The sequence below is a fragment of the Vibrio sp. genome (genome assembly GCF_050299255.1).
Classification (GTDB): Bacteria; Pseudomonadota; Gammaproteobacteria; order Enterobacterales; family Vibrionaceae; genus Vibrio.
Map to the genome: position 1 here is coordinate 1 of NZ_JBNKVP010000010.1, position 57,133 is coordinate 57,133.

At 52.4% G+C, this 57,133-nt stretch carries 58 protein-coding genes (1 of these 58 cut by a window edge); 11 read left to right on the top strand and 47 right to left on the bottom strand.

All coding sequences use genetic code 11. The features are described from left to right. Positions 1-53 precede the first annotated feature (53 nt). The 23 genes from rplE to kefG form a co-directional block, all read right to left on the bottom strand. A complete protein-coding gene (rplE, locus tag ACQY6F_RS04895; RefSeq protein ID WP_334554615.1) occupies positions 54-593 on the bottom strand; it encodes a 50S ribosomal protein L5 in 540 nt (179 codons plus the stop codon). 23 nt (positions 594-616) lie between these two features. Further along, positions 617-934: a 50S ribosomal protein L24 gene (rplX, locus tag ACQY6F_RS04900; protein ID WP_428772638.1), complete on the bottom strand. Its 318-nt coding sequence runs from the start codon at positions 932-934 to the stop codon at positions 617-619. Between the two features lie 12 nt (positions 935-946). Continuing rightward, on the bottom strand, positions 947-1,318 hold the full coding sequence (rplN, locus tag ACQY6F_RS04905) for a 50S ribosomal protein L14 (RefSeq protein WP_428772640.1): 372 nt from the start codon (positions 1,316-1,318) through the stop codon (positions 947-949). Positions 1,319-1,479: 161 nt separating this feature from the next. Then, entirely contained in the window at positions 1,480-1,734 is a 255-nt protein-coding gene (gene rpsQ, locus ACQY6F_RS04910) for a 30S ribosomal protein S17 (protein ID WP_428772642.1), read from the bottom strand. Next, positions 1,734-1,925: a 50S ribosomal protein L29 gene (rpmC, locus tag ACQY6F_RS04915; RefSeq protein WP_004410456.1), complete on the bottom strand. Its 192-nt coding sequence runs from the start codon at positions 1,923-1,925 to the stop codon at positions 1,734-1,736. Before rpmC ends, rpsQ begins: the two co-directional genes overlap by 1 nt. After that, positions 1,925-2,335, bottom strand: coding sequence for a 50S ribosomal protein L16 (gene rplP / locus ACQY6F_RS04920; RefSeq protein ID WP_093278411.1), 411 nt, complete (start codon positions 2,333-2,335; stop codon positions 1,925-1,927). Before rplP ends, rpmC begins: the two co-directional genes overlap by 1 nt. A gap of 11 nt (positions 2,336-2,346) precedes the next feature. Next, complete coding sequence (gene rpsC / locus ACQY6F_RS04925; protein ID WP_428772643.1) at positions 2,347-3,045, bottom strand: 30S ribosomal protein S3; 699 nt, start codon at positions 3,043-3,045, stop codon at positions 2,347-2,349. Between the two features lie 19 nt (positions 3,046-3,064). Then, positions 3,065-3,397: a 50S ribosomal protein L22 gene (rplV, locus tag ACQY6F_RS04930; protein ID WP_428772644.1), complete on the bottom strand. Its 333-nt coding sequence runs from the start codon at positions 3,395-3,397 to the stop codon at positions 3,065-3,067. Positions 3,398-3,407: 10 nt separating this feature from the next. Beyond that, on the bottom strand, positions 3,408-3,686 hold the full coding sequence (gene rpsS, locus ACQY6F_RS04935; RefSeq protein WP_428772646.1) for a 30S ribosomal protein S19: 279 nt from the start codon (positions 3,684-3,686) through the stop codon (positions 3,408-3,410). Between the two features lie 21 nt (positions 3,687-3,707). Then, a complete protein-coding gene (gene rplB / locus ACQY6F_RS04940; protein WP_428772648.1) occupies positions 3,708-4,532 on the bottom strand; it encodes a 50S ribosomal protein L2 in 825 nt (274 codons plus the stop codon). 16 nt (positions 4,533-4,548) lie between these two features. Next, entirely contained in the window at positions 4,549-4,851 is a 303-nt protein-coding gene (gene rplW, locus ACQY6F_RS04945; protein ID WP_038175168.1) for a 50S ribosomal protein L23, read from the bottom strand. Then, positions 4,848-5,450 carry a 50S ribosomal protein L4 gene (rplD, locus tag ACQY6F_RS04950; RefSeq protein WP_428772649.1) on the bottom strand — a complete coding sequence of 201 codons (603 nt, stop codon included), beginning with the start codon at positions 5,448-5,450 and terminating at the stop codon, positions 4,848-4,850. Before rplD ends, rplW begins: the two co-directional genes overlap by 4 nt. 16 nt (positions 5,451-5,466) lie before the next feature. Beyond that, entirely contained in the window at positions 5,467-6,096 is a 630-nt protein-coding gene (gene rplC / locus ACQY6F_RS04955) for a 50S ribosomal protein L3 (protein WP_428772651.1), read from the bottom strand. A 14-nt stretch (positions 6,097-6,110) separates the two neighbouring features. Beyond that, positions 6,111-6,422: a 30S ribosomal protein S10 gene (rpsJ, locus tag ACQY6F_RS04960; RefSeq protein ID WP_001181007.1), complete on the bottom strand. Its 312-nt coding sequence runs from the start codon at positions 6,420-6,422 to the stop codon at positions 6,111-6,113. A gap of 498 nt (positions 6,423-6,920) precedes the next feature. Continuing rightward, positions 6,921-7,664 (bottom strand): 23S rRNA (guanosine(2251)-2'-O)-methyltransferase RlmB, encoded by a 744-nt coding sequence (gene rlmB, locus ACQY6F_RS04965; protein WP_428772652.1) that lies wholly within the window; start codon positions 7,662-7,664, stop codon positions 6,921-6,923. A 2-nt stretch (positions 7,665-7,666) separates the two neighbouring features. Continuing rightward, on the bottom strand, positions 7,667-10,114 hold the full coding sequence (gene rnr, locus ACQY6F_RS04970) for a ribonuclease R (protein ID WP_428772654.1): 2,448 nt from the start codon (positions 10,112-10,114) through the stop codon (positions 7,667-7,669). A gap of 151 nt (positions 10,115-10,265) precedes the next feature. After that, positions 10,266-10,901: a flagellar protein MotX gene (gene motX / locus ACQY6F_RS04975; protein WP_428772655.1), complete on the bottom strand. Its 636-nt coding sequence runs from the start codon at positions 10,899-10,901 to the stop codon at positions 10,266-10,268. 211 nt (positions 10,902-11,112) lie between these two features. Next, positions 11,113-12,429, bottom strand: coding sequence for an adenylosuccinate synthase (locus ACQY6F_RS04980; protein WP_428772656.1), 1,317 nt, complete (start codon positions 12,427-12,429; stop codon positions 11,113-11,115). A gap of 137 nt (positions 12,430-12,566) precedes the next feature. Next, positions 12,567-13,508 (bottom strand): isoaspartyl peptidase/L-asparaginase family protein, encoded by a 942-nt coding sequence (locus tag ACQY6F_RS04985; protein WP_428772658.1) that lies wholly within the window; start codon positions 13,506-13,508, stop codon positions 12,567-12,569. 136 nt (positions 13,509-13,644) lie between these two features. Next, complete coding sequence (slyD, locus tag ACQY6F_RS04990) at positions 13,645-14,232, bottom strand: peptidylprolyl isomerase (RefSeq protein WP_428772659.1); 588 nt, start codon at positions 14,230-14,232, stop codon at positions 13,645-13,647. An 89-nt stretch (positions 14,233-14,321) separates the two neighbouring features. Beyond that, positions 14,322-14,522 carry a YheV family putative zinc ribbon protein gene (locus ACQY6F_RS04995; protein ID WP_428772661.1) on the bottom strand — a complete coding sequence of 67 codons (201 nt, stop codon included), beginning with the start codon at positions 14,520-14,522 and terminating at the stop codon, positions 14,322-14,324. A 45-nt stretch (positions 14,523-14,567) separates the two neighbouring features. Then, the gene (gene kefB / locus ACQY6F_RS05000) at positions 14,568-16,361 is read right to left on the bottom strand and encodes a glutathione-regulated potassium-efflux system protein KefB (RefSeq protein WP_428772662.1); all 1,794 of its coding nucleotides are present in this window, start codon (positions 16,359-16,361) and stop codon (positions 14,568-14,570) included. Next, entirely contained in the window at positions 16,351-16,932 is a 582-nt protein-coding gene (kefG, locus tag ACQY6F_RS05005) for a glutathione-regulated potassium-efflux system ancillary protein KefG (RefSeq protein ID WP_428772663.1), read from the bottom strand. Before kefG ends, kefB begins: the two co-directional genes overlap by 11 nt. Before the next feature lie 148 nt (positions 16,933-17,080). On the opposite strand from kefG, the gene ACQY6F_RS05010 reads away from it, so the two are divergent. The 4 genes from ACQY6F_RS05010 to ACQY6F_RS05025 all read left to right on the top strand — a co-directional run bounded on the left by ACQY6F_RS05010 (position 17,081) and on the right by ACQY6F_RS05025 (position 21,826). Continuing rightward, the gene (locus ACQY6F_RS05010; RefSeq protein WP_428772665.1) at positions 17,081-18,997 is read left to right on the top strand and encodes an ABC transporter ATP-binding protein; all 1,917 of its coding nucleotides are present in this window, start codon (positions 17,081-17,083) and stop codon (positions 18,995-18,997) included. Continuing rightward, entirely contained in the window at positions 18,994-19,482 is a 489-nt protein-coding gene (locus tag ACQY6F_RS05015) for a TIGR02444 family protein (protein WP_428772666.1), read from the top strand. Before ACQY6F_RS05010 ends, ACQY6F_RS05015 begins: the two co-directional genes overlap by 4 nt. Then, positions 19,479-20,456, top strand: coding sequence for a hydrolase (locus tag ACQY6F_RS05020; protein WP_428772668.1), 978 nt, complete (start codon positions 19,479-19,481; stop codon positions 20,454-20,456). Before ACQY6F_RS05015 ends, ACQY6F_RS05020 begins: the two co-directional genes overlap by 4 nt. Before the next feature lie 245 nt (positions 20,457-20,701). Beyond that, the gene (locus ACQY6F_RS05025) at positions 20,702-21,826 is read left to right on the top strand and encodes a CdaR family transcriptional regulator (RefSeq protein WP_428772669.1); all 1,125 of its coding nucleotides are present in this window, start codon (positions 20,702-20,704) and stop codon (positions 21,824-21,826) included. Here ACQY6F_RS05025 and ACQY6F_RS05030 read toward each other — a convergent pair. After that, positions 21,776-22,942 (bottom strand): glycerate kinase, encoded by a 1,167-nt coding sequence (locus tag ACQY6F_RS05030; RefSeq protein WP_428772670.1) that lies wholly within the window; start codon positions 22,940-22,942, stop codon positions 21,776-21,778. The two genes, ACQY6F_RS05025 and ACQY6F_RS05030, sit on opposite strands and share 51 nt — an antisense overlap. Before the next feature lie 354 nt (positions 22,943-23,296). Here ACQY6F_RS05030 and ACQY6F_RS05035 point away from each other — a divergent pair, with 354 nt between their 5' ends. The 3 genes from ACQY6F_RS05035 to crp all read left to right on the top strand — a co-directional run bounded on the left by ACQY6F_RS05035 (position 23,297) and on the right by crp (position 25,345). Next, positions 23,297-23,512 (top strand): YheU family protein, encoded by a 216-nt coding sequence (locus ACQY6F_RS05035; RefSeq protein ID WP_428772671.1) that lies wholly within the window; start codon positions 23,297-23,299, stop codon positions 23,510-23,512. A 92-nt stretch (positions 23,513-23,604) separates the two neighbouring features. Beyond that, entirely contained in the window at positions 23,605-24,474 is an 870-nt protein-coding gene (locus ACQY6F_RS05040; RefSeq protein WP_428772673.1) for a phosphoribulokinase, read from the top strand. Between the two features lie 238 nt (positions 24,475-24,712). Further along, a complete protein-coding gene (crp, locus tag ACQY6F_RS05045; protein ID WP_004410522.1) occupies positions 24,713-25,345 on the top strand; it encodes a cAMP-activated global transcriptional regulator CRP in 633 nt (210 codons plus the stop codon). Positions 25,346-25,409: 64 nt separating this feature from the next. On the opposite strand, the gene ACQY6F_RS05050 is transcribed toward crp, so the two are convergent. From ACQY6F_RS05050 to pilM, 18 genes are all read right to left on the bottom strand, one after another. Beyond that, positions 25,410-26,204: a DUF1338 domain-containing protein gene (locus ACQY6F_RS05050; RefSeq protein ID WP_428772675.1), complete on the bottom strand. Its 795-nt coding sequence runs from the start codon at positions 26,202-26,204 to the stop codon at positions 25,410-25,412. A 199-nt stretch (positions 26,205-26,403) separates the two neighbouring features. Then, on the bottom strand, positions 26,404-27,861 hold the full coding sequence (astD, locus tag ACQY6F_RS05055; protein WP_428772677.1) for a succinylglutamate-semialdehyde dehydrogenase: 1,458 nt from the start codon (positions 27,859-27,861) through the stop codon (positions 26,404-26,406). A gap of 39 nt (positions 27,862-27,900) precedes the next feature. Beyond that, positions 27,901-28,920, bottom strand: a complete 1,020-nt coding sequence (gene astA, locus ACQY6F_RS05060; protein WP_428772678.1) for an arginine N-succinyltransferase — start codon at positions 28,918-28,920, stop codon at positions 27,901-27,903. Positions 28,921-28,994: 74 nt separating this feature from the next. Further along, positions 28,995-30,209 (bottom strand): aspartate aminotransferase family protein, encoded by a 1,215-nt coding sequence (locus ACQY6F_RS05065; RefSeq protein WP_428772679.1) that lies wholly within the window; start codon positions 30,207-30,209, stop codon positions 28,995-28,997. A 392-nt stretch (positions 30,210-30,601) separates the two neighbouring features. Next, positions 30,602-31,180 carry an aminodeoxychorismate/anthranilate synthase component II gene (locus tag ACQY6F_RS05070; RefSeq protein ID WP_428772680.1) on the bottom strand — a complete coding sequence of 193 codons (579 nt, stop codon included), beginning with the start codon at positions 31,178-31,180 and terminating at the stop codon, positions 30,602-30,604. Positions 31,181-31,364: 184 nt separating this feature from the next. Then, a complete protein-coding gene (locus ACQY6F_RS05075) occupies positions 31,365-33,971 on the bottom strand; it encodes an ExeM/NucH family extracellular endonuclease (protein ID WP_428772681.1) in 2,607 nt (868 codons plus the stop codon). A 323-nt stretch (positions 33,972-34,294) separates the two neighbouring features. After that, positions 34,295-35,311, bottom strand: a complete 1,017-nt coding sequence (gene trpS, locus ACQY6F_RS05080) for a tryptophan--tRNA ligase (protein ID WP_428772682.1) — start codon at positions 35,309-35,311, stop codon at positions 34,295-34,297. Positions 35,312-35,427: 116 nt separating this feature from the next. Further along, entirely contained in the window at positions 35,428-36,108 is a 681-nt protein-coding gene (locus ACQY6F_RS05085; RefSeq protein ID WP_428772684.1) for a phosphoglycolate phosphatase, read from the bottom strand. Positions 36,109-36,121: 13 nt separating this feature from the next. After that, positions 36,122-36,799 (bottom strand): ribulose-phosphate 3-epimerase, encoded by a 678-nt coding sequence (rpe, locus tag ACQY6F_RS05090; protein ID WP_428772685.1) that lies wholly within the window; start codon positions 36,797-36,799, stop codon positions 36,122-36,124. A gap of 119 nt (positions 36,800-36,918) precedes the next feature. Next, positions 36,919-37,749 (bottom strand): Dam family site-specific DNA-(adenine-N6)-methyltransferase, encoded by an 831-nt coding sequence (locus tag ACQY6F_RS05095; RefSeq protein ID WP_428772686.1) that lies wholly within the window; start codon positions 37,747-37,749, stop codon positions 36,919-36,921. Positions 37,750-37,819: 70 nt separating this feature from the next. Then, the gene (locus tag ACQY6F_RS05100) at positions 37,820-39,370 is read right to left on the bottom strand and encodes an AAA family ATPase (RefSeq protein ID WP_428772688.1); all 1,551 of its coding nucleotides are present in this window, start codon (positions 39,368-39,370) and stop codon (positions 37,820-37,822) included. A gap of 43 nt (positions 39,371-39,413) precedes the next feature. After that, the gene (gene aroB, locus ACQY6F_RS05105) at positions 39,414-40,502 is read right to left on the bottom strand and encodes a 3-dehydroquinate synthase (protein WP_428772689.1); all 1,089 of its coding nucleotides are present in this window, start codon (positions 40,500-40,502) and stop codon (positions 39,414-39,416) included. 30 nt (positions 40,503-40,532) lie between these two features. After that, on the bottom strand, positions 40,533-41,051 hold the full coding sequence (aroK, locus tag ACQY6F_RS05110) for a shikimate kinase AroK (protein ID WP_428772690.1): 519 nt from the start codon (positions 41,049-41,051) through the stop codon (positions 40,533-40,535). 174 nt (positions 41,052-41,225) lie between these two features. Beyond that, the gene (locus tag ACQY6F_RS05115) at positions 41,226-42,947 is read right to left on the bottom strand and encodes a type IV pilus secretin PilQ (protein WP_428772692.1); all 1,722 of its coding nucleotides are present in this window, start codon (positions 42,945-42,947) and stop codon (positions 41,226-41,228) included. Between the two features lie 9 nt (positions 42,948-42,956). Further along, positions 42,957-43,469 carry a pilus assembly protein PilP gene (locus ACQY6F_RS05120; RefSeq protein ID WP_428772693.1) on the bottom strand — a complete coding sequence of 171 codons (513 nt, stop codon included), beginning with the start codon at positions 43,467-43,469 and terminating at the stop codon, positions 42,957-42,959. Beyond that, the gene (locus ACQY6F_RS05125) at positions 43,459-44,055 is read right to left on the bottom strand and encodes a type 4a pilus biogenesis protein PilO (RefSeq protein WP_428772694.1); all 597 of its coding nucleotides are present in this window, start codon (positions 44,053-44,055) and stop codon (positions 43,459-43,461) included. Before ACQY6F_RS05125 ends, ACQY6F_RS05120 begins: the two co-directional genes overlap by 11 nt. After that, a complete protein-coding gene (locus tag ACQY6F_RS05130; RefSeq protein WP_428772695.1) occupies positions 44,045-44,629 on the bottom strand; it encodes a PilN domain-containing protein in 585 nt (194 codons plus the stop codon). The genes ACQY6F_RS05125 and ACQY6F_RS05130 overlap by 11 nt, the downstream gene beginning before the upstream one ends. Beyond that, positions 44,619-45,569, bottom strand: a complete 951-nt coding sequence (gene pilM / locus ACQY6F_RS05135; protein WP_428772696.1) for a type IV pilus assembly protein PilM — start codon at positions 45,567-45,569, stop codon at positions 44,619-44,621. Before pilM ends, ACQY6F_RS05130 begins: the two co-directional genes overlap by 11 nt. A 127-nt stretch (positions 45,570-45,696) precedes the next feature. Here pilM and ACQY6F_RS05140 point away from each other — a divergent pair, with 127 nt between their 5' ends. Continuing rightward, positions 45,697-48,189, top strand: coding sequence for a penicillin-binding protein 1A (locus tag ACQY6F_RS05140; protein ID WP_428772697.1), 2,493 nt, complete (start codon positions 45,697-45,699; stop codon positions 48,187-48,189). Positions 48,190-48,305: 116 nt separating this feature from the next. Here ACQY6F_RS05140 and oxyR read toward each other — a convergent pair whose 3' ends face one another. Continuing rightward, positions 48,306-49,199, bottom strand: coding sequence for a DNA-binding transcriptional regulator OxyR (gene oxyR / locus ACQY6F_RS05145; protein ID WP_428772698.1), 894 nt, complete (start codon positions 49,197-49,199; stop codon positions 48,306-48,308). Positions 49,200-49,409: 210 nt separating this feature from the next. Between oxyR and ACQY6F_RS05150 the strand changes: the two genes are divergently transcribed. Next, complete coding sequence (locus ACQY6F_RS05150) at positions 49,410-49,664, top strand: DUF3624 domain-containing protein (protein WP_428772729.1); 255 nt, start codon at positions 49,410-49,412, stop codon at positions 49,662-49,664. Between the two features lie 213 nt (positions 49,665-49,877). Here ACQY6F_RS05150 and argH read toward each other — a convergent pair whose 3' ends face one another. The 4 genes from argH to argC all read right to left on the bottom strand — a co-directional run bounded on the left by argH (position 49,878) and on the right by argC (position 55,113). Next, positions 49,878-51,752 carry an argininosuccinate lyase gene (argH, locus tag ACQY6F_RS05155; protein WP_428772699.1) on the bottom strand — a complete coding sequence of 625 codons (1,875 nt, stop codon included), beginning with the start codon at positions 51,750-51,752 and terminating at the stop codon, positions 49,878-49,880. A gap of 257 nt (positions 51,753-52,009) precedes the next feature. Next, positions 52,010-53,227, bottom strand: a complete 1,218-nt coding sequence (locus ACQY6F_RS05160) for an argininosuccinate synthase (protein WP_428772700.1) — start codon at positions 53,225-53,227, stop codon at positions 52,010-52,012. 70 nt (positions 53,228-53,297) lie between these two features. Next, positions 53,298-54,098 carry an acetylglutamate kinase gene (gene argB, locus ACQY6F_RS05165; RefSeq protein WP_428772701.1) on the bottom strand — a complete coding sequence of 267 codons (801 nt, stop codon included), beginning with the start codon at positions 54,096-54,098 and terminating at the stop codon, positions 53,298-53,300. A gap of 10 nt (positions 54,099-54,108) precedes the next feature. After that, positions 54,109-55,113: an N-acetyl-gamma-glutamyl-phosphate reductase gene (gene argC, locus ACQY6F_RS05170; protein ID WP_428772702.1), complete on the bottom strand. Its 1,005-nt coding sequence runs from the start codon at positions 55,111-55,113 to the stop codon at positions 54,109-54,111. A gap of 156 nt (positions 55,114-55,269) precedes the next feature. On the opposite strand from argC, the gene argE reads away from it, so the two are divergent. Both argE and ppc read left to right on the top strand, forming a co-directional pair. Next, positions 55,270-56,406, top strand: a complete 1,137-nt coding sequence (argE, locus tag ACQY6F_RS05175; protein WP_428772703.1) for an acetylornithine deacetylase — start codon at positions 55,270-55,272, stop codon at positions 56,404-56,406. A gap of 229 nt (positions 56,407-56,635) precedes the next feature. Next, a protein-coding gene (gene ppc / locus ACQY6F_RS05180; RefSeq protein ID WP_428772705.1) for a phosphoenolpyruvate carboxylase crosses the window boundary here: on the top strand, positions 56,636-57,133 show its beginning. It continues 2,136 nt past the right edge of the window; the window shows 498 of its 2,634 coding nt (coding positions 1-498); the start codon lies at positions 56,636-56,638; the stop codon falls past the right edge of the window.

Below are 57,133 nucleotides of genomic sequence, written 5' to 3' on the forward strand. Positions count from 1 at the left end.
CTTAGCTTCGCGCGCTTTCATTGAATTTTTAGCCATAACAGTAACCCGTCACCTTACTTGCGGAATGGGAAGTTAAAGGCAGCCAGCAGAGCACGGCCTTCCTCATCAGTACCAGCAGACGTCGTAATAGTGATGTCTAGACCGCGTACTCGATCAACTTTATCAAAGTCGATTTCCGGGAAGATGATTTGCTCGCGAACGCCCATGCTGTAGTTACCGCGACCGTCAAAAGACTTAGCGCTAACACCACGGAAGTCACGTACACGTGGAAGAGCGATTGAAATCAGACGCTCCAAGAAATCCCACATGCGTTCGCCACGCAAGGTTACTTTACAACCAATTGGGTAGCCTTCACGAATTTTGAAACCTGCAACAGATTTGCGCGCTTTAGTGATAAGTGGCTTTTGACCAGAAATGGTCGCCATATCAGAGGCTGCGTTTTCCAGCAGTTTCTTATCGTTGATTGCTTCACCAACGCCCATGTTTAGGGTGATTTTCTCAATCCTAGGGACTTGCATGACGCTTGAGTAACCGAACTGTTTGGTCAGTTCAGCGACTACAGACGACTTGTAGTAATCATGCAGTTTCGCCATAGTAGAACTCCAAATTACTTCTATTAGTTAGAAACGGTTTCGCCGTTAGACTTGAAGAAACGAACTTTTTTGCCGTCTTCAAAACGGAAACCGATACGGTCTGCTTTACCAGTAGCTGGGTTAAAGATTGCAACGTTAGAAGCATCAATAGCTGCTTCTTGTTCAACGATGCCACCTTGTACGCCAAGAGCCGGAACCGGCTTTTGATGTTTTTTCACAAGGTTGATACCTTCAACGATAACTTTACCAGTTGTCAGAACCTTAGTTACTTTACCTTTCTTGCCTTTGTCTTTGCCAGCAAGAACGATTACTTCGTCATTATGACGGATTTTAGCTGCCATCTTTAGTGCTCCTTACAGAACTTCTGGAGCCAGTGATACAATCTTCATGAATTTCGCATTACGAAGTTCACGAGTCACTGGACCAAAGATACGTGTACCGATAGGTTGCTCAGTATTGTCGTTCAACAACACACAAGCATTACGGTCGAAGCGAATGACAGAACCGTCTGGACGACGTACGCCTTTACGGGTGCGAACTACCACCGCCTTCAGTACATCACCTTTCTTAACTTTACCGCGTGGAATTGCTTCCTTAACAGTAACTTTGATGATGTCACCGATATGTGCATAACGGCGGTGAGAGCCACCCAGAACCTTAATACACATTACGCTGCGAGCGCCTGAGTTATCAGCTGCGTCCAGCATACTTTGCATTTGGATCATGTTAGTGCTCCGCTAAATATATAAAAAAACTAGACCCTCACGGGTCGGGCTGCCTCTTTAAAAGGGACGCGAATTGTACCACCCTTTTTTATTATTGGGTAGTCAAAAAATAAACGGCCCCAAAATTAATTTTTGGAGCCGTTTTTAGAGAATCAACGAAATTAAATCTTCGCTTTTTCTACTACTTTGACCAGTGTCCAAGACTTAGTCTTAGACATTGGACGACACTCACGAATTTCAACTGTATCGCCTAGGCCACACTCGTTGTTTTCATCGTGCGCGTGAACTTTGGTCGTGCGCTTAACGAATTTACCGTAGATAGGGTGCTTCACGAAACGCTCGATAGCTACAGTGATAGACTTGTCCATCTTGTCGCTAACGACTCGACCTTGTTGAGTACGAATTTTGTCGCTCATTATGCGCCTGCCTTCTCAGTCAAAACAGTTTTCACACGTGCGATATCACGGCGTACAGCTTTCAGAGTATGAGTTTGCTGCAGCTGACCAGTTGCCGCCTGCATGCGCAGGTTGAACTGTTCACGTAGCAAATTCAATAGCTCAGCGTTAAGCTCTTCAACGCTTTTCTCGCGTAGATCTTGTGCTTTCATCACATCACCTGCTTAGTTACAAATGTAGTTTTGAATGGCAGTTTGCGAGCCGCCAGGCGGAACGCTTCACGCGCCAATTCTTCAGGTACACCGTCCATTTCGTACATAACCTTACCAGGTTGGATTTGGGCTACCCAGTACTCAACGTTACCTTTACCCTTACCTTGACGAACTTCTAGTGGTTTTTCTGTGATAGGTTTGTCTGGGAATACACGGATCCAGATTTTACCTTGACGCTTAACGTGACGTGTCATCGCACGACGTGCTGCTTCGATTTGACGAGCAGTCAGACGACCACGGCCAACAGCTTTCAAGCCGTAAGTACCGAAGCTTACGTCAGTGCCTTTAGCTAGACCACGGTTGCGACCAGTGTGAACCTTACGGAACTTAGTACGTTTAGGTTGTAGCATCTGTCGACTCCTTACTTACGGCCTTTGCGCTGCTTCTTAGGCTTGTCGCCTTTAGGCTCTACAGCGTTAGCTGCTGGCATGCCGCCCAGAATCTCACCTTTGAAGATCCAAACTTTAATGCCGATTACACCGTATTGGGTGTGAGCCGAAGAAGTTGCGTAATCAATGTCAGCACGTAGAGTGTGTAGAGGCACACGACCTTCACGGTACCACTCTGAACGTGCGATTTCAGCGCCGCCTAGACGACCGCTTACTTCCACTTTGATACCTTTGGCACCTAGACGCATAGCGTTTTGTACCGCGCGCTTCATCGCACGACGGAACATAACACGACGCTCTAGTTGAGACGCGATGCTGTCACCAACAAGTTGAGCATCTAGCTCAGGCTTACGTACTTCAGCGATGTTGATTTGCGCTGGTACACCTGCGATTTTAGCTACAGCTGCGCGTAGCTTCTCAACGTCTTCACCTTTCTTACCGATTACCACACCTGGGCGAGCAGTGTGAATTGTCACACGAATGCTCTTAGCAGGACGTTCGATAACGATGCGTGATAGTGACGCTTTTGAAAGTTCCTTAGTCAGGAACTGACGTACCTTGAAGTCGCCGTCTAGGTTGTCAGCGAAATCTTTGGTGTTAGCAAACCATGTAGCATTCCAAGGCTTAACGATGCCAAGACGAATACCATTTGGATGTACTTTTTGACCCATTGCTTACTCTCCTAGTCTCTTAGCGATCTGCTACAACAACAGTGATGTGGCTTGAACGCTTCAAGATACGATCCGCACGGCCTTTTGCACGAGGCATAATACGCTTCATGGTTGGGCCTTCATCTACGAAGATTTTAGCGACACTAAGATCGTCGATATCTGCACCTTCGTTGTGCTCCGCGTTCGCGATAGCTGATTCAAGAACTTTCTTAACCAGTGCAGCAGCTTTTTTGTTGCTGAAGGTCAGAATTTCCAGTGCTTGGTCAACTGATTTACCACGAATTTGATCTGCAACTAAGCGAGCTTTCTGAGGCGAAATGCGAGCAAAGTTATGCTTAGCAATAGCTTCCATTATTTACTCCTTAGCGCTTCTTAGCTTTCTTATCCGCAGCGTGACCGCGGTAAGTACGAGTTGGTGCGAATTCGCCCAGTTTGTGACCGATCATTTCGTCAGTTACAAAAACTGGTACGTGCTGACGACCATTATGGACAGCGATGGTCAAACCGATCATTTGTGGAATGATCATTGAACGACGGGACCAAGTCTTAATAGGCTTTTTGTCTCCGCTTTCCACCGCTTTCTCTACCTTCTTCAGCAAGTGTAGGTCAATAAATGGACCTTTCTTGAGAGAACGTGGCATGGCGATTCCTCTTTATATAGATTACTTATTACGACGACGTACGATGTACTTGTCAGTGCGTTTGTTCTTACGGGTCTTGAAGCCTTTAGTTGGCATACCCCAAGGAGATACTGGGTGACGACCACCAGATGTACGGCCTTCACCACCACCGTGTGGGTGGTCAACCGGGTTCATTACCACACCGCGAACGGTTGGACGAACACCGCGCCAGCGGTTAGCACCAGCTTTACCCAGTTCACGTAGCATGTGCTCAGAGTTGCCTACTTCACCGATAGTTGCACGGCCTTCAGACAATACTTTACGCATTTCGCCAGAACGTAGACGGATAGTTACGTACGCACCGTCGCGAGCAACGATTTGAGCGTAAGCACCAGCCGAACGAGCTAGCTGAGCACCTTTACCCGGTTTCAGTTCAACGTTATGTACAGTTGAACCCACTGGGATGTTACGCATTGGCAGAGTGTTACCCGCTTTGATCGGTGCATCAACACCAGATTGGATAACGTCACCTGCTTGAATGCCTTTAGGTGCGATGATGTAACGACGTTCACCGTCTGCGTACAGAACCAGAGCGATGTTAGCGCTACGGTTTGGATCGTATTCCAGGCGCTCAACTTTCGCTGGGATGCCATCTTTAGTACGTTTAAAGTCGATTACACGGTAGTGGTGTTTGTGACCACCGCCGATGTGACGTACTGTGATACGACCGTTAGCATTACGACCACCGTTCTTAGAGTTTTTCTCTAGAAGAGGTGCGTATGGCTTGCCCTTGTGCAGGTCAGCGTTAACGATTTTAACAACGTGACGACGACCAGGGGAAGTCGGCTTACATTTAACAATAGCCATTTCTCAACTACTCCTGTTATTCCGCGCCGCCAACAAAGTCAAGATCTTGACCTTCTTTCAAAGTAACGTACGCTTTCTTAACGTCGCTGCGGCGACCTTGGCGTAGACCTTGACGTTTGGTCTTACCCTTAGTGATAAGAGTATTTACAGACTTAACTTCAACTTCAAAAAGCTTTTCTACAGCAGCTTTGATCTCTTTCTTAGTTGCATCTTGCGCGACTTTGAAAACGATAGTGTTAGCTTTCTCAGCAGCCATAGTTGCTTTTTCAGAGATGTGCGGTGCACGTAGAACTTTCAGGATACGCTCTTCAGTGATCATGCCAGCATCTCCTCAACTTGCTTAACTGCTTCAGCAGTCATCAGTACTTTGTCAAACGCGATCAGGCTTACTGGATCAACAGCAGCAACGTCACGAGCGTCAACTTTGTACAGGTTACGAGCAGCTAAGAACAGGTTCTCGTCTACTTCGCCAGTAACGATGAGAACATCATTAAGCTCAAGTTCTTTAAGCTTAGCTACCAGCTCTTTAGTTTTTGGTGCTTCTACTGAGAAGTTATCAACAACGATCAAACGCTCTTGACGAACCAGCTCAGACAGAATGCTCTTCATAGCACCACGGTACATTTTCTTGTTTACTTTTTGGCTGTGATCTTGTGGTTTCGCAGCAAAAGTAACACCACCTGTACGCCAGATTGGGCTACGAATAGTACCAGCGCGAGCACGGCCAGTACCTTTTTGGCGCCATGGCTTAGCGCCACCGCCAGAAACTTCTGAACGTGTTTTTTGAGCACGAGTGCCTTGACGAGCACCTGCTGCGTACGCAACAACTACTTGGTGTACAAGAGCTTCGTTGAACTCACGTCCGAAAGTAGTTTCGGAAACAGTTAGTGCATCAGCACCTTTAACCATCAATTCCATTACTTACTCCTAGACGTTATGCTTTAACAGCTGGTTTGACGATCACGTTACCGCCAGTTGCGCCAGGGACTGCACCTTTGATAAGAAGCAGGTTGCGCTCAGCGTCAACACGTACGATCTCCAGGTTTTGAGTCGTTACACGCTCAGCACCCATGTGACCTGCCATCTTCTTGCCTTTAAACACGCGACCTGGAGTCTGACATTGACCGATAGAACCAGGAGCACGGTGAGACAATGAGTTACCGTGAGTCATATCTTGAGTACGGAAGTTCCAGCGCTTAACAGCACCTTGGAAACCTTTACCCTTAGATGTACCAGTAACGTCTACTTTCTTAGTGTCGTTGAACAGTTCAACAGTCAGCTCAGCGCCAACTTCAAACTCTTCGCCGTTTTCTAAACGGAATTCCCAAAGACCGCGACCAGCTTCAACACCTGCTTTCGCAAAGTGACCAGCTTCTGGTTTAGTAACACGGTTAGCTTTCTTAGCACCAGCAGTTACCTGGATTGCTGCGTAGCCATCGCTATCAAGAGATTTAACTTGAGTTACGCGGTTCGCTTCAACCTCAACAACTGTTACTGGGATAGAAACGCCTTCTTCGGTAAATACGCGGGTCATACCCACTTTACGTCCGACTAGACCAATCATTATTCTAATCTCCCTTAACCTAGGCTAATTTGAACGTCAACGCCCGCTGCCAGGTCTAGACGCATCAGAGCATCAACAGTTTTGTCTGTTGGCTCAACGATGTCGATTAGACGTTTGTGAGTACGGATTTCGTACTGATCACGAGCATCTTTGTTAACGTGTGGAGAGATAAGAACAGTGAAACGCTCTTTACGAGTAGGCAGTGGGATTGGACCACGAACCTGTGCGCCGGTACGCTTAGCTGTTTCAACGATTTCCGCAGTAGAAGCGTCGATCAGTTTGTAATCGAAAGCTTTCAGGCGGATACGAATACGTTGGTTCTGCATGAGACAGAGCTCCAATTATTAAAAAATTACACAAACAATATCGCCACTCTGACTCGTCAAGACGAGAGAATGCCGATTGATTTATGTGAAACCGTAGCATCCAAGATTAGGACGCATTGTCAGCTAATAGGTGATTAACCAGCACTATCGAATTGATAGTAGAAAGCTAAATTTTAATTAACTGCGAACATAAGCTGAGTATACATTACCAAGTTAATCAATAAGATACACTTGCTCCTCACTGCTCATTGGTTCACAACTGACCAAGTCAGTGCCGGGTATTATACCGATCACAGTTTCACATGCAAGCACCGATGGAAAAATAAACGCAATTACTCAGCCAGCACCGGTGAGCAACGCGGTGGACCAGGTCCGAATTCAAAACTGCAGAGGATTAAAGCTAACAACGCACCAGCTGTTAACCGGTGCGTTGTTAGCTATCGCGTTGTCACTTGTCTGCTGTTACACGTTCGGCAAGTAACTTATCCGTATGCCGGGCTATGACTGTGCGAGGCGTTGGCGTACGGCTTCGAACAGACAGATGCCGGATGCCACCGACACATTCAAACTGGAGACACTGCCTGCCATCGGAATTTTGATCAGATCGTCACAGGTTTCGCGGGTTAGGCGACGCATACCGTCACCTTCTGCGCCCATCACAATCGCTAACGGGCCAGTCAGTTTAGCCTGGTAGATATCGTGGCTTGCTTCACCGGCGGTACCGACAAACCAAACCCCCTGCTCCTGCAAGGCCCGCATGGTACGGGCCAGATTGGTGACCCGGACCAGTGGCACGGTTTCCGCGGCGCCGCACGCCACTTTACTGACGGTTGCTGTCATTGGCGCTGATTTATCTTTCGGTACGATAACAGCAGCTACACCCGCCGCGTCCGCATTACGCAGACAGGCACCCAGATTGTGCGGATCGGTCACACCATCTAACACCAACAGCAACGGCGCGTGCTGATCAGCCAGAATCTGCTCAAGGTCGTGCTCATTGAGCTGCTTGGCTGGCTTGACGCGCGCCATAATACCCTGATGATTAGCTCCGCGAGCCTTATCGTCGAGGGTTTTGCGGGTCATCTGTTGAATGGAGACACCACACTTTTGTAAGTCGTTCAGGATAGGCATTAAGCGGTCATCCTGGCGACCTTTTAATACAAACGCCTCGATAAAGCGCTCTGGCTCTCGCTCCAGTACAGCTTTCACCGCGTGGATACCGTAGATAAATTCGTTACTCATGATTATTTCTTCTTACTGCGCGCTTGCTTCGTTTTCGCTCGCGGCTTTTTGTTCCGCTTGCCGTCTTTATCTTTACCGCCTGCTGACTCGGCTTCATCCGGTCGCTTAGTCGGCTCAACTAACGGCGTCGCCTTACGTCCCGGCTGATGAGCCTTAGTGGCAGCACGTTTTTTTGACTTGGCTTTTTTCTGCGCTTCCGCCGCGCGTTTTTTCGCGGTTTTGCCTTTGCCACGTAGCTTACGACTTGTTTCTACCAATTCAAAGTCAATTTGGCGATCATTGAGGTTAACCGACAATACTTTTACTTTTACCGCATCGCCCAGACGATAGATCTGGCCAAAGCTTTCACCGATCAATCGCTGACCAATCGGGTCGAACTGGTAGTAGTCGTTATCCAGAGTGGAGATGTGTACCAGACCATCAATATGCAGTTCGGTCAGGCGTACAAAAAAGCCAAAGCCGGTGACGTTGGCAATCACGCCTTCTAATTCTTCACCGACATGGTCCTGCATATATTCGCACTTCAGCCAGTCTGCTACTTCCCTGGTGGCATCATCAGCCCGGCGCTCGGTCATCGAGCACTGCTCACCGTAAACATCCATATCGTCAAACGAGTAGTGGAAACCGCCGGTGGGCGTCCAGCGATCCTGATTGCGCCCTTCGTGTTTGGCGATCAGGTATTTTATCGCCCGGTGCAGCAGCAAATCCGGATAGCGACGGATCGGCGAGGTGAAATGGGCATAGCGTTTCAGCGCTAAGCCAAAGTGACCGCAGTTGTCAGCATGGTAGATGGCCTGTTTCATCGAGCGCAGCAACATAGTCTGGATCAACTCCTGATCCGGCCGTTCGCCGATTTGATGCATCAGATGGGCGTAATCAGTCGGCGACGGTTCCAGTCCGCCACCAAGCTCCAGCCCCAGCTCTGACAGAAAATCACGAAAGCCCATCAGACGTTCTTCTCCGGGTGTTTCATGGATCCGGTACAGGGCCGGTTCTTTGGCTTTTTCCACCAGCGAGGCTGAGGCGATATTGGCCATGATCATGCACTCTTCAATGATCTTGTGCGCGTCGTTACGGATCACCGGTTCGATACGGTCAATTTTGCGCTCGGCGTTAAATATAAACTTAGTCTCAACACTTTCAAACTCGATTGCACCGCGCTGATCGCGGGCATGCTTGAGCACTTTGTACATGTTATGCAGCTGCTCAAGATGTGGCACCAAAGGCTGGTAGCGACTGCGTAGCTCGTCATCGCCGTCTAAAATGGCGGCCACTTTGGTGTAAGTCAGGCGAGCGTGCGAGTTCATCACCGCTTCATAATGGCGGTAGCCGGTTAGCTTGCCGGAATCGGAGATGGTCATCTCACATACCATACAGAGTCTGTCCACCTGCGGGTTCAGCGAGCACAAGCCATTAGACAGCACCTCAGGCAACATGGGCACCACTTGCGAAGGGAAATAGACCGAGTTACCGCGTTCAATGGCTTCTTTATCCAGTGCACTGTCCGGTCGGACGTAATAACTGACATCGGCAATCGCCACCCACAGTCGCCAGCCACCGGATTTCTTGGCCTCACAGTAGACCGCATCGTCAAAATCGCGCGCGTCTTCACCATCGATAGTCACCAACGGCAACTGGCGCAAGTCAACCCGCCCCTGTTTGGCTTCTTCCGGCACCTGTTCTGATAAATTGGCCACTTGCTGGGTGACTTCTTCCGGCCATTCATGGGGGATCTGGTGAGTACGGATGGCAATTTGCGTTTCCATACCCGGCGCCATGTTTTCGCCCAGTACCTCAACCACTTTGCCCATCATGCCACGGGAACGACTACCGCGGTCAGTGATCTCTATCACCACCACATTGCCCATTCGCGCTCCGCCTTTCAGCTCATTGGGGATCAGAATGTCCTGACTGATGCGAGAATCGTCTGGTACCACATAGGAGTAGCCGTATTCGAGGAAAAACCGCCCGACTATCTGTCCGGTACGCTCTTCCAGTACCCGTACCAAGCGGCCTTCCCGGCGGCCCCGTTTACTGTTATCAGTCGGCTGAACCAGGACGTAGTCACCATGGATCAGGTTACGCATCTGGTGATGCGGCAGCAGGATGTCATCGTCCTTGTTGTGGCTGCCGTCCGGACGGACCCAGCCATGGCCGTCTTTATGACCGATGACATGGCCTTTGACCATTTCCAGTTTTTCCGGCAGTGCATAACACTGACGGCGGGTAAACACCAGTTGGCCGTCTCGCTCCATGGCCCGCAGCCGTCGGCGCAGGCCTTCGTACTGCTCTTCCCCTTCCAGCTGCAGCGCAGCAAACAGATCGTTGCGGTTCATCGGCACGCCAGCTTGCTGCAGATAGTCGAGGATAAATTCACGGCTCGGGATAGGGTTTTCGTAATTGTTTGATTCCCGCTCTGCAAAGGGATCGGTTGGGACTTGGTCAGACATAGGCTCGCCTACATGAGGAGGAGTAATAGGATTAGTATACTTGACTCATTGGTGAAGCTACAGCCAAGCCTATAAAAAGTCGAAAAAAATACGCTCCTGTCAGAGGAGCGTAGTCGATTAGGCGAACTCAGAGTATGGTGTCAAATGCGGGTTACCAGAATGTGTCGCGCATTTTCGCTCGGGCAATAATATTCTCTGGCATGCGTTGCTCCAGCCCCTGACGTAAAATCGCAATCCGTTTATGAGTACGCTTATCGGCGGTGACTGAATTGTACAACCAGCGATAGGCGTCTTCGTAATCGAGCGGACTGCCGTAATCGCGCAGCAGCAATTCGGCCAGGTGGATGCGGGCATTGAGATTGCCCATCGACGCTGCCTCGCGCAAATACGGGATTGCACGCTCTTTATCCTGCTGGACCAGCGTACCGCGGGAGTAGTAGCGGCCGATCTGTTCCAGTGCAGCGGGTAGCCCCTGGTGGGCGGCATTCTCCATATAATATAACCCCAGCTCAACATCCTGCTGAACACACACGCCCCAGGCCAGCATGTCACCATAGAGAAATTCGTAGGCAGGCAAATTGATCCTGGTGGCCCGGGCAATAATATCCTCGACCAACTGGCAATTGTCCGCTTTAACCCGCTTCAGGTGCTGGTTTTTTTCGATTAGATTTATCAGCTCAGCTTCCGAATAGATGGGAACCGGTTCACCGACGTCCGTCACTTTCGCGACACTGACGGTGGCACTCAGCGCCATTAGTAGCGAAGCTGCTACCATGCGTAGCTTCATATTTGCACTCTTTTTACTCCGATAGCCGCCTCAACCTGATTCGCTGCAGGTCGGGCTTAATCCATGTATCGGCATCAATGGGCAACTCTTTAGGCAAAAATTGCCGCCAGATGGCAAGGTATTGCCGCAGTACAAACATAGCAGTTGCGAAGGGATAAAAAAACCGGTGCAAAAGCACCGGTTTCTGTCAAAAGCGATCTTCCAGCAGAATTTAGACGCTAAAAGGGTGCACCTTAATGATGGTTTCATTACGGTCCGGGCCAGTTGAAATGATATCAACCGGTACGCCGGTCAGCTCTTCAATGCGTTTGATGTAGTTCAGCGCTGCCTGTGGCAGATCTTCCAGTGATTTCGCACCGAAGGTGTTTTCCGTCCAGCCTGGCATCGTTTCGTAGATTGGCGTCACTTTCTCATAAGCGTCAGCCGCCATAGGCGAAACTTCCAGCATCGAGCCATCTTCCATCTTGTAACCAGTACAGATTTTCAGCTCTTCCAGGCCATCCAGCACGTCCAGTTTGGTCAGACAGAAGCCAGAGATTGAGTTGATTTGAATCGCACGGCGCATAGCGACGGCATCAAACCAGCCAGTACGACGCAGGCGACCTGTTGTGGCACCAAACTCGTGGCCGACAGTACCCAGATGTTTACCTACAGGGTCTTGCTTATCTTGACCATCGTACAGTTCAGTTGGGAATGGGCCAGAGCCAACGCGAGTACAGTACGCTTTGGCGATACCAAGAATGTAACCGATATGACGTGGACCAAAACCAGAACCGGCAGCAACACCACCCGCTGTAGTGTTCGAAGAGGTTACGTATGGGTAAGTACCGTGGTCGATGTCCAACAGTGTACCTTGCGCACCTTCGAACATGATCTTATCACCACGTTTACGCGCTGAATCAAGCTCGTCAGTGACATCGATAACCATAGAAGTCAGCAGATCAGCATAACCCATTGCCTGTTCCAGAACCGCTTCGTAACTGACAGGTTCTGCTTTATAGAAATTGACCAGCTGGAAGTTATGGAATTCCATTACTTCTTTCAGTTTGTCGGCAAAGCTGTTTTTATCAAACAGATCACCCACACGCAGACCACGACGGGCAACTTTATCTTCATAAGCAGGACCGATACCACGACCCGTTGTGCCGATGGCTTTTTTACCACGTGCAAGTTCACGTGCCTGGTCCAGAGCGATATGGTAAGGAAGGATCAGAGGACATGCTTCTGAAATGAACAGACGTTCACGTACTGGAATACCACGCTCTTCGAGCGGTTTCATTTCATTTAGCAACGCTTCTGGAGACAAAACCACACCGTTGCCGATAACGCATTTCACGTTTTGGCGCAGAATACCGGATGGAATTAAGTGAAGAACGGTTTTTTCACCGTCAATGACTAGAGTGTGACCTGCGTTGTGACCGCCTTGATAGCGAACCACATATTTTGCATCTTCAGTTAGCAGGTCTACGATTTTACCTTTACCTTCATCACCCCACTGGGTGCCTAGAACGACTACGTTATTTCCCATCTTTCCAAGTCTGATTACTGGTTAAAAATGGATTCTAGCACCGAATCAATTTTCATGCAGTCATTTTTTAAACACTCAGCACAGTCTCAGAAAAATGTACTTGAAATTCAGTGAGAAACCAGATGATTCGTGCAACATCAGTCGTCAGCATAGATAGATACGCTCAACTTGCCGTCAAGGTCGATACCGGCCCGATACATGCCGCTACTGTTCATGGCAAAATGCAACTGACCGGCGGCATCGACGGCGATCAGACCACCTTCTCCACCGCTCTGTTTCAGTGGTCCCTGAATCACGCTTTCACAGGCTGTGGCCACATCTTGTTTCAGGTAACGCATCCTGGCCGCGACATCCTCGGCGACCCGATAGCGGATAAAGTATTCGCCCATACCCGTGGTGGATACCGCCACATTGCCATTTTCCGCTACCGTCCCGGCACCAATCAGCGCCGAATCGCCCACCCGGCCATACTTTTTGTTGGTGATCCCACCCGTGCTGGTTGCTGCCGCCAGATTGCCCTGTAGATCAAGCGCCACCGCGCCAACCGTGCCGAACTTTTTGTCATCCGGATACTTGGACTCCGACAGGGCAAACAGACCTTTGGCTTTCATCGATTGCAACTGCTGATAGCGGCGCTCAGTAAAAAAATAGTCCTGCTCGGTGTAGGCATAGCCGTGTTCAAACGCAAATGCTTCAGCGCCCTCTCCGATCAACAGGACGTGCGGGCTACCTCGCATTACATCCCGGGCCAGTTGCACCGGGTTTTTAATGTGCCGGACGCCGGCGACGGCTCCCGCCTGCAATTCCCGGCCATGCATCACCGACGCATCCATTTCGACAAATTCATCGTGGGTCAGCACCGAGCCATGTCCGGCATTAAAATGCGGACAGTCCTCCAACACAGACACCGCCGCCACTACAGCATCGATGGCATCAGCCCCCTGCGCGAGCAACTGATGGCCACTGCGAACCGCCAGCTCCAGCGCGCTGACAATTTCTGCCCGCAATGTTTCATTCATTTGCTCACGCAGGATAGTGCCGGCACCGCCGTGTACCGCAATGGCGAAGGGTTGGGTCATGGAATATCCTTAATGGCTGCTCCAATGGCTGCTCCGCAGTCCACTGTTTAGGTATAAAAAAGCGCAATCCGTATGGGCTACGAGTTGCGCTTGTTTCAGTTACTCACCGCAGTGAGCCTTGATTGGCTGACACGAATTAGTGCGAGCCGCAGCTGCCGCCACCGCAACAACCGTCTTTTTTCTCGTGGTCATGATCGTGACCGTGACCGCCGCAACAGCCTTCACCATGCTCGTGCTCGTGGTCGTGACCGCAACCGCCAGCCTGGTGAACGTGACCGTGTTGCAGCTCTTCGTCAGAGGCAGCGCGAACCGCGACAACTTCCACATCAAATGTCAGAGTCTGGCCTGCCAGCATGTGGTTGCCATCGACAACCACTTCATCGCCATCGACTTCGGTCACTTCAACCGGGATTGGGCCCTGATCGGTATCCGCCAGAAAACGCATACCCACTTCTATGGTATCAACGCCCTGGAAAACATCCGCAGGAACACGTTGTACCAGTGCGTCATTGTGTTCGCCGTACGCATCTTCCGGTGTTACGGTTGCAGAAAATTTATCGCCTGCCAGCTTCCCTTCCAGCTCTTTCTCCAGGCCAACGATCAGGTTGCCGTGACCATGTAGGTAGTCCAGTGGTGCCTCGGCAGTCGACTGGTCGACAACAACGCCGTCTTCCAGTTTGACTTGGTAGGCCAGGCTAACGACTACATTTTTTTCAATTTTCATTTCATGCTCCAGGGCGTTCGGGGCTCAAAGGTGAGCCGCAGGGAAATTTGATTACCCCCGTATTATGGGGATCATAGCGCGAAACTCAATCAGTCTGGCTTAAAAATGCCGATCATTTGTTGTTCGGCGTGCTCACTGCTGTCGACCGACTTCGGTTTACGTTGCTCCTGATAGTCGCATTCCACGCATTCGACCAGTTCAATATTGTTTTCCATCCACCAGCGCAGCGTGTCCTCAGCCTGACAGGCGGGACAGCGGGCACCAGCAATAAAGCGTTTCTTGGCTTTCACGTTTTGGTCCTGTTTTTATTGCGATAATTCTGCATACTACCGCGGTTACTGCCAGAATTGTCGTGACTGATGGTCACTTTCCATTTCCCGGCCAAATATCTCTTCCAGTTCTTTACGGGCCTCCTTGGCGCGCATGACTAACTGTTTATCTTCACTGTGTTGCGGCAACAGCTCTTTCAGCATGGCATTATCCAGCCTTCTGAAGTGGGCTTCTGCCTGCTTGGCCTGATAGGGGTGCATGCCCAGTATCGTTAATGCCTGACGACCCAGATCCAACGCGCCCAAAAAGGTTTCGCGGGAATAGTGATCAACACCCAGACTGAGCAACTGATACGCCTCAACCCGGCTACGCGCCCGGGCCAGCACTTGCAGGGTGGGAAACGCATGTTTGCATAACTCGACGATCTTTATCACTTCATCGGGCGAATCGGTACAGACAATGATCGCTTCAGCTTTGTCAGCCCCGGCAGCCCGCAGCAGATCCAGTTGGGTCGCATCACCATAAAAGACTTCATAACCGTACTTACGCAGCAGGGCAATCTGGCTGGGGTCACTTTCCAGAATGGTCACTTTAATCTTGTTGGCGAACATCAAACGGCCGACGATCTGACCAAAACGGCCGAATCCGGCAATGATAACCCGCGGTTGATTGTCCACCACATCGCTGGAGATGGATTCTCCCTGGACATTAAGCCGTCGGGCAAACCATTTTTTCTGGGCCGACAGCAATAGTGGCGTGGTCACCATCGACAAGCTGACGACCACCAGCAGAAAGGACATCTGCGACTGCGACAGCAGCCCTTCGGCGCCAGCGGCAGTAAAGATAACAAAGGCAAATTCACCGCCCTGACTGAGTATCGCGGCCATTTTACTGCGCGCCTTGGCACGGGTGCCAGAAAAACGCGCCAGGATATACAGGATCAGGCCTTTGATCACCACCAACGCGACCACCGCCAGCAATACTTTGCCCGGTTGCAGTGCCAGCAGGCCAAGGTTGACCGCCATACCGACGGCAATAAAAAACAGCCCCAGTAACAGCCCCTTAAACGGCTCAATGGCAATTTCCAGCTCGTGGCGATATTCGCTCTCGGCCAGCAGCACCCCGGCCAGGAAAGTCCCCAATGCCATCGAGAGCCCCAACGATTGCATCATCAGGGCGATGCCGATCACCAGCAGTAGCGCCGCAACAGTAAACAACTCCCGCACGCCACTCATCACCACATAGCGAAACAGCGGCCGGAGTAAAAAGTGGCCACCGACCAACAGGCCGACAATGCCTGATAACATCCATACCCCATCCAGCCAGTTGCCGATAGTGTTACCGGCCAGAGCAGGTAGCAGTGCCAGCATAGGGATCACCGCGATATCCTGAAACAGCAGCACCGCAAACCCCGACTGACCCGTCTCGGTGCCGTCCAGCCCCTGCTCTTCAATCACTCGTAATGCAATCGCCGTGGATGACAGTGCCAGCCCCATACCGATCACCAGGCTGGTTTGCCAGCTAATCCCAAGCATATTGACGATACTGGCCAACACTGCCGAGGTGACCACCACTTGAGCACCGCCGAGGCCAAGTATCGGCCCGCGCATCTGCCACAGTTTCTTCGGATTCAGCTCCAGGCCGATCAGAAACAGCAGCAATACCACGCCAAATTCGGCGAAATGCAGAATGGCCTCCACATCACTGATCAGGCTAAAACCCCAGGGACCGATCAACACCCCGGCCAGCAGGTAGCCAAGCACGGAACCCAAACCAATCCGCTGTGCCAGTGGTACCGCCACCACAGCGGCAGCAAGGAAAATCAGGCTACTGGCGAGTATGTCATTTTCAAGCGCCATCGCTACCTCCGGTGTCTGCCAGCGGGTTAAGCAACCACTGGCGATAACTCTCAGCGTGCTGGTAACGGACCATATCGTCGACATGTCTGGACCAGTACAGCACTAATGGTTCCATCCAGTGCATCTGGCATAACAGCGCAGTCAGCTCAAACGGTTGCAGGATTTCGTCTAACGGGTATTTATTGTAGCCGTGTTTACCAAATGCCCCCTGTTTGCCGCCGGTGGTGATCACGCTGCGCCAGTATTTGCCTTTCAGGGCGCTACCAGCGCCAAACGCAAATCCCTTGCCCAACACTCTGTCCAGCCACTCTTTCAGCAGTGCCGGACAGGAATACATAAACAGCGGATGCTGGAACACGATCACATCATGTTCCAGCAGCAAACGGTGCTCGGCGCTGACATCAATAAAGAAATCCGGGTAGCGGGCGTAGAGATCATGCACAGTGACATGCGCCAGAGCCTCTATCTTTTTTATCATCACTTGATTGGCGATAGAGTTTTGTGGCTCTGGGTGAGCATAAATCACTAACACTTTGGGCGGCGGAGTCAGCGCTGAGTTGGTAGTAGTCATTCCTTGAGCAACCATCCTGAAAGGCTAAGTGTTTGATTCAGTATATTGGTTTTTATACGTGTTCGCCCATCATAACGCAATGATCGACATTTATCCTCAATCCCCCTACTATTCATCCGCTGTAGAATAAGTTACCAAGCAGGCCATTATGATTACCTTTTCCGATATCCAGCTATTGCGCGGCGGTAAACCGTTGCTAGACCAGGCTTCCGCCACTATTCATCCCGGCGACAAAGTCGGCCTGGTGGGCAAAAACGGCTGTGGTAAATCCACCCTGTTCGCATTGCTGAGAGACGAATTGAGTACCGACGCCGGCAGCCATAACCTGCCTGCCCACTGGCAAATCGCCTCGGTGGCCCAGGAAACCCCGGCATTAAAGCGCAGCGCACTGGATTACGTCATCGACGGTGACCAGGAATTCCGCGACCTGGAGCGGCAACTGGCAGAGGCCGAACAAGCCGACCAGGGCACCAAGGTTGCCGAACTGCATGGCCATATCGAAACGATTGGCGGCTACAGCATCAAAGCCCGGGCGTCTGAGCTGCTGGACGGACTTGGCTTTAGCCAGGATCAGATGAGCTGGCAGCTGGATCAGTTTTCCGGTGGTTGGCGGATGCGCCTCAACCTGGCCCAGGCACTGCTATGCCGCTCCGACCTGCTGCTGCTCGATGAGCCAACCAACCACTTGGATCTCGACGCGGTAATGTGGCTGGAACGTTGGCTGCAAAACTACCCGGGCACACTGGTGCTGATCTCCCACGACCGGGACTTTCTCGACCCTGTGGTGAACCGGATTATTCATATCGAAAACCAGCAACTGAACGAGTACACCGGTAACTACTCCTCGTTCGAAACCCAGCGGGCACAGAAGTTACTGCTGCAACAAGCCATGTATCAGAAGCAACAAAAGCAGATGGCGCACATGCAAAGTTACATCGATCGCTTCCGTTACAAAGCGTCCAAAGCCCGTCAGGCGCAAAGCCGTATCAAGGCGCTGGAACGTATGGAGCAAGTTCTGCCGGCTCAGTTTGATAACCCGTTCAGTTTTGAATTCAGACAACCCGATGCACTGCCCAACCCGATCATCATGATGGATGAGGTGTCGGCTGGCTATGGCGATACCCTGATCCTGGAAAAAATTCGTCTTAATCTGGTTCCTGGCAGCCGAATTGGCCTGTTGGGCCGTAACGGTGCCGGTAAATCAACGCTGATCAAGTTATTGTCTGGGGAATTGCAGGCCACTGGTGGTGAGCTGAATTATTCCCAAGGGGTGAAAATCGGTTATTTTGCCCAGCACCAGTTGGAAACACTGCACCCGGAAGAGTCGCCGCTGCAGCATATGATGCAGATTGCCCCGCAACAAACCGAACAACAGCTACGCGATTATCTGGGCAGTTTTGGCTTTCAGGGCGATAAAGCCCTGGAAGCAGTCGCGCCATTTTCCGGAGGCGAAAAAGCCCGACTGGTACTGGCACTGATCGTTTGGCAAAAACCCAACCTGCTACTACTCGACGAACCGACCAACCACCTGGATCTGGATATGCGTCAGGCCCTGACGCTGGCGCTGCAGACTTTTGAAGGCGCGATGGTGATCGTCAGTCACGACCGCTACCTGCTGCGCGCCACCACCGATGACTTGTACCTGGTGCATAATCATCAGGTCGCCCCATTCGATGGCGACTTAGGCGACTACTACAAATGGCTCACCGAGCAACAACGCACCGAACGCAGGGAAAATCAATCGGATAGTTCACAGGGGCAAAACAGCGCTGCGGCGAAGAAAGAACAGAAAAGACGCGATGCCGAGTTTCGCCAGCAGACAGCGCCAATTCGCAAAACGCTGACACAACTGGAAAAGAAAATGGATAAGTTGAGCGCAGATTTGGCACAGGCGGAACAACTTCTTGCTGACAACAGCCTGTATGATGCCGAAAATAAAGCTAAACTTAATCAAGTCCTTGCCGACCAGGCCAGCAGCAAAAACGCGCTGGAAGAGGTCGAGTTGGAGTGGATGGCGCAGCAGGAAACGCTGGAGCAAATGGAGCAGGAGTTTAATCAGGCATGAGCCAGGAGCACGTTCGGATATCTCTGACGCTGGAAAGACTGTGGCAGTTTAGCCTGCAGTACTACAGCGTGCGTGAAGTAAAAGAAGCGTGCCTGACTCTACAAAACCAGTATCACGGCAACGTCAACCTATTGCTGCTGCTGAAATGGCTCGACGAACAGCAAGTCAGCTTTCCCGCCGAGGAGTGGCATCAGGTCGAAGCCTGCCTCAGCCGTTCTGAAACCCTGCTGCACAGCTACCGGGAAATGCGCCGCAAAATGAAACTGCACCTGCCCGATACTCTGTACCGGGAAGCACTGCAGTTTGAGCTGCAGTTGGAAAAACAGCAGCAGTCTGATCTGGTCGACTGCATCAATCATCTGCCACTGGAAAATAACCGCGCTGAGCCTCTAACACAGCGTTATTGCCGTCATCTAGGCGGCGAGGCTCTGTACCAATACTTTGCCCACCCCGCGCCTGCCGCCCCAATTGAGCCGAATCTATGACCCAGTTCATCGCCGCCACCGGCTTGTCCAATCCGCATCTGCAGACTCTGGCACCGCGAGTGCTGCGCAAAAACGCGTTATTTGCGCCTCACTGGCAAACCTTGCCAACGCCCGATGGTGACTTCCTTGATCTGGCCTGGAGTGAAGATCGGCAGAGTAAATCTGCCCGGCAGAAGCCGCTGTTTGTGCTGTTCCACGGTTTGGAAGGCAGTTTTCACAGCCCCTATGCGAACGGCTTGATGGATGCGTTTGCCAGGGCCGGCTGGCTGTCGGTGATGATGCATTTTCGTGGCTGTAGCGGTAAGCCGAACCATCTGGCGCGCGCCTATCACTCAGGCGAAACCGAAGATGCACGCTGGTTTTTGACCCACTTAGCCCAACAGTTTCCAGATCAGCCTAAAGTGGCGGTCGGGGTGTCGCTGGGGGGCAATATGCTGGTCAACTACCTGGCCAAATATGCCGACCAACCGCTGCTGGATGCCGCTACGGTAGTCTCAGCACCGCTGGATTTGGCCGCCTGCTCAACGCGAATCGAACAGGGCTTTTCCCGGGTTTACAAACGCTACCTGCTGAGCTCACTGAAAAGCAATGCGCTCAAGAAACAGCAACTGCTGCATCAGGCGATTGGCATCAGCCCGCAAAAAATTGCCCGGCTTAACAAGCTGTATCAGTTCGACGATCTGATCACCGCTCCCTTACACGGGTTTAAAAATGCCAAAGATTACTATCAACGCTGTTCAGGGCTGCACCGGTTAAAATCCATCGGCTTGCCGACCCAGATTATCCACGCCAAGGATGACCCGTTTATGACTGACGCGGTGATCCCGCGTTTTATTCTGCCGAACAATATCGATTACCGCCTGTTTGAACGTGGTGGTCATGTAGGATTTGTCTCTGGCAGTGCGCTGAAACCGTGCTTATGGCTGGAACACGCCTTGCCCGCCTACTACGAGAGCTTTGTTGGCCGGGTTTAGTGGTGCGGAGACCAATTTCGACCTCACGCCAGCGCATAAACCGCCGCTGCTTTCTAAACCATTCCCTCGGCTTTCGAACCTCTCACGAATTGTTACATGATCGATAAAAGAAACCACGCACCCTGAGAGAAAGATCTCGGTTGTTGATGGATTTGTTATTTAGTATCACTGCAGTGGCCATGCTCAATGCCGCGTCCGATTCTTAACTGGCAAAAAAACAAGTAACCGTAGACCCTTATCAGCCCATGCAACTCACTGAACAACTCGCTCAACGTATCGTGGACAAAGCGCAGAAGATCATCGCGTACCCACTCAATGTCATGGATGAAACGGGAATCATCATCGCCTCAACCAATCAGGCGCGAAAATATCAGAAGCATGCCGGCGCGGTGCTGGCGCTGACCGAGCTCAAGCCAATCGAGATATCCAGCGACATGCTACCGGAATTTCCCAATGTCAAACCTGGCGTGAACCTGCCGATCATGTTCAACCAAAATGCGATTGGCGTGATTGGTATTTCGGGACCACTGAGTGAAGTCAAACCGTTTGGTGAAATGGTCAAAATGGCAGCGGAGATGGTGGTTGAATACACTTCGATGTTAGAAATGACCCGCTGGAGTGAGCGAAAACAGGAAGAATTTTTACTGGAGTGGATCGACCCGGAAGCGGAGTTCGAACATATCGAAAATATGGCTAGCCAACTCAAGCTCAATATCCACAAACCCCACGCGGTGTGCCTCCTTGAAGTACAAAACGCACAAGAGCAACAAACGGTCTCCACTTTACTCAATGGTTGGTCTCGCCAAAGGCTTAAAGCAGAATATTCATATAAACAAACGATTATCGTGCTAGAGCTGTTTGAACGGGATGGCAAAAACCCGTCAAAGAGCGATGACTGGAGCAGCCTGCAGCAAATACTGACCCGTAGTTTAACCTCACCTTTCTATTGTTCTATGGGGGCGGTGCATGCGTCACCACAGGAGCTGCCGTTTGCCTTTGCCAACGCACTTGCCGTGCTAAGCGCCGGAAAACGATTGCATCCTGATCGCCGTTTTTATCACTTCAACGACTATGAACTGCCGGCGCTGTTTTCCGGCCAATTGTCAGGCTGGCAAATCCAGAGACTGAACCGGTTACTGCAGCAACTGCAGCAAACCGACCCGAACCTGATTACCACCCTGCGTTGCTGGTTCGATAACCATTGTGACAATAAATGCACCGCTGCCGCGCTCTATATTCACCCCAACACACTCAGATATAGACTCAAACGCGCGGAAGAGATCTGCAATGTAAAGCTTAGTCAGTTTAAAGACTTATGTTTACTCTACTTCAGCATCACGCTGTATATTGATGGTCCGGCCGATCTTTAACGTCGCGGCTACATTGCGCGCCGTGCGAGTCACATTCTCGCTAGCGCTGGTAATGACCTCATCGAGAGTGGTGATTTTATACACACTGGCAAATGCCGCATCGATCCCGGCCTGGTATGCGGGTTCAATGTCATCGCCAAGTGCCCCCGCCAGAGCAATGACCGGTTTGTGATACCGGGCTGCCAGCCGGGCCACGCCAACGGGAACCTTGCCATTGACGCTCTGGCTGTCCAACTGACCTTCTCCGGTGATCACCAAATCTGAAGCAGCAATCAGTGGCTCCAGCTCGAGTGCTTCGGTTATTATCTCTATCCCGGCGCGGAACGTCGCATTAGTAAAGGCATAAAACGCCGCGCCCATCCCACCAGCTGCGCCCGCCCCCGGTAAACCGCTCACCTGCAGATTGAGATCCTGACTGATCACTCTGGCATAATTGGCCAGCGCGCCATCCAGCGCTGCAACCATCTCTGCACTGGCGCCTTTTTGCGGCCCGTACACGGCTGACGCGCCCTCAGGACCGGTGAGAGGATTGCTGACATCACAGGCCACTTCAATTTCGCACTGGCTCAGTCGCGAATCGATAGCAGAGATATCAATGCTGGCTAGCTGCGCCAACGACTGCCCACCAAAGGCAAGTTCAGCGCCCTGCCGATCCCGGAATGACACTCCGAGAGCCTGCATCATGCCGACACCGCCATCGTTGTTCGCGCTGCCACCAATACAGATGATCATCCGCCGGATACCCTGTTCCAACGCGTGCAGAATTAACTGCCCCGTGCCGTAACTGGTGGTCAGCAGTGGATTTCGTTGCGAGGGCGCGATAAGTTCAATACCACTGGCTGCCGCCATCTCGATATACGCCGTCGCCCCATCACCGGAAATACCATAGTGACTGGCTATAGTGCTGCCGAGTGGGCCGATAACCTCCAGATTCACTTTTCGGCCATTTGTGGCGGCAATTAAACTCGCCAGCGACCCTTCACCGCCGTCGGCCATCGGGCATCGGATATACTGCCAGTCTGGAAACACCTGGCGAAACCCGGTTTCGATCGCCAGCGCCACTTCACTGGCCGCGAGGGTTTCTTTAAACGAATCCGGTGCTATGACTATCTTCATCTGTTACCTACCATCGCTTGCTGTCCTATTGCTTATGCGAAAAGTTGACCGTTCGACTGCTGTGTTTTGAACTGGTCAGTCACTTTTGGCAACAAGCCATTAATTGAATGCTTGAATAGCGTCCATGTTGTAACAGAAGCGTGCAATACTCAAGTGGTAGCAAACCCATGGCAATCCGCGGCAAAAAAGTACGCAAGCGGGCGCAAGTAAACACGCTACAAACCAAAAAAAACACCAACCTGCAATGTTTGTCAGGTAGGAGCAATTGCGATCGACTTCTCGCAATTGGGCTATCGATGCTATGATCCTAGTTCGAATCTTAAGTTCGCTCCTTTCTCAACCAAGCAAAGTATTATGATTGTACCCTGGCAAGAAATTAGCCCCGAAGCACTCGATAACCTGATACGGGAATTTGTGCTGCGCGAAGGCACCGACTACGGCGTCGAAGAAGTGACACTGGAGGACAAGATCCTGCATGTAAAAGCCCAATTAGAACGTGGTGAAGCAGTGGTGGTTTACTCGGAACTGCACCAGAGTGTCGATATTCAACTCAGGCGCCATCTGCGTTGATTAGGCTCCTGGCCGCCAAGTAGACCTTTAGCGTCGGCGTGCTATAGTGGCATTTCGACTTAACAAGAAAGTTATTTAAGACAAGGTTTGTCATGTCAGCAAAACATCCCATAATTGCCGTCACCGGCTCTTCCGGTGCGGGGACCACCACCACATCCGAAGCGTTTCGCAAGATGTTCAATATGATGGACATCCGGCCAGCCTGGATTGAAGGGGACAGCTTCCACCGCTTCACCCGCCCAGAGATGGATGTCGAGATCCGTAAAGCGCGCGAACAGGGCAAACACATCAGTTACTTCGGCCCCCAGGCCAATGACTTTCCGGCACTGGAAGAATTTTTCCGCAAATATGGACAGGAAGGGGTTGGCCAGGTGCGCCGTTACCTGCATACCTTTGACGAAGCAGTGCCGTATAACCAGATGCCCGGCACCTTTACCCCCTGGCAGGATTTACCGGAAAACTCCGATGTGCTGTTTTATGAAGGCCTGCACGGCGGCGTGGTGGATGGTGAAGTCAACGTTGCCCGGCATGTCGACCTGTTGATTGGCATGGTGCCGATCGTCAACCTGGAATGGATTCAGAAATTCGTCCGGGATACCCGCGACCGCGGCCACTCGCGCGAGGCGGTGATGGATTCAATCGTCCGTTCGATGGACGACTACCTTAACTATATTACCCCGCAGTTCTCCCGTACCCACATCAACTTTCAGCGAGTGCCGACCGTAGATACCTCCAACCCGCTTAATGCCAAAGGGATCCCGAGCCTGGATGAAAGTTTTGTCGTGATCCGGCTGCGTGGGATTAAAAATGTCGATTTCCCCTACCTGCTGGCGATGATTGACGGCTCGTTTATGTCACGCCACAACACCATAGTGGTGCCCGGCGGTAAGATGAGTTTTGCCATGGAGCTGATTGTCCGGCCTATCCTGCAGGAGCTGATTGAGACCGGTAAAATTGGTTAAGCGTGAGCGACCATTGAGTTGGAGTTGCCAAGGCGTGATCTCTGGCACATATTTTCACCAATTATCGGTATATAGACCCGATTAAAATCAAGAAATCGTACCCGAAAAAGGATACTATTCTTTACCGAACGACAAGATTGCTTGCAGCAACTGAAAGTTGCTCTTATCCTAGTAAGCTCGAAACAAAGCTTGCACTATGGAAAGTCGCAAGCGTACCCTGCAGAGGAAGTGAGATATTATGGTTCTAGGTAAACCTCAAACCGATCCAACGTTAGAATGGTTTCTGTCACACTGTCATATCCATAAGTACCCGTCAAAAAGCACGCTGATCCATGCGGGCGAAAAAGCCGAGACTTTGTACTACATCGTCAAAGGCTCAGTCGCGGTACTGATCAAGGATGAAGAAGGTAAAGAGATGATCCTCTCTTACCTCAACCAAGGTGACTTTATTGGCGAACTTGGTCTGTTCGAAGAAGATCAGGAGCGTACCGCTTGGGTTCGCGCCAAATCTCCTTGTGAAGTCGCTGAGATTTCATTTAAGAAATTCCGTCAGCTAATCCAAGTAAACCCAGATATCCTGATGCGTTTATCTGCCCAAATGGCAAGCCGCCTGCAGGTAACCAGCCAAAAAGTAGGCGATCTGGCATTCCTGGATGTGACTGGCCGTATCGCACAGACACTGCTGAACCTGGCTAAACAGCCAGATGCAATGACTCACCCAGACGGTATGCAGATCAAAATCACTCGTCAGGAAATCGGTCAGATCGTGGGTTGTTCCCGTGAAACCGTTGGTCGTATCCTGAAGATGCTGGAAGAGCAGAACCTGATTTCTGCCCACGGTAAAACCATCGTGGTATACGGTACACGCTAAGTCAGCGGCCGTGACCGATGAATGAAAAAAGCCACCTCCTGGTGGCTTTTTTATTGGCTGCCGCTTAGCGGTTGTCGGTACTTTCGAAAATCTTATCTGCAGATGCGGCGACAAAGCCACTGTAGAGCGTACCGTCCGCCATCGGATAGCGTTTGGCAAATTCGTAGAATCCGCCCGGTACCATTTCGCTGCCCTCATCAAACTGCACCGCCACTCGGTCTGCCATGGTAGACGACTGTTCCAGCAGCACATCCGGCGTACCTTTCACTTCGCCACCGGACTCGTTAATGGTGAAACCGGCCTGACGCAGATGGTCATTGACCGCCTTCACTTCGTCAAAAGCGTTGAGCTGGTTAACGCTGACGGTAAAGTGATTGGCGCCGTAACCGTGTGCCGCCAGCCAGGCCGCGTACTCACTCTCCTGCGCCAATTGCTGGTAATCGGCGTAACTCAAGTCCCACAGTCTGCCACCGTACAAGAACGCTGCACTGGTCAGTTTAGCCGGGTCGACCTGAGCCACCAGCTTAGTGACAATCGCCTGCAACGCCGGCGAACACTCTGCTACTTTGAGTTCACTGATAAACACTTTCGGCTGCGTCTCGTCCGGGTGTTCAAAATGCTTGGCGACCAGCTTCTTGCTTTCAAACTGGTAATCACCACAAGGACGATAGCCTAACTCCAGAAACGGCTTGGCCAGGGTATCGATGCCTACCGGATCCAGATTGAAAGTCCGCAATGCAATATGGTCATTGATCAGCGGCTCGTCTTCCTGCAGCAGCTGGTGCACTTTGTCTGCCGAAGGACATAAACGTTGGATGTAGTCTTGCCAAAGAGATTCAAACAGCACTGTTGGCGTCATAACGCCTCCTTGTACGGGGTAGATTCAGTTAATGGGTTAACGGGAAGCCACGATGACAGATATCCTTCTGCTGCTATGCCATTCCCGAATTGTTGGATGCTCCCTGCCTGGCGGCAAAGAGCATTCAACCTGTGACGTAAAAATATTATTGTTATTATTCAGCCAAACCGCGCCACAACGGGCTGCGGTCTTAACTTAATTAAAGTTCAACACCCGGGCTGAGGCTTTCCGGTAACAGAGTGGTCTGGCCTTCCATTGAAGCCATCGGATAGGCACAGTAATCTGCCGCGTAGTAGGCACTTGGTCGCAAGTTGCCCGAAGCGCCCGGACCACCAAACGGCGCATCACCGCTGGCACCGGTCAGTTGCCGGTTGCGGTTGACAATGCCGGCGCGAATATGGTCGACGAAATACTGCCATTCACCATCGTCGGTAGACACCAGGCCGGCCGACAGGCCAAAGCGGGTATCATTGGCGAGCGCCACTGCCTGCTCCAGCCCCTGGTAACGGACCACTTGCAACAGTGGGCCGAAATACTCTTCATCCGGCAGCGCTTCGATGGAGGTGACATCGATAATGCCCGGAGTCACAAATGCCGCTTCGCCACCTTTAGCTTCCAGCAGACTGACGCCGCCCAGTTGCTGCAGGTTAGCCTGAGCGTCGAGAATAAACTGCGCTGCGGCTTTGGAAATCTGTGGTCCCATAAACGGCGCAGGATCCGCAAATGGCTGGTCGACTCGGATCTTGCGGGTCGCCGACACTAGCTTATCCAGCAGTGCGTCACCCTTATCGCCAACCGGCACGTACAGGCGGCGTGCACAGGTACAGCGCTGACCGGCACTGATAAAGGCCGACTGGATAATGGTATACACGGTTGCATCCAGATCACCGTACTGCTCGGAGATGACCATTGGGTTGTTGCCGCCCATTTCCAGTGCCAGCATCTTACCAGGCTGGCCGGCGAACTGACGGTGCAGCAGATGACCGGTGTTGGCACTACCGGTAAACAGCAGTCCGTCGATACCTTTTGACTCGGCCAGCGCAATGCCGGTTTCCTTACCACCTTGCACCAGATTCAGTACGCCATCAGGCAGGCCCGCCTGCTGCCAAAGCTTCATGGCCAACTCACCGGTCAGCGGTGTCTGCTCAGACGGTTTAAATACCACGGTATTGCCCGCCAGCAACGCCGGGACAATGTGGCCGTTCGGCAGATGGCACGGGAAATTGTATGGACCAAATACCGCCATCACGCCAAGCGGGCGATGGCGCAACACGATCTGGTTGCCTGCCGCTTCCCGGGTAGTTTCGCCGGTGCGGTCATGATAAGCGCGGATAGAGATGGCAATTTTGCCAGCCATCGCCGCCGCTTCGGTGCGGGTTTCCCACAACGGTTTACCGGTCTCTTTGGCAATGGTCTCCGCGATCTGCTCACTGTTCTGCTTCACTATTTCTGCAAACGCCAGCACATACTGCTCACGCTGTTCGAAACTGAGGTTTTTCCAACCGACAAAGGCATCGCGTGCGGCCTGCACCGCCGCCTCTACCTGAACCGGAGTGGCGCTGTCACCCTGCCAGATCACCTGATCATTGTACGGGCTGCGCGAGTCCATCGCTTCACCTTGTCCGGCCTGCCATTGTCCTGCTATCCAATGTGTCATGTTCGCTTTCCTTACTGATTCAAATTACTGCTAAGTCGCTCACTGGGCCAACATACGAACGTAGTCACCTTCCGCCACCTGAAGGGCTTCGGCCACCTTCGGCGATAAGATCACACTGTCGGTTTCCTGGTCATAAGCGGCTTTCGCTGCCGTAGCACGAAAGTTCTCAAATGAGGTATTGGCAATCAGGTAGTCCTGCGAGCTGGAGTGCTCTGCAACCGACACCTTGGCCCGGAATGAGTGACGTACCGATTCAATATTACGCATATCACACTCTACGGTCGGGCCGGCATCAAAGATGTCGACATAATTGCGACAGGTGAAACCTTCTCTTTCCAGCAGCTTCAGCGCCGGTCGGGTATTGTCATGCACCTGGCCAATCACCGCCTGCGCCTCTTTGCTTAGCAGGTTGACGTAAATCGGCAGTTTCGGCATCAGGTCGGCAATAAAGCCTTTTTTCCCGATCCCCGTCAGGTAGTCTGCCATAGTGAAGTCGATGGAAAAGAAATGTTCCTGTAACCACTGCCAGAACGGCGAGTTACCGTGTTCGTCGGAGACGCCACGCATTTCAGCAAACACCGTTTTTGAGAACCGGTGTGGGTGCTCCGCCATCATCAAGAAGCGGCATTTAGACATCAGCCGGCCATTTAAGCCACCGCGAAACGACGGGCGCAAAAACAGAGTACAGATTTCTGAACAACCGGTGTAGTTGTTACCGAAGGTCAGCAGTTTCACCACATTGTTCACCCCCAGTTTCGGCGATGAATGGACTATGGTGCTGATGTGGTATGAGTAAAACGGCACATCCCAACCTATCGCGGCTTCAATTCCGGTACAACCGGCTACCTCACCGGATTCACTGTCAAAACCAACCATCAGATAGCCTTCGTCACCCGGTTCGGTAACATCCGGTTTGGCAAAACTGTATTCTGAGTGGGTAATGCGATTGGTCAACAACTCTTCGTTGACCGGCAGTGACGTAAAGCCATGGCCAGATTCGACTGCGCAGGTATGCAAGTCTTGGTAATCGGACATGGAAATAGGGCGAACAACCAGCATCGATACTTCCCTCCTGATGCTATTGGGATCGGCCGGACGGCCGATCCCTTTATGTAGCTCTGTGTGAGCTTTTATTATTCCACGAGCGTGGCGATGGCTTTATCCAGGCGGGCCAATCCTTGCTCGATCTCTTCTTTACTGATCACCAGCGACGGAGTAAAGCGAACCACATTCGCTCCCGCCACCAGTACCATTAATCCCTGTTTACCAGCGGCAACCAATACATCGCGGGCGCGACCTTGCCAGGCTTCGTTGAGCGCAGCGCCCAGCAGCAAACCTTTGCCGCGGACTTCACTGAAAATCTGGTACTTGTCATTAATTTTAGCCAGACCTTCACGGAACAGGGCTTCACGCTCTTTCACCCCTTGCAGGGTTTCCGGCTGGCTGACCACATCAACCACAGCCTCAGCTACCGCGCACGCCAATGGGTTACCACCGTAAGTCGAACCGTGAGTGCCCACTTTCAGGTGCTGTGCCAGTTTAGTGGTGGTCAGCATTGCGCCGATCGGGAAACCGCCGCCAAGCGATTTAGCGGTGCTGAGGATATCCGGTGTAACACCGATGCCCTGGTAAGCGTAGAAATCACCGGTGCGACCATTACCGGTCTGCACTTCATCAAAAATCAGCAACGCATTGTGTTTGTCACACAACTCGCGCACTGCCTGAACGAATTCCGGTGTTGGCGACACAATACCGCCTTCACCTTGCAGGGGTTCCATCATTACCGCACAGGTGCGGTCGGAGATGTGTGCCTGCAACGCTTCGATATCATTGTATGGCAAGTGGGTGACATCGCCTGGTTTCGGACCAAATCCGTCAGAATAAGCCGCCTGACCGCCAACGGTCACGGTAAAGAAAGTCCGGCCATGGAAGCCCTGTTTAAAGGCGATAATTTCGGATTTTTCCGGGCCGAACTCGTCCGCCGCGTAACGGCGAGCCAGTTTCAGCGCCGCTTCATTCGCCTCTGCACCCGAGTTGGCAAAAAACACTTTTTCCGCAAAGCTGATTTCAGTCAGCTTCTTCGCCAGACGCAGTGCTGGCTCATTGGTCATCACGTTACTCAGATGCCACAACTTGTTGCCCTGCTCGGTCAACGCATTCACCATGGCTGGATGGCAATGGCCCAGACAGCTCACCGCAATACCACCGGCAAAATCGATGTATTCGTTACCGTCCTGATCCCACACGCGAGCGCCTTCGCCTTTCACCGGAATCATTTCCATTGGGTTGTAACAAGGTACCATCACCTCATCAAACAAACTGCGCTCTACTCTATTTTCCACTGTCATTGCACTTTCCCTCTTGATACCGCATGCCTAGCAGATTGGCGACGTCAATCTTCCATAACAAGGAAGCATATATTGTTTTGCATATACTTGATTGCGGCATTGTATTTACATTTAATTAACCATTTCAATAGTGAAAAATTCTTTTTGCTACCCAAATGACCTGCAGATAGTCACTATCTATGATTATTTATGCATCATGTCACATCTTTTATGAAGCATTTTTTTCGACAACCCGTTTAAATTGTCAATGTTCTATGGCAGTTAGTGGAAATTCACGATTTATCTCTGCCGGCAAACGAATAGTTTTGCAGCGACAAATGGTGCGGATAAATATGAAAAAAATGTTAAGAAAGGTGATCACGGTCGCCCCTTTTGCTGGCGCGACAGTGCTGCTACAGCGCCAGGAAATTGGCCAGAATCTGGTGACCCTGCTCGGTTTTGATCGATTCCGGATGAAACTGTACCGCTTCCAGTCGCAGATCTGAGTGGCGATAGCCCATAATTTCGTCGATGCTGCCATCGGCCAGTTCGGTCCAGGCGGTCAGTTCAAATTCTTGCGGTAAGGTTGGTTTATCCACCACCAGCGAGTGATAACGGGTGACCGTCAGCGGGTTGGTCAGGCCGTGAAATACCCCCTGGCCGGTATGGCGGATTGGCGAGGTTTTGCCATGCATCACCTGGCGGGCTCGGACCACATCCGCACCAAACACCTGCGCGATGGCCTGATGACCGAGACAGACGCCAAATATCGGCAGCTTGCCGGCAAAGTATTTGATCGCCGCCAGCGAAATGCCAGCTTCATTCGGGGTACAAGGTCCAGGTGAAATGACCAGGTGAGTTGGGGCCAAAGCTTCAATCTGCTGCAACGTGACTTCATCATTACGCACCACTTTCACCTCTGCGCCCAACTCGCAAAAGTACTGGTACAGGTTGTAAGTAAAAGAGTCGTAGTTATCGATGATCAGAAGCATAGGTGAACATACAGCTTGAAGGTTCAATGAAGGCGATATTTTGCTATACCCGTCAGGAAAGGCAAGCAGAAAGCGCAACTTTTCCCAACTGGAAATGGTATAAGCTGAGCAGAAACCAGCGCTCGGTCAACTGCACTGAGCGGTTAACAGGGCCTCTGATGAGGCCCTGTAGCCAGCTATAAGCTTATCGGCGCCAGCGCCGCCAGCCGGCAATGCCCATCAGCGACATGATTGCCGCCAGACTGGACGAGCCGGCCATATTCAGTTCCAGCACCGCTGGATCGTGATCAGAGGCACGGAAGTGATCCTGATACTTGGGCAAGTCGCCTTTGTACTCATCGTTGTAATCAAACAACGTCGACTCGCCGCCATTGATGTGCCAGTCGGTAGCATCCACCAGCTTGTCGCGCAGGCTCGGGCTGATCAACATATGATCTAACGCACCGACCTCATCGTTGTAAGAGTAACTCCAGCTCTGGTCATCCGTCATGCCGACGGCATTCAGATAGCCAAAGTTACGGCTGATAACCGCACCCTGGTCACCAAACTGAGGCTCGCCTGCAATAAACGTATTGCGCGCGGCACGGATGGTTTTACCGTACTTCTCTGGTGTGTAATCGGTCAGCACCAGCATAGGATCTTCCATCGCGTAGGAATTCATATCGCCGAGGATCACCTTATGGCCGTCGATAGTGTTCAGTGCTTCACCCAGCGCGACCGCCGCGGCAACGCGGAAGTTTTCACAGGAGCCCTGCAGGTCAGCGTCCTGACCACCCTGACCGCCCTGCTCGACCGGAGCCGCATCTTCCCAACATTTCGAACCTTTTGATTTCAGATGGTTAACGGCGACGGTAATCGACTCTTTACTGCCTTTAATTTTAAATGTCGGCGCCAGGGTATTGCGCTGATAGTTATTGCCGTCTTCCAGCAGTTTGCCCTGCTCGTCACGTACTTCTGGGGCGTGCTGACTTGGCATGGCTATCACTCTGGCCTCGGTGAGTTTGACCACTTTCGGCCGGTAGATCACCCCAGTGGTGATCACGTCGCTGCCGATGTAATCCTGATCATTTATTTCACCATCGCCATTGCTATCCAAACCGACCACCGCGTAGCGGCGTTTTTTGTCATCGATACGACCATTGAGTTGGTCGACCAACTGCTGGATCGCGGCGCCGTCGCCAAAACCGTTATTTTCCACTTCCATCAGACCGACGATATCCGCATCCAGGCGCAATAAGGCCTCAACGATCTTGGCCTGTTGACGCTCAAATTCCTGGTAATTGTCTGCGCCACGATTGTCACCATGTGGATTGCTATTACCGTTAAACGGCGAGTTGAAATAGTTGAGTACGTTGAAGCTGGCAATACGCAGGTCACCCTGGTACATCTCAGGCTCATCGGTTCTCGGCGTGTTGTGGCGCACATTGTCCTGGCTCAGTAGATTGGTGGCAATCAGGCGGTATTCGCCGTAACTGTAGCTGAGCACTCCTTCCAGGCCGACCAGGGTATCGTCGACACGCAGATAATCTTCCGTCGAACCATCCTGATCGGCATCGCTGCGGCCAAACTGCGGGTAATACGGGATCTGACCGTCGGCGGCTTTTTGATCGGATTCGACAAACAGCCGGCGCTGGGCGTTTTCGACGCTCTGCTGCTGAGCCAGTTCGGAACCGGCCGGATAGAGCTGGTTCGGCTGCATGTTAATCCGTCCCTGCGCTAGCACCAGGTTGTTGCGACGGGCGGCATAGTCATAGCCAAAGGTACGGGTTACCCGCATATCCAGCGCCTCAGTGGTGGCGACCAGCATGCCTTCGTAACGCTCCAGTGTCTCGGCAAAATTCTGATCAGAAGGCAGGATTTCTATTGTCTGGGCCTCCGGCGCAGGCTGATGGTCCTGTTTAATCCAGTTGCCCGGCTGCGCCTTTAGCTGAGTCAGGTTGTAATACTCCTGAACCTGGCCTTTCACACACACCACATCACCCGGCGCCAGATCGGACTGGGCTTGATTGGTGTAGACAAACAGGCCGTCAGAGGTTTGCGGGTTGTAGTCCGACTCCAGTGCCTGCAGGTAAAAACCTTTGGTCAGCCCACCGGTGACCGCGCTCACCACACCACGCAGGTAGAACTGCTGGTCGGTGATATAAGGGTAGCCACTGATATAAGGCGAGCGGCTGCCTTCCCCTTGGATCTGCTGAATGGTGGTAAATTGTGGTGTTTCACCGGTGTCGGTCAGACAGGCGAACGGCGCCGGTGCCGCAGAACCCGCTGCGCTTCCCAACCCCTCCAGGCTGTCTTTACCCAGCGCGCTCCATTGACCTTGCTGAAAAGTAGCCGAGGGCGCCATGGCATCCTGGTTGCGGATCAGCGTCTTATCTTTACCCCAATCGACATCGCCCATCACTCCCAGCATATCGTGTACACTGCCATCGGCCTTCAGCAGCGCCAGCGGGTCGTCACCGTTAAAACTGGTTACGCTATTGTTGGTCACGTCGCTGAGCGCCAGTATCTCTGCACTGGCCTGGCTGTTGGCAATCACCAGCGTGCCGCCGGCAGCGATCGCCTGCCCGGTCAGATCCATAACGTCTTCCCAGTTGCCGTTGCCATTACGGGATTTGGCCAATTGTAAACCGTCCAGACTGACGGCTTGATCGCCGGTATTGGCGATTTCAATCGCTTTGTTATAACTGGAGCCTTCAATATATTGAGAAAGCACCACCTGTGCCTGCGCGGGTAGCGCGCAGGCTGAGCTGACAGCCAGCGCCAGCAGCGAAGGAGTGAGTATCTGTTTCATTGTCCACCTCAAAGCGCTTTCTGATTTTTTAAAAGAATGAGAAAGCGTGTTCCAAGTCACTGTAGTTAAGGGAAATTTCAAACTTTCCCTGCGCAGTGTTCCGCTTTTTTATGAAACTAAAAACATAATTCCATGACAATGGGACATTGCTCGCATTGATAAGACAAATATTCGAAAGGCAATCGTATTTTCAACAGTTAGCGGTAGATAGGACAAAAATTGCAATTTAACGACATGAAATATCTGCAAAAATAGCTTTTATACAGATAAAAAGGCCTCGAAAAATTCGAGGCCTGGGGAGCAGAATGATGTAGCGGTATGCCTTATGGCCGGGCGACAAAACCCACCGCTTCATAAACTTTTTTCAGCGTTTCCGCCGCGCGTGCAGACGCTTTTTCTGCCCCGTCACGCATCACTGAATCCAGATAAGCACGGTCTTCACGGATACGGTGATATTCCGCCTGCACCGGCTCCAGCATGGCCACCAACGCTTCACCGACATCTTTCTTGAACGGGCCGTACATCTCAACGCCGTGATACTTGAGTTCGATCTCTTCAAAGCTGAGACCGGTGGCGGCCGAATAGAGACTCATCAGGTTGGAAATGCCCGCTTTGTTATCGAAATCGTAGGCGATACGCGGCGGCGTTTCGGTGTCCGTCTGAGCTTTATTAATCTTCTTGATGATCGATTTTGGATCTTCCAGCAGGGTGATGACGTTCTTACGGTTATCATCTGACTTGGACATCTTCTTCGTCGCGTCCTGCAGGCTCATTACGCGGGCATTTACCTTCGGGATGTAAGGTTCAGGCACGGTGAAGATCGGCTGCTTGGGACTGTAGATATTGTTAAAACGGGTCGCGATATCACGGGCCAGCTCCAGGTGCTGCTTCTGGTCGTTACCTACCGGAACCTGATTGGCCTGATACAACAGGATATCCGCCGCCATCAATACCGGATAACCGAACAGACCGGCGTTGACATCATTGGCATAACGCGCTGACTTGTCTTTGAACTGGGTCATGCGGCTCAGTTCGCCCATCTGGGTATAACAGTTTAGAAGCCAGCCTAATTGAGCATGCTCAGGGACGTGTGACTGAACGAATAGCGTGCTCTTTTGAGGATCAACACCAACTGCCAGACAGATCGCCAATGCATCCAGCGTCGCTTCATACAGCGCTTTCGGGTTCTGTCGAACCGTGATCGCGTGTAAATCCACCACACAGTATTGGCAATCATAGTCGTCTTGCATCTGCTGCCATTGACGAAGAGCACCCAGGTAGTTACCGATACTTAATTCACCTGACGGTTGAACACCGCTCAATACGATGGGTTTGCTCATGAGAATGATTCCTATGACTTCTAAAAAATAATGAAAAAACCGCGCGAATCAAAGCCGTCCGCGCGGTATTTCCAGTGTACTCATTAACGAGTATTTTGCTAGCTCTTTTGTCGCCATCAAGCTGAAACGAGAAGGATATCGACTAATTCACTGACACTGTCCGCCACGTAGTCTGGCCCGGCACTGGCGATAGGTTCACCATGGTTATAGCCATAAGTGAGACCCAAAGAGGGACAACCGGCATTTTTCGCCGCCAGGATGTCGTTTTTGGAATCGCCCACCATCAGCATCTGCTGCGCGTTCAGTTGGTGCTTATCCAGCAACCAGTTGAGCGCCACCGGGTTAGGCTTCTTGTCGCTAAAGCAGTCACCGCCCAGGACATCGGTAAAGTAATGGTCGATGCCATGCTTGGCCAGAATGTCAGGCACAAAGCGAGACGGTTTGTTGGTTACCACCGCCATCGGCAAGCCAGCCTGATGCAGCTGTTGCAGCGTCTGTTTAACGCCCGGATAGAGGTGGCTTAACTTGTGGCCACTCTGATGGTAGAACTCATCGAACAGTTGGCGGGCCTCCGCCAGCAGCTGTGGCGACAGTGCCGGGTCGATGGTCAGACTCTGACTCAGCGAACGGGCGATCAGGACATCGGCTCCGTTGCCGACATAATCACGCACCTGCGCTTCCGACACCGGGGCAAAGCCTAATGCCTGTACCGCCTTATCGGCCGCCAGGGCTAAATCTGGCACGCTGTCGAGCAGTGTGCCATCCAAGTCAAAACTAATAAATTTAATCGCAGACACGATCCCGCTTCCTTTACCGTGACTTAACCTGTGCCAGTTCGGCACGCATCGCATCGACTACCGTCTGGTAATCCGGCTGGCCAAAAATCGCTGAACCGGCCACAAACATATCCGCGCCCGCCTCAGCAATCTCGCGGATGTTGTCCACTTTCACCCCACCGTCGATTTCCAGCCGGATTTGGCGTCCGGACTGGTCAATACGCTCACGCACGGCACGCAGTTTATCCAGCGTATTTGGAATGAAAGACTGACCACCAAAACCCGGGTTAACCGACATCAGCAGGATCAGGTCCAGCTTGTCCATAATGTAATCCAGGCAGCTCAGCGGAGTGGCCGGGTTCAGCACGACCCCGGCCTGGCAGCCGTGCTCTTTGATCAGCTGCAGAGTCCGGTCAACGTGCTCGGACGCTTCAACATGGAAAGTGATCATTGAGGCGCCCGCCTTGGCAAAATCAGGAATAATGCGGTCAACCGGCTTTACCATCAGGTGCACATCAATAGGTGCAGTGATGCCGTAGTCGCGCAGCGCCTTACATACCGGGGCACCAAATGTCAGGTTCGGCACATAGTGATTGTCCATCACATCGAAATGCACCACGTCTGCCCCGGCAGCCAGTACCTTGTCGACGTCCTCGCCCAAACGGGCAAAGTCTGCGGAGAGAATCGATGGAGCAATGAGAAAATCTTTCATACCGGACCTCAAATGATTGGTGAGTCAATTGCCATGTGGCGAAGTTGTCAGCAATTCTACCCAACCCTTGGCTGAGATCCTAGTTTTCTGGGGGTTAAGGCGTAAAAACCTTGTGAGGATTAATCGGAGACTTCACTGGGCTGAAACAGCGCCAGCAGTTCGTCAACTTTGTTGCGTCCGGCACCGTTGCGGCTGATGGTGCGTTTCACTTTCACCACGTTCAGTTGCGCGCCGTGGTACAGGCGACGGGTCAAGGTGGTATCGTGGTTGGAGATCAGCACCGGAATGCCACGCTGGCTGGCGGTCGACTCGGCGATATCCGCTAGCGCCGCCTGGTCATCAAGTGAAAAACCGTTGCCGGCGTAAGAGGTAAAATTGGCGGTAGTCGACAACGGCGCATACGGCGGATCGCAGTAAACGACACTGCCCTTGCGCGCGCGGCGGAATGTCTCCGGATAACTTTCACAGACAAAGGTCGCTTTTTTGGCTTTTTCAGCAAAAAATTCCAGCTCGGCTTCCGGGAAGTACGGTTTCTTATACGAACCAAACGGCACGTTAAACCCGCCTTTTTTGTTGTAGCGGCACAAACCGTTAAAGCCAAACCGGTTCATGTACAGAAACGCCAGCGAACGGTAGAGAACATCATCACTGTCGTTAAACTCTGCTCTGACCGCCAGGTAAGCTTCTTTGCGGTTATTGTCCGGCACAAACCAGCGCTTCGCCTCGTTGATATAATTTTCAGGCTGATCTTTCAACAAGTTGTACAGGTTGATCAGATCCGGGTTGATATCCGCCAGCAGGTAGTGATCGTAGTCAGTATTGAGGAAAATAGACCCCGCGCCAACAAATGGCTCGATCAGCTTGCGTCCAGACGGCAGGTGTTTCTGGATATCTTCAACCAATCCATATTTTCCTCCTGCCCATTTCAGAAAGGCGCGCTGCTTTTTCATCGACTACTCTGTTTTTCCACCAAAAAAGTAAGGCTGCGGAATGTACCACATTTTGCCACCGGACTCAGCGCTATTTGACACGATCTATCTCTCTATGTACCTGGCTGAGTGATTTTGCCCAAGGATCGAGCCGTTGCAATGCTTTGGGCAAAGTAGCGACCGCATCTCTCGCCAGTTGAATGGTGGGATAGTTGTCGTAGGTCACTATGTACCACTCCACATCATTGCGAATGGTAGGGTAAATTCGTACTTTGCCCTGCAACTGATAGCGGTCGAGAAATTGCTGTACATCCTGCAGACTCTGCATGGCAGCCAACTGCAAGGTGTAGCTGCGCGGAGAGAAGGCCTTCAGCTCCTGCTGAGCAAAGGAGAAACGAATTACGGCCGGTTCACTGCTTTGTGTCTCTGGCGTTGAGTCCTGTTCCAGTGCGGCCTGTTCAGATTCAGCGATTGCCGCCGGTGTTTCAGTATCAACAGGCTGGCTGGCGAGTGCTGACGAAGCGTCTGCCGAAGCAGCGGTCGTACCCGCCTGCGCCACCAGTTGATCAATGGCCTGGGTATCGGCTTTCTGCGGCTTACCTTCCAGCAGGGCATCCACCACCTCAGAAGTGATCACCACCCGCTGCTGACTATCACTGCGATCGCCAACACTGGCGCTCTGGCTGACCACGTCCGGTGGCAGGGCACTACTGTCATCTTCAACGCCTGAATCGCGCTCGGAAAGCTCGCCTAACACGGATTCAGTCGGTTTGTTGCCACGGCCCTCGGAGCCCGCTAACGTCGGGATCACCGTCTGTTGCCCGCCTGAAGTCAGCTGGTCGGCTTTATCCTGTGGTGATGGTTGTCCCAACAGCCACCAGTAGCCACCGGCCAGCAGCACCACTAACAGCACCACCAGCAGAGCAATTTTGGTCGGCGAGCCCACTATTGAGCGGATAACGATCCTTTTTTCCACTTTTTGTTCCCCTAAAGCCATGATTGCGCCGGGCAGTCGGCCGACGTTGCGATACGCGTTGCGAATGCGTTTTTCCCTATCCGGTTCGACAAAGCGCATCACCAGCTGTTCAAAAAATCGGTCGGCATCGTCGTCACTGAGGGGGTCAATCTCCAGTTCGATCGGTTTCTGCTCCTGGCCATACGCCAGGCGGCCGAGTACCGAGTCCAGGCAACCAGATTGACTGAACAGCACCACGTTGATAGTCCAGGCCGGATTGGTATGCGCCTGTTGCACCAGCGACCAGAGTTCAGACAGTAATCCCTCGCTGAGCAGCTGGGCGTCATCGACCACAATCACCAGGTCGCAGCTCTGCTCGTCCAGCAACCGGGTCAGACTTTCGCTTAACGTCTCGCTGGGATTAAACAACGGATTGGACAGTAACTGATGGATCAGCGTCGAACGGTGTTGGTTGTCGTCCTGGCTAGGGTGACACAGCAACAGCGCCTGATTTTTATGTTCAGCCCACACTTCCAGATAATGCTGTGCCAGCCAGGATTTTCCGGCACCTGACGCACCGCTGACGGCGATCAGATTGGAGCCAAAGTTAGTCAGGAGCTGCAGGCGTTCCAGCAGCTCCGTTTGCGACTCTAGTGTCAACACGCGTGAAGCATGCGTCAAACTCATGGTGTCATCCTAATGACCAGGAAAAGGAAATACATTGCAGCACTTAGCGCTGGCGACCGGCATCGATGGCTTGTTCAAGAACCGATTCAGCCACCCCTTTGACCACTTCAGCGCTACCGATATCCGTCGGCAGTACCAGGCGCAGTTCGCCTGCCAACACTTTCTTGTCACGCATCATGTGCTTCATGAACGCTTCAAACGTCATTTCGGCTGGGGTGTGGATCGGTAATTTGGCCCTTTGCAGCAGATTGATTATACGCTCCGTTTGCGATTCATCGATCATGCCCTGCAACTGCGCCGTTCGGGCCGCCATCACGGTACCGGAAGCAACCGCTTCGCCATGTAACCAATTACCATACCCGAGTTCCGCTTCGATCGCATGACCAAATGTATGACCCAGGTTCAGTAATGCGCGAATACCTGACTCTTTTTCATCCTGGGCCACCACTTCAGCCTTTATTTGACAGCAGCGGGCGATGGCATAGCTCAGTGCCTGCTCATCCAGTGCGTATAACTTGTCCAGGTTCTGCTCCAGCCAGAGGAAAAACTCACCATCATAGATGATGCCGTATTTGATCACCTCGGCAATCCCGGCGGCAAATTCGCGCGGCGGCAATGTGGACAGACAGTGGGTATCGATAATAACCGCCTTGGGTTGGTAAAACGCACCGATCATGTTTTTACCCAGCGGGTGGTTGACCGCCGTTTTACCGCCGACCGAAGAATCCACCTGAGATAACAAGGTGGTTGGCAACTGGACAAAGTCTACACCACGCTGATAGCAAGCCGCCGCAAAACCAACCAGGTCGCCAATCACTCCGCCACCGAGTGCCAGGATCACCACATCGCGGCTGTAATTGCCTTCCAGCAGGAAGTTCATCACCGTATTGAAGGTATCCAGGGTTTTGTACTGCTCACCATCGGGCAACTCGAGCAGAGCAGCCTGGCAACCATTTTGCTGCAGTAGCGCCAGTATGGAATCGGCGTACAAAGGCGCCACGGTCACATTGCTGATGACCACGACATTTTGTTTACCGGCTAAGAAAGAAAGTTGGGCCGGATCATTAAATAATCCGGCCCCGATTGAGATTGGGTAGCTACGTTCATCTAAACTGACCGTAATCCGCTCCATGGTATGTCTCCGATGCTAGTTTAATTCGTATTAACGATCTTCTAGCATTTTTACGATCTGGTTGGCTACCACTTTTGCACTTTGATCGTCAGTGCGTACGGTGTAATCCGCGATTTCTTCGTAAAGGGGATTGCGCTCTTGCGCTAAAGTTTCCAAAACGTCGCGAGGGTTGTCGGTTTGTAGCAGCGGGCGTTTTTTGTCACGGTTCGTGCGCGCCATCTGCTTCTCGATTGTCGTTTCCAGGTATACAACGATACCCCGCGCAGACAGACGATTGCGGTTTTCTTTGCTCTTGATTGAACCACCACCGGTGGCCAGAACAATGCCTTGCTCTTCAGTCAGGTCGTTGATCACTTTCTCTTCGCGTACGCGAAAACCTTCTTCACCTTCAACATCAAAGACCCATGCGATATCCGCACCAGTGCGCTCTTCGATAACGGTGTCCGAATCGACGAACTCCATATGAAGCTGTTGAGCTAAGTGTCTACCTATTGTGCTTTTGCCGGCACCCATTGGGCCAACCAAGAAAATATTGCGTTTTTCAGCCATGTTAAGCAGTAATTTACAACGTTAATTCAATGACATCGCCACAAGAAATGCGGTTTTAAACCGGCTCTGAACGTGCTTGTGGCACCTATTCCTCACAGATAATTCGTGATAAGACCCGAAATTATCTAGATAAGGTGCCACCATTGCAACTTTATTTTTCTCTGGCGCGAAATTTTAGTCAAACACGACGCTGGGAGTGACAAATATCAGTAGTTCACTACGGCCGGTTTGCTGGAAACGGCGTTTGAATAAATGGCCGAGATAAGGAATGTCCCCCAGCAGTGGTACTTTGTCGACACTGTTGGTCACACTGCGTTGGTAAATGCCGCCCAATACTACCGTCTCACCATCATCCACCAGCACCTGGGTCCCTATCCTCTGGGTATTGATCGCCACCGCTTCTCCCTCGCCCGCTTTCACCACCTCCCCCGGACGGTCCTGGGTGACGTTGAGATCCAGTACCAGACGGTTGTCCGGAGTGATCTGCGGTGTGACCACCAGGCTCAACACGGCTTTTTTGAAGGATACCGAGGTGGCGCCGCTGGAAGACGCCTCCAGATAGGGAATATCGGTGCCCTGCTCGATATAGGCCGGGGTTTTGTTGGTGGTAATCAAGCGTGGACTGGACATAATTTCCGCTTTCGATTCCCGCTGCAGCGCCGACAACTCTAGGTCGAGCAAAACATCCGAGCCGAGTTTGGCCACCTGAAACGCGATCGACGAGGCGTTGGAGGCGGTGGTCGGCAGGTTGACATTGAGGAACTTATCCAGTGGCAACTCCTGCCCCGATTCGCCCTGATAAATGCCCGCTGCGGCCAGGTTACTTTCGATGGAACCGCCCACGGTGACGTCACCTTTACTCGCCGTCAGTCCCCAGCGTACCCCGAGTTCATCCAGTTCCCCTTCGTTAATCGCGACGATCCGCGCTTCGATCTGTACTTGTTTCACCGGTACATCCAAAGACTCAACCAGATGGCGGATCACGGTCAGATTCGGGGCTAACTCACGCACCAACAACGTATTGGTCCGCTCGTCGACACTGATCCCACCGCGGGGTGACAACATACTCACCTCGCTGCTACCGCCGATCATTGCGGCGATATCGGCCGCTTTGGCATACTTCACCTCTATTAGCTGCGATTCCAGTTTGCCGTACTGCTCCTGCAGCCGGGCATTTTCCAGTTGCTGCTGCTGACGCTGATCCAGCTCGGTAACCGGCGCAATCAGTACCACGTTGCCGTCGACGCGTTTATCCAGCCCTTTAACTTGGAGAATAATGTCCAGCACCTGCTGCCAGGGCACGCCATCCAGCCGCAAGGTCAGATTGCCTGACACGGAATCGGACACGACCAGGTTGAAATCATTGTAGTCGGCGATCAACTGCAGCACGCTGCGCACCGGGATATCCTGAAAATTGATCGACATCGGCGTCTTGCGCCCTGCTGGCAATGACTGACTGGGTTCAGATACAGCCGGTGGTTGTTTCACCCGCACGCTCAGACGGCTTTGCTGTAGCTGATAGTCGTAGTCAAACTGGCCGGCGATACGCAGCAACAATACACTGCCCTTGCCACGTCGACGCACTTCAATACCGCTCACCTGGCTGGCAAACTCGGTCACATCCAGCAGGCCGAGCTGGTCATCGCTGACCCCACTGGCGGGCAGTTCGATGCGCAAGCCCTCTCTGACCGTTTTGACGTCGAGGATCACGGCCGGCGAACTGAAATCGACCAGAATACGAGCCTGACGCTGGCTATCCAGTTTAAAATCTATCTGTTGCAATTGGTTAGCGGCGTATGCACTGGGCATCAGGCTGAACAACAAAATGGCGATGCCCCAACTTAGCCACGGACTGTTGAAGATGGCGCTGAGAAAATTTTGTTTTGGTTTATACATACTCACTACTCAATTCGCTGTTAAGGCGATGGTTTGCCTGCGCTTTTGCCAGCAGCCCAAGCCGTCTGGCAGGGTTTCTTCGATGTCGATGTGACTGTGACCAATCTGCACCACCCGGCCATTGTTGTTCCCGATCGGCACGCCCCGCACTGCAGCGGCAATTTGGCCATTGGGCAGTTGGATCAGTGCACGTCGCCCACCCGCCCCCGTCATCACTCCTTTGAGGCGCAATTGGGTTAACGGGAAACCGGTCAGGCTCCCACTGGTTTGCCGCAACTGGGGCTGCCAACAGTCGGCTCGCTGGGTCGGCTGCTGGGCCGAAGCGAGCAACTGGGGCAAAACAAACGGATCCCGCTGCTGCTGCTGAAAGCGGATGGCTTCAAATGGCTGATGGCCGGCCAGCGGTTTGAGGGCTTGCCCGGACTGCTGTCTGGCCTGCTGGACAAACTGAGTCAGGGAGCTCTGATTGGCTTTGCACCCAACCAGCGACAGCAAGGCGATGACCAGCAGGCTAACTTTCATCGGGCTGATACTCCGGATTGAACTGATAGGTATACGCCCGCACCCGAAAGTGCAGCGTGCTGCTTTCCTGGCTGACTCGTTGCCAGTCGATAGAGTCAAACACTATGATCCGCGGCAGGTCGGCAATCGCGGCACAAAAAGCGCCAATACTGGCAAAACTGCCGGTCACTTCCAGGTTCAGTGGTAGCCGATACAAAAATTGCTCAGGTTGCCGCTGCCCCCAGTCAATACGGGTAAAAGTGAGACCGTGCTGCAATCCCAGCTCATTGACCGCGGCCAGCATACTGGCCAGCTCTTTTTGTTCCGGCAGTTGCTCGATCAGCAATTGGTAGCGCTGCTGAAGCTGGTCGAGCTGTTGTTGCCAATCGGGAAGCGTCACTACCCGGCGTGACTTGGCGAGCAGCGTCATTCGCTGCTGCTGCTCATGGTCCAGCAACTGCTGCAAGTCAGCCTGTTGTGGCAGCCAATAGAGCCACCCAGTGACAACCAGCAGCAGGACCGCCACCAGAGCCAGCAATAACCGCTGCGCCCCTTTCGGCCAACTGGCCACTTCATCCAGGTCTAACTGCTGCCAGTCAATGGTCATGGCGGCCTCCCTGGCTATCCGGCTCGTGGTTGGCAACAAACTGATACGCCAGACTGAATGACTGGAACGATTCGCCCAATCGTTTTTGACCGTTAACGATGGAATGCACCGCCAGCTCCTCCACCCTGGGGGAACTTTCTAGCCGGTCAAGCAGGGTGGCAACCCGAGCGGTGCTGTCACTGATGCCGTGGAGTTCCACCCGGGGTTGTTGAAACTTTATCTTGTCCAGATAGACACCTTCAGGGACCAACTGCTGCAGTTGATTCATCAGTTGCACCGGTCGGTTAAGCCGGGTTTGCAATTGCTCCACCAGTTGAAGTCGCTGTGCCAACTGTCGGTGCTCAATTTTCAGCTGACCAAGCTGCTGCATTTGCTGCTGCAACTCCTGATCGTACTGCTGCAGAAAATCAAGCCGCTGTTGCTGAGTAATAATTTGACGCTGGAAATACTGCCCTCCCAGCAGCGCGACTACGCTAATCAGCATAAATAGCCCGACCAGTTGCCACCAGAACTGCCGTTGGTGCCTGACCAATTGCCATTCACGCCAGGGATAGAGATTGACATTAACGTCCATGGGAATGCTCCTGCCAGTTAAGACCGCGTAGCGCAATCCCTGCCGCAATGCTGAAACCTGCCCCCGCTGACGGAACCTGCAGTTTTTTTGCCAGCGGGAAAAGTTCAAAAGGATCGAGCCGCTGGCAAGGCCGGTCACTGCGGTGAATTCGTTGTGCCAACCGGTCTAGCCTGGCGTAATTGCCCGTCAGCCACACACCGCCCGACAGACGGCTATGTACGCTACGGAGCAACTGCAGTTGCTGTTCCAGCCGGCTGGCCACAGGCTCAATATCCTCCAAGGCATCTGCGTTGCTTGGCGGGAGTGACCAGCTTTTGTAGTAACTCTGTCCACCAGGTAAAACCGCACACAAACGGGCTTGATGCTGGTCGATGTCACATAACGCCCAATCAAGGGTTGAATAGGTTCGGCTTGCCTGCACCAGTAACGCCATCAGTCCATGGGAGGCGCAATCGAGTAGCTGCGGCTGCCAGCCGGCCTGACGGAGCCAGTCCAGGCTACTGTCTATCAGCCCTTTGCGAGTAGCATAAACCTGATAGTTAAGCCAGCGTGGCACCGGCTCCTGATCGGGCAGCCGCTGATAATCCAGCGCAAGCTGTTCGACCTCGACCGGTGCCTGACGGCCAAATGCCTGTAAAATGGCAAAATGATGTTCTGACGGATCCAGCTCGCTATCTATCTGTATTACCTTACTAATTACCAGTTTATCCGCGACAGATATGGCGACTTTACGACTAAATGGCGGTAAGGCCTTTCTTAGTTCTTTGAGTTTCTTTACAATTTTCTGATGATTAAGCGTGCAGTTGTCGGAGAAAATATCCGTTTCCATCGATAACTGTTGGTAACCGGCCAGGGTAATCCCTTGTTTGTTCGGTTTAATAACCAGCGCTTTGATACTGTGATGACCAATATCAAGACCAGTGATGAGTGAAAAGCCCATACATCAGCTCCTAAGTGACGGGTTGCTCAGATTGGATAGCGCGGTTGGTTTTAATTTTATCCACTAGGTTTGTCGCCTAGTGTACAAAGGCTGGAATATCTGGCCTTAATTAATCAGGGATTCTCCGGTGAAGTTCATAAAGCGATTGTTTTTATTCACATTGATTTGCATGATTCTTGGGGTCGGGACGATTTTTGGCTTTTACTACTACGTTAAGCCAGAACTGCCAGATGTCGCGACGCTCAAAGACGTCAAGTTGCAAACACCAATGCAGGTATTCAGCCAAGATGGCCGGCTGATTTCTCAGTTCGGCGAAAAGCGTCGTATCCCTGTCGCTTACGATGACATCCCTCAGCATCTGATCGATGCCTTGATTGCGACCGAAGACAGCCGCTTTTATGATCACCCAGGTATCGACCCGATCGGTATTACCCGCGCGGCGCTGGTGGTGGCCATGTCCGGCTCGGCCAAGCAAGGGGCCAGTACCATTACCCAGCAGTTGGCCAGAAACTTCTTCCTGTCGAACGAAAAGAAATTGATGCGGAAAATCAAAGAGATTTTCATTGCAATCCATATTGAACAACTGCTTAGCAAGCAGGAGATCATGGAGCTGTACGTCAACAAAATTTTCCTCGGCTACCGTTCCTACGGCTTTGGTGCGGCGGCGAGAGTCTATTTCGGTAAAGATCTTCAGGAACTTAGCCTGAGTGAACTGGCAACCCTGGCGGGGATGCCAAAAGCCCCTTCAACGTTAAACCCTCTCTACTCTTTGGAGCGGGCGACTAACCGTCGTAATGTGGTGCTGCGCCGTATGCTGGATGAAAAATACATCAGCCAAGATGAATTTGATCAGGCGGTCAGCGAACAGATCGTATCTCGCTATCATGGGGCAGAAATCGAACTCGATGCGCCTTACGTAGCAGAGCTGGCCCGCGCCTGGATGGTGTCCCGCTACGGCGAAGACGCCTATACCTCGGGAATGAACGTTTACACCACCGTTAACGGTAAGCTGCAGGACGCCGCCAACCGCTCAGCGGTGAACAACCTGCTGGCCTACGATGAACGCCACGGCTACCGCGGCGCGGAAACAGTACTGTGGCAACCAGATCAGCCGGTGTGGGACAGTGAACAAATCGACGCCACTCTGGATAAAGTGCCGACCTACGGTGTATTGCAGCCTGCCGTAGTGACGGCCGTCAGCGACAAACAGGCGACCGTTTGGGTCAAAAACCTGGGTGAACAGACACTAAGCTGGGAAGGCATCAAATGGGCAAGACGTTTTCTGACCGATGAGCGTCAAGGCTCAGCCCCGAAACGAGTCCAGGATGTGCTGGCCGTCGGTGAGCAGATCTGGGTGCGTCAGCATTCACCACAAACCGACCAGCAAGAGGCCAGCTGGCAACTTAGCCAGGTACCGAACGCCAATACCGCTTTCGTGGCTATGAATCCGGAAAATGGTGCCATTTTGTCTTTGGTGGGCGGTTTTAACTTCATCCACAACAAATTTAACCGTGCCACCCAGTCGGTGCGTCAGGTCGGTTCAAGTATCAAGCCGTTTATCTACTCTGCGGCCATCGACCACGGCATGACTTTGGCTTCACTGGTCAACGATGCGCCGATCAACCAGTGGGATAAGAGCCAGGGTACTGCATGGCGACCAAAAAACTCACCACCAACCTACATCGGCCCGACCCGCCTGCGTATTGGTCTGGCTCAGTCGAAAAACGTCATGGCGGTGCGGGTGTTGCGCGAAGTCGGCCTGGATCAAACCCGTGAATACCTGACCCGGTTTGGCTTTGAGCTCGACCAGCTGCCCCGCTCAGAAACCATTGCTCTGGGGGCAGGCAGCCTGACACCGGTTAAGATGGCACAAGGCTATTCCGTGTTTGCCAATGGCGGTTACTATGTAGAACCGTACTACATCAGCAAAGTGGAAGGGCCATTCGGTGAGATGGAATTTGAAGCCACGCCGAGCGTGATTTGTCGCAGCGACTGCGAGCAATCACCGGCGCTAAGTAAAGAGTTTTCCGAGCAGGATGTGCAACCGGCATACGCGCCGCAAGTGATCAGCGAGCAAACGGCCTTTTTGATGCGTGAGATGATGTACAGCAACATCTGGGGCGGCGGCGACTGGGGAGAAGGTACCGGCTGGAATGGTACCGGCTGGCGGGCTCAGGCTCTGGATCGGCGTGATATTGGCGGTAAAACCGGTACCACCAATGATTCGAAAGATGCCTGGTACAACGGCTATGCGCCCGGTGTCGTGGCGATTGCCTGGGTCGGTTTTGACGACCACAACCGCAACCTAGGAAAAACCAGCGGTAACCCGAATCTGGGTAAAGAACAGATTTCCGGTGTCGAAGCCGGGGCGAAAACGGCCCAGCCAGCCTGGATTGATTTTATGCAGGTCGCGCTGGAAAACACCCCGGCTCAGCCTCATACCCTGCCGCCGGAAATCGTACGGGTACGCATCGACCGTGATACCGGCCTGCTGACCAACAAGTTTGACGCCAGCTCTATGTTTGAATACTTCCTGGAAGGTACCGAGCCGACTGAGTTCGTCAAAGAGAGTTTCACGGAATCAGTCTACAGTGACGGGACCGACGAACCGTTGTTCTAAGCGGCAGATCCTAAAAGCGGCGCTGATGATTGGCGCTGCCCAGAACCGCAAAAAAGGTTGCAATTAAGCAACCTTTTTTATTTTTCTGCCATCATTCATTGCAGCCGAAGCGAAGGTTATCCCTGCAGTTCGAGGCGCTGCTTAATCGCCTCGGCCAGCTGTTCGAAACGGGCCCGCAGCGGCGATCCCGGCCGGTAAGCCAGAACAATACGACGACTTGGTTCCGGGTTCACCGCTTTGAGATAGCACACCCCGTCTTTTTGCCGTTCACCCGGCAGCGACAGTTTGGGTAGCAAGGTTATCCCGGCCCCGGCCGCCACCATATTGCGCAACGTTTCCAGACTGGTGGCTTTAAAGCGGTCATCATCTTTGGCTCCTGCAGCAAAACAGAAGCCCAGCGCCTGATCCCGCAGGCAGTGGCCATCGCCCAGCGCCAGCACGGTGCGTCCTTTCAACTCGGCCATATCCATCTGCTCCAGCTCCGACCATTCATGTTGACATGGCACCGCCAGGCTCAACGGTTCGTTATACAGCTCGATTTCTTTAAACGGCTCGATTTCACTCACTGATGCCAGCACCAGGCAGTCCAGCTTGCCATCTTCCAGTTGACGCACCAGTTGCTGTGTTTGTGCCTCATACAGAAACAGTTCCAGCTCAGGAAAGCGCTGTTTCAGCTCAGGTACAATCAACGGCAGTATGTATGGTCCCAGCGTGGGAATAAAGCCAATATGAATTGGTCCGGTCATGGTGCCGCTCTGACCGCTGGCCATATCTTTGAAGGTCTTAACTTCGGCTAAGATTCGCTTGGCTTGCTGGACCAGCTGCAGGCCGGAATCGGTAAACAGTACCCGCCGACTGCTGCGCTCCAGCAGCGTCGTGCCCATTTCGTCTTCCAGTTTGCGGATCTGGCCGCTCAGAGTCGGCTGGCTGACAAAACAGGCTTCCGCCGCTTTACGAAAATGGTTGTGCTCCGCCAGAGCCACCAGGTATTCGAAATCTCGTATGTTCATTGTCACTCCAATAGAATGTAACTATTGAAAACATAGCATCGAACGAATCTATCTATCAAATTGTTTTATTGTCCACTTATACAGCAAGCGTAATGTGGCGGCAGAGAAGCGTCGCTTTTACCAATGGTGTTAATCATGGTGTGGTCACTAGTGAGCGGGCCCGGATGCTGTACAATGATGGACATTAAGCGCGCTTATCTGAGGCCCTGTATGAGCTGTCACTACTGCAAGCAAAACTGGTTCTGGAGCAAAATCGGTCGCTGTCGCCGTTGTATGGATCAGTTAACGGTATTGTCGGTGCTGTGCTGGATCATTTGGTGGTTCAATTTTCGTCAAACGCCCGGCAGTATTGAATCTATCGCTTTGATCGTGGCCGGATTTGGCTTCAATTTCCTGCTGTTTCTACACCTGTGGATGAAGTTTATTGTCCTGCCATTGCGGCAACGCAAAAAACACGATCAGTGAGCAAAGTTGTGAGTAAATTAAAGAGGTTAGCGGAGCAAATGGCAGATACAAAAAAGCCCCAAATCCAATTTCGGTTCTGGGGCTCTCTTAGATTCTTCTAAGAAAAAGCAGTGGTATTGTTATAGACACTGCCTTTTACTGTTGGTTCAGAAATAATCGATCTTTTTTTGATCTTTTTGCCTTTATTTTAGAACCTTCTAATTAATCAGCAAGTTAGGCAACATTTACCTTAGTGATTAATTGCTCAATAAGATTCACTTCCAGCGCAACTTCATCGCACGCGTGCTGACGAGGGCACTGGTCACAATCTTTCAGCACTTTTTCCGGCAACAGCGATTTAGACGTCGGAATAAAGTTCTGCTTCATAAAAAACTCTGGCGTGCGGGTCAGCACAAACACTTTCTTGATCGCCATCTGGCGCGCTTTATCAACCAGGTGCTGTACGATCGCCGTCCCCTGCCCCTGACCTTGCCAGCCAGCTTCAATGCCCAGCGAACGGATTTCTGCCAGTCCGGAGTCATACACATACAACGACGCACAACCTGTCACTTCGCCATGATGTTCCGCGACGGCAAACGAGCCGATGTCGCGGATCAGTTCGCTGCGTGAACGCGGCAGGTTCTCACCCATGTTGGCCCAGTAGGCAACCATGCCTTCCAGCGCTTCGATGTCGGTCAGGCGTGCAGGGCGAACCTTAACCGACGACGTATCACGTTGAGCCAGACGTTTGCTGGCCTGATCCACCGCATATGCGACCTGTTTTGGTGATACGCCACCCAAGGCACTGCGTTTTTCCAGACAGGAGTCGATGGTCAGAATGTCGTAAACATCCTGCTCGATCACCGCCGAGAACTGCTGCAGCTCGGCCAGGGATAACTCTTCCAGTGCGCAGCCTTTTTCAATCGCGCCAACCACAGCCACACCGACGATATGGTGCGCTTCGCGGAACGGAATGCCTTTCGCCACCAGATAATCCGCCAGTTCAGTCGCATTGGCGTAACCCTGTTTAGCCGCTTCCAGCGTCCGCTCACCGTTAACTTTGATGCCGTCAAAGCAGAGCGCCGCCATTTCCATGCAGTCGTTCCAGCTATCCAGCGCGTCAAACAAGCCTTCTTTGTCTTCCTGCATATCTTTGTTGTAAGCCAGTGGCAGTGCTTTGACCGTCATCATCATGCCAGCCATGGCACCGTAAACCCGACCCGTTTTACCGCGGATCAGTTCCAGCGCATCCGGGTTTTTCTTCTGTGGCATTAGAGAGGAACCAGAGGTCACGGTATCGGCCAGTTCAATAAAATTCGACTCGCCTGAGTTGTAGAAGATCATATCTTCTGCCAGACGGGACAGATGCAGCATTGAGATAGACGCGATCGACATCAGCTCCATCACGTGGTCGCGGTCCGAAACGGAATCGAGCGAGTTGCGGGTTGCCCGGCGGAAACCGAGGTTATGCGCCAGAATTTCCCGGTCGATTGGGTACGCGGTCCCTGCCAGCGCGCCGGAACCCAGCGGACAAGTGTCGAGACGGTTCAGCGCATCCTGCAGACGTGAATAGTCACGCTCAAACATTTCCACATAGGCCAGACACCAGTGGGCGAATGTTACCGGCTGGGCACGTTGCAAGTGCGTATAACCTGGCAGCACCGTCGCCTGGTGCTGCTGGGCCACAGACACCATCTGTGCCTGCAGGCGGTCCAGTGCCATCAGCAGTTGCTGGCCCTGCTGGCGACACCAGAGTTTCAAATCGGTCGCCACCTGATCATTCCGCGAGCGGCCGGTGTGCAGTTTTTTACCCAGATCGCCCACTTTGCTGATCAGTTGTTGCTCAACCCAGGAGTGGATATCTTCGGCATCGGAGCGCAGGATCTGGTGCGGATCTTCCATCACTTCCAATTTCAGCTCATTCAGCGCCAGTTCCAGTTTTTGCTGCTCTTCTTCCGTCAGCACATTGACCGACAACAGCGCTTTGGACCAGGCCACAGAGCCAACAATGTCTTGCTCAGCCAATCGGTAATCAAAGCGAAGTGAATCGTTAAACTCTTTGAACCTCGTGTCTGCCGCTTGGGTAAATCTGCCGCCCCATAATGCCATTGCCTTTCTCCTAATGCTCACAACTCACTGCATGTGCTACGATACGTTTTGGCTATTATCAGCCTAATTTTTTGTATGGGTCAACGTTACGGCATGTTGAACAAAAAATAAAGTAAAAATTCACTTTTTTAACATAGTTATTCAGCAAAATCGTACTGAACGATTTGCCGGTAATCATACAGAACGACAAAGCCCGCTTGCTGGGCAAACGGGCTTTTTCACCTATCAGTCTGTCTGACTATTTATTTAGCGCCAAATCACTTCTGCTTGGCTTCGTTAAGGGCACGAATCCGGCTCGCCAGTGAGTAGAGACGGATAAAGCCGCCAGCATGGCTTTGGTCATACACTTCGTCTTCACCGAAGGTAGCAAACTCTTCTGAATACAGGCTGTTTGGCGAACGTTTCTGCGTTGCGGTTGCCTGGCCTTTGTACAGTTTCACGACCACTTCGCCGTTAACGTCCTGAGCCAGTTCCTCTGCTGCAGCCATAATGGATTTGCACAGCGGGGTAAACCAACGACCATCGTAGACCAGATGCGAGGCTTTCACGCCCAGTTCTTCACGGAACTCAAAGGCAGTCTTATCCAGTACCAGCTGTTCAACGGCCCGCAGTGCTTCCATCATGATGGTGCCTCCCGGAGTTTCGTAACACCCACGAGACTTCATGCCAACCAGACGGTTTTCAACGATATCGATACGGCCAACACCGTGCTTGGCACCTTTTTCATTTAAGCTGACCAGTGCCTGGTAAGGTGACACTGCTTCACCATTCACTGCCACGACTTCACCTTTCTCGACCTGAATCGTTACGTATTCCGGCTCGTTAGGCGCCTGCTCCGGCGCAACCGTCCATACCCAGCAATCTTCGTTCGGCTCATTCCAGGTGTCTTCCAGCACGCCACCTTCGGTGGAGATATGCCAGGCATTGGCGTCGCGAGAGTAGATCTTGGTCAGCGAGGCGCTGCAAGGGATATTACGTTCTGCCAGGTAATCCAGACACTGTTCACGGCTGACCAGATCCCATTCGCGCCATGGCGCAATCACATGCAGATCCGGGGCCAGCGCCGCAAACGCGCCTTCAAAACGCACCTGGTCATTACCTTTACCGGTACAGCCATGACACAGCGCATCAGCCCCCACCTGGCGGGCCACTTCAACCTGAGCTTTGGCGATGATCGGGCGTGCCATTGAGGTACCCAGCAGATATTTACCTTCGTAGTAAGCGCCGGTTTTCAGCGTCGGGTAAATGTACTCTTTGACCATTTCTTCTTTCAGGTCAACGACGTAACACTCAGAAGCGCCGGATGCTTTGGCTTTCTGTTCAATGCCTTCCAGCTCATCATCACCCTGGCCAACATCGGCCACAAACGCCACCACTTCACAGTCGTAGTTCTCTTTCAGCCATGGAATAATCACGGAGGTATCCAGACCGCCAGAGTATGCCACTACCACTTTATTGACTTGTACTTTACTCATTTTCTCTCTCCCAACATCCGGTACTGCGCATGGCGGTCAGTGGGCCGGTTTTCATTTTTCCAATAATTGATTACAGTTCAGTTTGCGGCAGGAACTGGGTACCGATACTTTGTCCGGCAAACAGTTCCGCCAATTGTTCTGGGTAGCGCCAACTGGCCACCTCGATAGCTCGGCCCAGCTCGTTGGCCGCCTGAAGTGCTGCCTGCACTTTAACTATCATTCCATCAGTGATGACTTTGCCGTCAATCAGTGACTGTGCCTGCTGCTTGTTCAGGCTTTTGATCAGTTTGCCTTTGCCATCCAGCACGCCACTGACATCCGACAGCAACACCAGCTCAGCCTGCAACGCACCCGCTACAGCCACCGCTGCCTGGTCGGCATTGACATTCATCAGCTGACCCTGCGGGGTAATGCCGATCGAGCTGATGATCGGCAGCGTGCCGCTGGCCAGCAGCGCCTTGACGACCTGACTGTCGCCCGGAGTGGCTTTGCCCACCGCGCCCAGCTCTTCATCTAACTGCTCAACCTGGCACAGACCGCCGTCGGCCAGACTCAGGCCAACACTGTTGATACCGTTTTTGATCGCTTCAGCTTGAAGCAGCTTGTTGGCGGTCCCCGCCAGGGCGCCAGTGATCACCGCGATATGTTCGAACGGGGTCACGCGCAGGCCGTCTTTTTTTACCGTGGCAAAGTTAAGCTGTTTCATCAGATCATCCACCAGGTAACCGCCACCATGGACGATCACAATCGGACGCTGCGCCTGGGCCTGATAGTCGGCAATGGCACCAAACAGATGCGCCAGGGTGTCGCTGCTCGATAGCGCGGCACCGCCCAATTTAATCACCAGTGGTTTTTGCTCGCTGACTGTCATAACTGTTCCTTTAAATAAGAGCGGTAAGCTCATCAAACCCGTAGTGGATGTTCAGACATTGCATCGCCTGGCTCGAAGCCCCTTTCAACAGATTGTCGATCGCTGAGACCACAATCAGGTGCTGGCCCTGCATCTTCCAACCAATATCGCAGAATGGCGTGAATTCGACATTCTGGATCCGAGGCAACTCGCTTTGGCACAGGCGGACGGCCGGTTTGCCCTGGTAAGCAGTAGCAAACGCCTGGTTAATTTGTTCTTCTGTCACCCCCGGCGCCAGTTTGAGGGTAATCGTGGCCAGAATGCCGCGTTTGAAATTCCCCAAATGCGGAGTAAAAATGACATCGCAGCCGAGATGGGTCGCGATTTCCGGCTGGTGACGATGGGTAAAGACACCGTAAGGTTGCAAACTGACTTCGCAGAAACTGTTGGTCATCGAAGCTTTACGTCCGGCACCACTGACCCCACTGGTCGCATTGATCACCGGCCACTGCGCGGTATCGACCAGGCCAGACTCCAGGAGCGGTTTCAGCGCCAGTTGAGAGGCGGTCGGGTAACAGCCAGCCACCGCGATTAACGGGCTGTGCTTGATCGCCTCAGCATTCCATTCCGCCAGTCCATAAACCGCCTGCTCCAGCCATTGGCCGTGCTGATGGTCAAAACCGTAGTATTGCGGATAAAAGCCTTCGGCATTGACGCGAAAGGCGCCGGACAGATCGAACACCTGACAGCCCTTGGCCAACAACTGCGGGGCCAAATCGTGGCTGACTTCATGCGCGGTAGCCAGAAACACCACATCAGATGCCTCAGCCACTTGTGCCACATCCAGTAACGGCTCAACGGCAGCGTCAATAATTCCCGCTAACTTGCCGTGCAACGCCGCAATCGGCTTTCCAGCATCTATACTGTTGGCTGAAACGTATAAACCTGATAGCGTCAGCTCAGGGTGTTTTTCCACCATTAGCGCCAGCTCTGCACCTGTGTAACCGCTCGCGCCGATGATCGTGGTTTTAAGCATCTCTAAACATCCAATTTCTAGCAACAAATCGCAGACAGGGAAGTGACTATTAATTTTGCAAAATCACCTTTATTTGCGTTTTTATTCATTTAATATGATTTAATATGTGTTTTACCTGCTAAGATACCCGCTGTCAATACCAGGAGCAAAGATAATATGCGATTACCCAGTTTTACCGAGGTCTACCGCGGCCTGATTTCCACCTCTTCTATCAGTTCTACCGATCCGCATTGGGACCAAGGCAATGCCGAAGTGATTGAAAAACTCGCCGAGTGGCTGAAAGATGTCGGCTTTGAGGTCGACACCAAGCAGGTTGCCCCTGGCAAATACAATTTGCTGGCCAAGCGCGGCCAGGGTGAAGGCGGCTTACTGCTGGCCGGACACAGCGACACAGTGCCGTTTGACGAAGGGCGCTGGAGCTATGACCCGCATGCCCTGACCGAGGCAAATAATCGTTTCTACGGTTTGGGTACCGCCGACATGAAAGGCTTTTTTGCTTTTATTATTGAAGCGGTGAAGAAAATTGACTGGAGCAGCCAGACCAAACCGCTATACATTCTGGCTACCTGTGACGAAGAGACCACCATGCTGGGGGCGCGCGATTTCACCGCCAATGCGCCGGTTAAGCCTGACTACTGCATCATTGGTGAGCCAACCAGTCTGGTGCCAATCCGCGCCCATAAAGGTCACGTCGCCAATGCCATCCGCGTCACCGGCAAATCCGGTCACTCGTCAGACCCGGCACTGGGCGTCAATGCGATAGAGATCATGCATGAAGTGTTGTTTGCCATGATGAAGCTGCGCGACAAACTGGTGAAAGAGTACCATCACCCGGGGTTTGCCATTCCTAACCCAACCCTGAACCTGGGTCATATCCACGGCGGAGACAGCGCGAACCGCATCTGCGGCTGCTGTGAACTGCACTACGATGTGCGACCACTGCCAGGCATCAGTCTTGATGGCCTGGACAATATGCTGCGCGGAGCCCTGGCCGATATCGAAGCCAGGTGGCCCGGCCGGATCACTATCACCCCACTGCATGAAGCCATTCCAGGCTACGAATGCCAACAAGACCATCCCTTTATCCAGGGCGTTGAGGAGATCTGCCAGCATCCGACAGAAACGGTCAACTACTGCACCGAGGCGCCGTTTTTACAGCAGTTGTGCCCAACCCTAGTGCTCGGTCCCGGGTCGATTGACCAGGCGCACCAGCCGGACGAATACCTGGCGTTTGAGTTTATCGAACCGACCATCGATATTCTGGCCAAAGCGATCAAGCGCTACTGTTTTTAACCCGACGATGCGGCCCCCTATCGATACGGGGCCGGATTGGCTGAGAGATCAGTTATGTAATTAATTTTCATCAATTAGTGCTCAGCCTCACATTAGTGCGATCAAGAGCACTCTTTGCACCAAGATGGAAAAACATTTACGGCTTTAATTGACTCCATACGACACTTTTCGCTAGATTGTTTACCTAGCAAGGACATGGAATGTAATTTTTTTACAAGGCAGGACAACAATGAACGAAAAATACGCGGCGCTGAAAAGCAATGTCAGTATGTTAGGTCGACTGTTGGGTAACACCATTAAAGATGCTCATGGCGACGTTATCCTGGAAAAGGTTGAAACCATTCGCAAGCTGTCTAAATCTGCCCGTGCAGGCAAACAGCAAGACCGAGAGGCCTTGATCGAAGAGATCAAGAATCTGCCCAATGAGCAGCTCACACCGGTCGCGCGGGCCTTTAACCAGTTCCTCAACCTTACCAACATGGCTGAGCAGTACCACACTATATCTCGTCATTGCGAAGCCCATGTCTGCGAACCAGACAGCGTCAATGCTCTGTTTGCCAAGCTGAGCCAGAATGGCGTCAGTAAACTCGATACCGCCCAGGCAGTACGTGACCTGAATATCGAACTGGTACTGACCGCCCACCCGACAGAAATCACTCGCCGCACCATGATCAACAAACTGGTCAAAATCAATGAGTGCCTGTCGAAACTGGAATTGAGCGATCTG

What these genes read in the sequence shown, in the direction of transcription:
- rplE (WP_334554615.1), bottom strand. Translation starts at nt 593, where the DNA reads ATGGCGAAACTGCATGATTACTACAAGTCGTCTGTAGTCGCTGAACTG.
- rplX (WP_428772638.1), bottom strand. Translation starts at nt 934, where the DNA reads ATGGCAGCTAAAATCCGTCATAATGACGAAGTAATCGTTCTTGCTGGC.
- rplN (WP_428772640.1), bottom strand. Translation starts at nt 1,318, where the DNA reads ATGATCCAAATGCAAAGTATGCTGGACGCAGCTGATAACTCAGGCGCT.
- rpsQ (WP_428772642.1), bottom strand. Translation starts at nt 1,734, where the DNA reads ATGAGCGACAAAATTCGTACTCAACAAGGTCGAGTCGTTAGCGACAAG.
- rpmC (WP_004410456.1), bottom strand. Translation starts at nt 1,925, where the DNA reads ATGAAAGCACAAGATCTACGCGAGAAAAGCGTTGAAGAGCTTAACGCT.
- rplP (WP_093278411.1), bottom strand. Translation starts at nt 2,335, where the DNA reads ATGCTACAACCTAAACGTACTAAGTTCCGTAAGGTTCACACTGGTCGC.
- rpsC (WP_428772643.1), bottom strand. Translation starts at nt 3,045, where the DNA reads ATGGGTCAAAAAGTACATCCAAATGGTATTCGTCTTGGCATCGTTAAG.
- rplV (WP_428772644.1), bottom strand. Translation starts at nt 3,397, where the DNA reads ATGGAAGCTATTGCTAAGCATAACTTTGCTCGCATTTCGCCTCAGAAA.
- rpsS (WP_428772646.1), bottom strand. Translation starts at nt 3,686, where the DNA reads ATGCCACGTTCTCTCAAGAAAGGTCCATTTATTGACCTACACTTGCTG.
- rplB (WP_428772648.1), bottom strand. Translation starts at nt 4,532, where the DNA reads ATGGCTATTGTTAAATGTAAGCCGACTTCCCCTGGTCGTCGTCACGTT.
- rplW (WP_038175168.1), bottom strand. Translation starts at nt 4,851, where the DNA reads ATGATCACTGAAGAGCGTATCCTGAAAGTTCTACGTGCACCGCACATC.
- rplD (WP_428772649.1), bottom strand. Translation starts at nt 5,450, where the DNA reads ATGGAATTGATGGTTAAAGGTGCTGATGCACTAACTGTTTCCGAAACT.
- rplC (WP_428772651.1), bottom strand. Translation starts at nt 6,096, where the DNA reads ATGATTGGTCTAGTCGGACGTAAAGTGGGTATGACCCGCGTATTTACC.
- rpsJ (WP_001181007.1), bottom strand. Translation starts at nt 6,422, where the DNA reads ATGCAGAACCAACGTATTCGTATCCGCCTGAAAGCTTTCGATTACAAA.
- rlmB (WP_428772652.1), bottom strand. Translation starts at nt 7,664, where the DNA reads ATGAGTAACGAATTTATCTACGGTATCCACGCGGTGAAAGCTGTACTG.
- rnr (WP_428772654.1), bottom strand. Translation starts at nt 10,114, where the DNA reads ATGTCTGACCAAGTCCCAACCGATCCCTTTGCAGAGCGGGAATCAAAC.
- motX (WP_428772655.1), bottom strand. Translation starts at nt 10,901, where the DNA reads ATGAAGCTACGCATGGTAGCAGCTTCGCTACTAATGGCGCTGAGTGCC.
- ACQY6F_RS04980 (WP_428772656.1), bottom strand. Translation starts at nt 12,429, where the DNA reads ATGGGAAATAACGTAGTCGTTCTAGGCACCCAGTGGGGTGATGAAGGT.
- ACQY6F_RS04985 (WP_428772658.1), bottom strand. Translation starts at nt 13,508, where the DNA reads ATGACCCAACCCTTCGCCATTGCGGTACACGGCGGTGCCGGCACTATC.
- slyD (WP_428772659.1), bottom strand. Translation starts at nt 14,232, where the DNA reads ATGAAAATTGAAAAAAATGTAGTCGTTAGCCTGGCCTACCAAGTCAAA.
- kefB (WP_428772662.1), bottom strand. Translation starts at nt 16,361, where the DNA reads ATGGCGCTTGAAAATGACATACTCGCCAGTAGCCTGATTTTCCTTGCT.
- kefG (WP_428772663.1), bottom strand. Translation starts at nt 16,932, where the DNA reads ATGACTACTACCAACTCAGCGCTGACTCCGCCGCCCAAAGTGTTAGTG.
- ACQY6F_RS05010 (WP_428772665.1), top strand. Translation starts at nt 17,081, where the DNA reads ATGATTACCTTTTCCGATATCCAGCTATTGCGCGGCGGTAAACCGTTG.
- ACQY6F_RS05015 (WP_428772666.1), top strand. Translation starts at nt 18,994, where the DNA reads ATGAGCCAGGAGCACGTTCGGATATCTCTGACGCTGGAAAGACTGTGG.
- ACQY6F_RS05020 (WP_428772668.1), top strand. Translation starts at nt 19,479, where the DNA reads ATGACCCAGTTCATCGCCGCCACCGGCTTGTCCAATCCGCATCTGCAG.
- ACQY6F_RS05025 (WP_428772669.1), top strand. Translation starts at nt 20,702, where the DNA reads ATGCAACTCACTGAACAACTCGCTCAACGTATCGTGGACAAAGCGCAG.
- ACQY6F_RS05030 (WP_428772670.1), bottom strand. Translation starts at nt 22,942, where the DNA reads ATGAAGATAGTCATAGCACCGGATTCGTTTAAAGAAACCCTCGCGGCC.
- ACQY6F_RS05035 (WP_428772671.1), top strand. Translation starts at nt 23,297, where the DNA reads ATGATTGTACCCTGGCAAGAAATTAGCCCCGAAGCACTCGATAACCTG.
- ACQY6F_RS05040 (WP_428772673.1), top strand. Translation starts at nt 23,605, where the DNA reads ATGTCAGCAAAACATCCCATAATTGCCGTCACCGGCTCTTCCGGTGCG.
- crp (WP_004410522.1), top strand. Translation starts at nt 24,713, where the DNA reads ATGGTTCTAGGTAAACCTCAAACCGATCCAACGTTAGAATGGTTTCTG.
- ACQY6F_RS05050 (WP_428772675.1), bottom strand. Translation starts at nt 26,204, where the DNA reads ATGACGCCAACAGTGCTGTTTGAATCTCTTTGGCAAGACTACATCCAA.
- astD (WP_428772677.1), bottom strand. Translation starts at nt 27,861, where the DNA reads ATGACACATTGGATAGCAGGACAATGGCAGGCCGGACAAGGTGAAGCG.
- astA (WP_428772678.1), bottom strand. Translation starts at nt 28,920, where the DNA reads ATGCTGGTTGTTCGCCCTATTTCCATGTCCGATTACCAAGACTTGCAT.
- ACQY6F_RS05065 (WP_428772679.1), bottom strand. Translation starts at nt 30,209, where the DNA reads ATGACAGTGGAAAATAGAGTAGAGCGCAGTTTGTTTGATGAGGTGATG.
- ACQY6F_RS05070 (WP_428772680.1), bottom strand. Translation starts at nt 31,180, where the DNA reads ATGCTTCTGATCATCGATAACTACGACTCTTTTACTTACAACCTGTAC.
- ACQY6F_RS05075 (WP_428772681.1), bottom strand. Translation starts at nt 33,971, where the DNA reads ATGAAACAGATACTCACTCCTTCGCTGCTGGCGCTGGCTGTCAGCTCA.
- trpS (WP_428772682.1), bottom strand. Translation starts at nt 35,311, where the DNA reads ATGAGCAAACCCATCGTATTGAGCGGTGTTCAACCGTCAGGTGAATTA.
- rpe (WP_428772685.1), bottom strand. Translation starts at nt 36,799, where the DNA reads ATGAAAGATTTTCTCATTGCTCCATCGATTCTCTCCGCAGACTTTGCC.
- ACQY6F_RS05095 (WP_428772686.1), bottom strand. Translation starts at nt 37,749, where the DNA reads ATGAAAAAGCAGCGCGCCTTTCTGAAATGGGCAGGAGGAAAATATGGA.
- ACQY6F_RS05100 (WP_428772688.1), bottom strand. Translation starts at nt 39,370, where the DNA reads ATGAGTTTGACGCATGCTTCACGCGTGTTGACACTAGAGTCGCAAACG.
- aroB (WP_428772689.1), bottom strand. Translation starts at nt 40,502, where the DNA reads ATGGAGCGGATTACGGTCAGTTTAGATGAACGTAGCTACCCAATCTCA.
- aroK (WP_428772690.1), bottom strand. Translation starts at nt 41,051, where the DNA reads ATGGCTGAAAAACGCAATATTTTCTTGGTTGGCCCAATGGGTGCCGGC.
- ACQY6F_RS05115 (WP_428772692.1), bottom strand. Translation starts at nt 42,947, where the DNA reads ATGTATAAACCAAAACAAAATTTTCTCAGCGCCATCTTCAACAGTCCG.
- ACQY6F_RS05120 (WP_428772693.1), bottom strand. Translation starts at nt 43,469, where the DNA reads ATGAAAGTTAGCCTGCTGGTCATCGCCTTGCTGTCGCTGGTTGGGTGC.
- ACQY6F_RS05125 (WP_428772694.1), bottom strand. Translation starts at nt 44,055, where the DNA reads ATGACCATTGACTGGCAGCAGTTAGACCTGGATGAAGTGGCCAGTTGG.
- ACQY6F_RS05130 (WP_428772695.1), bottom strand. Translation starts at nt 44,629, where the DNA reads ATGGACGTTAATGTCAATCTCTATCCCTGGCGTGAATGGCAATTGGTC.
- pilM (WP_428772696.1), bottom strand. Translation starts at nt 45,569, where the DNA reads ATGGGCTTTTCACTCATCACTGGTCTTGATATTGGTCATCACAGTATC.
- oxyR (WP_428772698.1), bottom strand. Translation starts at nt 49,199, where the DNA reads ATGAACATACGAGATTTCGAATACCTGGTGGCTCTGGCGGAGCACAAC.
- ACQY6F_RS05150 (WP_428772729.1), top strand. Translation starts at nt 49,410, where the DNA reads ATGAGCTGTCACTACTGCAAGCAAAACTGGTTCTGGAGCAAAATCGGT.
- argH (WP_428772699.1), bottom strand. Translation starts at nt 51,752, where the DNA reads ATGGCATTATGGGGCGGCAGATTTACCCAAGCGGCAGACACGAGGTTC.
- ACQY6F_RS05160 (WP_428772700.1), bottom strand. Translation starts at nt 53,227, where the DNA reads ATGAGTAAAGTACAAGTCAATAAAGTGGTAGTGGCATACTCTGGCGGT.
- argB (WP_428772701.1), bottom strand. Translation starts at nt 54,098, where the DNA reads ATGACAGTCAGCGAGCAAAAACCACTGGTGATTAAATTGGGCGGTGCC.
- argC (WP_428772702.1), bottom strand. Translation starts at nt 55,113, where the DNA reads ATGCTTAAAACCACGATCATCGGCGCGAGCGGTTACACAGGTGCAGAG.
- argE (WP_428772703.1), top strand. Translation starts at nt 55,270, where the DNA reads ATGCGATTACCCAGTTTTACCGAGGTCTACCGCGGCCTGATTTCCACC.